Origin of the sequence: Acinetobacter sp. S4397-1 (assembly GCF_024129285.1) — a bacterium.
Lineage (GTDB): Bacteria > Pseudomonadota > Gammaproteobacteria > Pseudomonadales > Moraxellaceae > Acinetobacter > Acinetobacter lwoffii_C.
This window is the reverse complement of record NZ_JAMXXZ010000001.1, coordinates 115,344-173,014: the sequence shown is the minus strand read 5'-3', so window position 1 is coordinate 173,014 and position 57,671 is coordinate 115,344. Positions and strand designations below refer to the sequence as shown.

Genomic DNA, 57,671 nt, shown 5'->3' with positions numbered 1-57,671 from the left:
GGTAGTAAAGCCGCCCAATAGGCCAACCATTAAAAATAAACGGGCTTCCTGCTGCAAAGCCGGATATTTTTGACTGTATGCCAAAAAAATACCGGTACAAAGACAGCCCAGGATATTCACCCACCAGGTAGGCCAAGGAAACTGTATCTGCGGTTTAAAGAGCCAGAGTCCTATGCCATAGCGCAGACTCGCCCCGATTGCACCACCCATGGCGACCCAAAGCCAGTTCATAGCTGCTCCATCCCTTGCATTTTCATCTTTATTTTCCTCTGCTCTTATACCCGCTGCGGACAGACCAACTGCTTCATCTTGCACCGAAAGTATTATAAACACCATCGAGATTCAGGAAAAATGCTATATTGACACCGTTGGATTAGGCTTAAAAATCAGGTGGGGCAGATGGCGCAAGATTTACTGGCATTATTGACTGCGGGTGAAGCACAATTCGCGGATGTGATTGCATATATTGATGCACATTATACCTACACCCCGACCGCCTTTAAAAATGGTCAACAGCAGAATGCGGCCAATGAAAACCAAGGCAGTGCCAAAGTGCTTTCTTTTGCCCGGCTTCATGGTCTAAATCAAGCTCAGACTCTCAGCCTGTTCGCTGAACATTATACGTCTGTACTGCTTAGTCCTGAAGCAACTGAGCACCAGAATATACGCCAGTTTATGCAACACGGCTGGGATGGGGTTCAGTTTGAAGCGGAAGCCCTGGCTAAAAAATAAATCATGTTTTATTAAAAAACCACTCATGAAGAGTGGTTTTCAGATAATTTAAAGTGAAATAATGCTGCGCTTAGCTTCGATTCACTTTTTCAATCCACTGGATCGAACTTACGCGAAAAACCTCACAGGCGCCATCGCCAGTATCGGTCGGGGTTAAAGAGGAGGTCCAGACCAGCTCTTTATCGCGCACTTCAACCAATTCTCCTTGCAAGCGCACCAGATCACCGCGTTTCACCTGTTTAATGGCTTTGGCAATCGTTGGATTGGCTGGAATAATATGCATATTGGAAACCATTTGCATGGCTTTTTCCGTAGGCACAGGCACACGGTCCATTTTCCAGTTTAAATAACGGTCATATTGATTCACGCTAATATGCCGGGCAATTTCGGGTTCGGCAAATAATCCCCAGCTCACTGCATAATCAATGGGAGAGAATTTGGATTGTGGATCATCATTATATATTTTGGAACCCAAAATCCGGAAATCCCCTTGAAATGGCTGTAAAGCAGAAATGGACTGCCCTTGTACCATCGGCGGCAAGCCTTTGGCAATATTATGATCGATCGAACTATAGGCTGACATCGGCAAAATAAGACTGGCCAATAACAAACCGGGTTTCAAGTACTTGAGCATAATTCTACATCAATTCCATTCAGTATTTTTAAAGCAACTACTTTCGATATTACGGATTTTTTACTGGAAAAATAGTTGCACTTGGTAACAGGCTGATGCAATTTGGTCAACTCACAACCATGTTGAGAATCGATTATTTCAGTTAATCTACTGGTATTTTTAAAGCTTATTTAAATATCGATGTTCTATAAATTTTATCAACAACATGTTTTTCCGCATCTGCTCAATCAGGTCATGCAAACGCCTTCACTGATGGATCTGCGCCGCGAGTTATTGCTTGGTGTCAGCGGTGATGTGCTAGAAATCGGCTTTGGCAGTGGCCTGAATCTGGCTTTTTATCAGCAAGTGGAACAGCTCTATGCACTGGAGCCAAATCTGGCGATTTTTCAGCTAGCACAAGACCGGATTCAGCATGTGCCTTTTCCAGTAGAGCATATACAGGCCAGCGCCGAAGCGCTGCCTTTTGCCACACATGGTTTAAATAATATTGTATCAACCTGGACCTTATGCAGTGTTCCAGATTTAGCGCAAAGTTTGCGTGAAATCTATCGGGTTTTAAAACCGGGTGGACGTTTGCATCTGGTCGAGCATGTATTGAACCGAGAGCATCTGAATATTCAGCGTCTACAGCATCTGCTGACCCCGTTACAAAAGAAAGTAGCGGATGGCTGTCATCTGAATCGTGATATTGAGCTGGCGCTGTTAGAAACAGGTTTTGAGCTGGATGAGATTCAATATCGGGAGGCCGCAGGAATTCCTAAAATTGGTCAGCGGATGCTACTGGCACGTGTACATAAACCGTTTTAGTCCAAACGCTCAACCGCATTGAGGCGAAATAAACGGCATTGTGACGAATTTTGGCTACCCAGCCCCACATAAAATTCCTGCTGGTTTTTGGCGTATTTAAGTGTAATCCAGTCGCCCTGGATCCGGATCCGCTGACCGGCCTTAAAACGGCGGATTTTATCGGCAACAGCTTCACTGGAGGCAACCACACTCAGACTGCTCAGTGTGGGCGGTATAGGTGCAGAATCAGCCTGTACCGCATCCTTGAGATTAACTTCAAAGCAGCGTTTGCTTTGTTTAAGCTGCCAAGACTTTAATGCTGCCATAGACGTTTCAGGCTGCGCCAACAGCAGATCAATATTACTTATATAGGCCAGATCGTTAAAACTGCCCACTACAGGACTAGCAGGATGAATCGTCCGGCGCTCAGGCCCATAATATTTTTTGGAAATAACCCGATATCCAGCTTCATGGGCTTCAATTGGTTCAACCTGAAAGTTCTTAAGTATGCCGGCTTGTTCCAGATGTGGAATTGCGCGGAAATATTCGGACCAGATCCAGAGTCCCAAGGCAAATAGGGCTGCCGCAATAAGAAGTTTATTCATCAGTCACAAGACAGGTGGCCAAACGGTTAATCTTCAAAATTAATCCGGACAGTTTCGAAACGCACGCGTCCGTCCTGAATCGCCCGGGCGATCGCCTGCTGCCCCTTGGTCAACCGTGCTCCACCACTTTTAATGTCAATCAGCACCACTTCAATATCCTCAGCCAGTCCATCGCCATCACGAAAATCACTATAGCCATCAAAAACCACATAGTCCACCGGATCGCCCAGAAACTTGGCATCACTCGGCAGATACTGAAATTCTGGCATAATCGGTGCCATCTGCTCGGCCATTTTCCCTTTTAGCACTGCCCGGCTGGTATTGACACTACGTTTTTGTGCTGCAGCCAGCGCCTGTTGATGTTCCAGTTCCAGCTCGGCAATATACTGCTCATATTCGGCTTTAATTCGGCCATTTCGTGTCTGGCCTAAAATTAGGGTGGTCAATACCACTCCAATACAGGCACCAATCAGCATGGCCAGCGTTATGGACATTCCATCTTCCTAATTTACTTAATTTTTCCTATCTGCATTCGACTGAAGTTGAGTTTATCGATCATTTGCAAGCCTGAAAAGAATGATATGCTAGGCGAGAGCAGAATAAAATCATCTTGAGTCATGAAAACAATTTTAGTTGCGAATCAGAAAGGCGGCTGCGGCAAAACCATTACAGCCATAAGTTTGGCATCAGCACTCGCACAAAAAGGTTATAAGGTCGCCCTCGCAGATGCCGATAATCAGAAATCGGCCTTGCAATGGCTCAAGCAGCGTCCTGAACATGCAGCTCCGATTCGCTCCCTGGACTGGCGCAATGTCAAGTCGATTGGCGATGTCCCCAAACAGATAGAGTATCTGGTCATTGATGCCCCCGGTGCATTGAATGAAGACCATGCCCAACAGCTGGTCAGCGAAGCGCATGCCATCATCATACCGTTACAGCCTTCTTTTTTTGATATTGATTCCACCCGCCGTTTTCTAAAACATTTACAGGATATAAAACGGATTCGTAAAGGAAAAGTTGAAATTTTACTGCTGGCGAACCGTGTCAAGGCCCAGAGCGCCCATCAACAGCATATTCAGCAGTTTTTTGAAAAGATTGACCAACAGCCTGTTGCCTGGATTTCTGAACGTACCATGTATAGCCGTTTGGCAATGGAGGGCCTGTCTGTATTTGATAAAAACCAGAAAATGTATCGTGAAGTACAAAATCAGTGGCAAAACGTATTAAACATGATTATTGATGATCCGGCACAGTGGTTCTAAGATGCCACACTTTCTAATATGACTTTCATTAAATAATCGCCCTATCTTGAGCGGTGTACATTTGCCTGCGCTTTTTTTTCAGTTAATATGCTGGCTATGGTCTAAAAATGAGTCATAAAATTCAGTGCAACAGTACGCGCCTACACTACAAAAAGTCTTATTATTTGGATTATTTTTTATCCTGATTTTTTTGAGTTTTCATATACTCAAATATTTCATCATCCCTGTAGTTTGGGCAGCAATTATTGCCTATATGACCTGGCCGCTGTACCAGTCCGTATTACGCATGTGTGGCAACCGTCCCACGCTCAGCTCAGCCATCATGATTCTGGCCGTGATTCTGGTGTTTGGCCTGCCGTTTATCTTTGCGATTTTCATGTTACAGCATGAGGGCCGTAACCTGTATTTTGAACTGCAAAAGCAGGTTTTTTCAGGCCGTCTGGATGTTCCTGACTTTATCCGCCAGCTGCCTTTTGTCGGTAAAGAAATCAGCCGTACTTTAAATGAAATTAATACTGATCCCAACAGTATCGCCCTGTCTATTTCTAGCTGGATTCAGGGCCATTTGAATTACGGTAAAGTCGTACTGAATGAAATTAGCAAAAATGTGTTTAAGCTGTGTTTTGCCGTTTTGTCGATGTTCTTTTTTTATCGTGATGGTCACACCATTTTAAATCAGGTACGTAAAGCGTTTGAAATGGTGGTCGGTCCCCGTATTCATCATTATCTGGCAACGATTTCAGCGACTACACGCGCGGTAGTCTACGGCGTCGGCCTGACGGCTATTGCCCAGTCCATGCTGGCAGGGTTAAGCTATTTTGTCGCTGGGGTACCGAATCCGATGGTGCTGACCATTGTGACCTTTATCTTCGCTCTGATTCCTTTTGGTCCGCCAGTGGCCTATACCGCTGTCTCCCTGTGGCTGTTCTCACAAGGTCAGACCATTGAGGCGATTGGAGTCATGGTTTGGGGAGTCTGTATCGTCAGTACCGCAGATAACGTCATCCGTCCTCTGGTCATTTCTGGGGCGACCCAAATCCCCTTCTTATTGATTATGTTTGGCGTATTGGGTGGTATTGCCAGTTTTGGTCTGGTCGGGATATTTATCGGACCGGTTATTCTAGCTGTCCTGCTGGCCATCTGGCGGGAGTGGCTGCATGAAACCAATCATCAGGAAGCTCTGCTGATGCCTAAGGCCACCATGGCACATGATATTGACCCGGACGTAGATGAGACACCTAAAACTCCTTAAACATCAGCTATTAAACAAAATAAAACATTTAAGCACTGATTGTATATAGTCCTCTTGATATTGCTCTGATTCAATAGATGGACAAAAACGGAATAATGATCAGGATGCCAATTTATGTCTTCATTCTTTAAAGTAACAACGCTTTGCGCTCTAGGTGCGGTACTTTTTACAGGCTGTACCTCAAATGATATTTCAACCGAAAATGTCAGAACGGTCAGCATGCATGCAGTTTCTGCCCAAGGAACGGGGGAGTCTGTGGGTACGGTTTTGCTCAGTGACAGCCCGACAGGTCTGGTCATTCGTACTCACCTGAAACAGCTTCCGGCAGGAGAACGTGGCTTCCACGTTCATGAAAACGGTTCATGTGCGCCTGCTATGAAAGATGGCAAGATGGGCGCAGCGCTGGCGGCCGGCAGTCATTACAACCCGAACCAGGCACCCAACCACGGCACACCAAGCACCGGTCATTTAGGTGATTTGCCTGCCTTGAAAGTCAGCACCGATGGTACGGCACGAGTCACACTTCTGGCCCCACGTGTTAAATTAGCCGATATTAAAGGCCGTGCTTTAATGATACATGCAGGCGGCGACAACTATTCAGATCATCCATTGCCATTGGGCGGCGGCGGTGAGCGGATCGCTTGTGGGGTGATCTAAGCATTCATTGATATATAAAAAAACGGGCATTTTGCCCGTTTTTTTATATCAGTCTTGATTTAAAAATGAGTGTTTCAAAACCATTGAGCGCTTAATAACCCAGTAAATTACTAGGGTATAAGCCTCTAAAATAACTCATTTTATTTATAAAATTTCTTTTGATTCAATCCTCAGTTTGGGTACACTCAAGCTTGATTGAACTCAATGGTGAATGTAGGTGAATATTAAAACTTTACGTCTGGTAGGCTTGGTAGAAGGTATTTCATTTCTGCTGCTATTATTTGTGGCGATGCCGGTCAAGTACATGCTGGGAAACCCGATTCTGGTGAAATATGTCGGTATGGGTCATGGCGTATTGTTTGTGCTGTTTCTGGTGGTGTTATTTGCAGTCTGTGAAAAACAGAAATGGTCACTCAGCATGTTTATTATGGGTTTAATTGCATCAATCCTGCCTTTTGGGCCCTTTATTTTTGATATGAAATTGAAAAAACTAGAACAGCCCAGTGCTGAAGAGGCCTGATCACTATCGGTTCTCGCTGCTCTCAAAATATTTAGAACCGAGGAAGTTAATCATCCTCTCCCCCTTGGGGAGAGAGTTTGCCCAATAATATTGCTCATTTCTTCACGAAGGCAAGGACTGTTTAGAGGGGTTCTAAAATATAGAGAACCTCTCAAAAGTTAAAACTCTCCACTCGCCTTTCTTTCCAGCATCAGCTGCTTGAGTTGCAGGCGTGGCCAGGTGAACCAAAGCGCAATTAAAATAAATGAAACACCACAGTAAGCCCAAAGCTCATAGGCTTCATACGCTATGCGGACGGCTTCAATCACAATAAAGAAGCTCAGCATCAACAAGATAGATACTGTTGCTGCAACAGTACCTTTAGATACTTCGGAGGACATCAGGGCAAAGCGGTACAGTACCGAGAAACTAACACCCTCCCCAAGACTGATACAGGTGGTGCCAATAAGCAGACAATGCAGAAAATAATCCGGAATCAGCAAGCCAACTAAAAGTAAAACTGTTCCCAATAACATCAGGGGCACACCAAGCAACACCGTCTGGCCGAGCGGCATTTTATCAATCACTTTCAGCAGAATTATATTTCCTAGAATTAATCCTCCTAAAACCGGGAACTGTGCCAGACCATATTGAAGACTGCTCAAGCCCAATTGCTCGACCAGAATGACGGGAGATAAGGCAATCCATAACATCAGTGGCATGCTAACCAGCGGCAATGCCATGGTCATAATTACAAAGCGCTTATTTTTCAAGACCTGTTTAAAATCGTCCACAATATAGCTGATGGGCTGTTTGGGAATACTGATTTTAGGATTTGGCATTTTGGCCTTGAGTCCAAACCAGCTTAAAAGTGCTACAAAAGCAATCCCGATAAAGCCCCAATGCCATGAGACATGATCAATCATAAAAGCGCCAATCACAGGTCCCAGAAGCGGGGCCAGCAAGGAAACATTGGCCATGAGTGCCATGACTTTAATTGCATCGCGTTCTTCAAAGTTTTCCTGAATGGCGGCATAACCGACAGCAGAAATAAAGGACAGGCCAAAACCCTGTAAAAAACGCAGAAAAAGGAAGCTCTGAATATTGGGTGCCAGTAAAATCGCCAAACAGCAGATGACAAAAAAGACCACTCCACCCAGCAGCACTTTTTTACGTCCCCATCGGTCTGATAATGGCCCTAAAATAGCTGCGACACATGCGCCGCCCAATAAAAAAAAGGACATCGACGATGGTGCCCATGAACTGCTGACACCAAAGTCACGGGTGATGGCCAGCATAGCCGGCTGGATCAGGTCATTACAGATATAGACCGAGAATTCAAACAGGACCAGTGCCAATGGAAACATGAGTGTGGCGCGAGTCAGTTTTTGAGTGGGCGTGTTTTGCATAGGAGAGTTAATGCTCATCATCCTGAATCCACCCTTTTGAATTGAATTTAATCGGGCAAAATACAGATTGAATTTAATTAGATTATGCGCATTTTAGCAGAGTTCATGTGCAAATCCGTGCTGATCATGTTGGGGTTTTCAGGATTTTTTCATCTTCTGACATAGCAAGATAACGAATAAAATTTCTTGTCTTTATCTCATTATAAGACTCTCATATTTCATCATAAGGATGAAAGCCACCCCGACCAGTACGCATATACAGCAGCGTGGTCTCACCTGATTGTGCCGAGAGCTGTATGATTTCACCTTGTTTTAAAAAGACTTTATAAACTGGTATGGGCGTATGTGTCTGAGCCGGGCCTTGGGCTTATTGATACTGCCCTGCAATCACTCGGACAAAGTCTGCATCAATTGGCAGTCATACTTTGGAAATCGCTGCATAGCGTAGATTTTAATAATGTGGTGGATTCATTTTGTCCTTGGCAGACAAATTGATCCAGAGTGGTGCATGTCAAAACGTCCGCCGCAGCCTGAACAGGCTTTGCTAAATACTCCTTTATGTCTAATGCCTGATGCGGCCGTCATCCACTGCACATCGCCTGCGGAAATAGGGTAACAGTTTCAGAACCACGAGGTGGATGGGCGTTGACACCGTTCTGCAAATGACTGGCTTTAAGGTTGGCCGACCCTACGTGGTCGAGCAGTAAAAATGGCGATACGGTATTGCACAGTTCGTAGAGGGAAAACACAGAAAGGACGGGCGAGAAACTGCCGACTGAAAGGCGAGTATCATCATGATGGATGAATGCGAGGATTTTCAGTTTGTTTTGCGTAATTGTTTTAGATAGTGAGAGTAGCCTCATGACTGAAGTGCTTGGAAAGGCACAATGAGTTTGTGAGTTACAGATATCACCCAAAAGCAAAAAGCGCATCATCCAGATACGCTTTTCAGCACAAACTGCTTAAAGAGCAAATAAAATTATAGACAAACTGCCTTCTGGAAAGTCTTGGTATTGGCTCCCCGCATACAGCGATATAACTTTTCAGCCTTGTGCATTTTCCAGTTTTTCTCTTCTTTTTTGAAATGATAAATCGTTTGAATGGATTTGACCGAATCATCCATTAATCCGGTTTCTGTTACCTTCACCTGTCCCACAGTCGGTGCTTCGCTTTTATTAAAAAACTGCCGGATTTCTACGGTTGCCAGTTCATCGCGTAAATCAGGCCGCATCTTCAGTACCTGATCCAGAGGGGTATCTGAAGAGGACTGCACTTTTGCAATCACCTGCTGTGTGGTGGCGCACCCTGACATTATCATTGTCAGGCCTAAAACTGTAAATGTTAATAACTGTAACATACTGTTTAACCCCATGTTTATCCTTATTATTCACGAATCATCATGCAGCGCTTTTTAGCTTAAAACTATTTAAACTATGTAACTGCTCTGGTACAGGCATAAAAAAACGCACCTTGCGATGCGCTTTTTTCATTTTAAACCGCTTTAAAGGTCGAAAAGCTTGCCCGGGTTCATAATGCCTTTCGGATCAAATACTTTTTTCAGGGCTTTCATATATTCAATTTCTTCGGCTGAACGTGAGTACTCAAGATAAGGTTTCTTGGTCATACCCACACCGTGTTCTGCAGAAATTGAACCGTCATATTTTTTCACGGTATCAAAGACATACTTGTTCACCACCTGACATTTGGTAAAGAATTCATCTTTGCTTAAGTGTTCAGGTTTCAGGATGTTCAAGTGCAGGTTACCATCACCGATATGACCAAACCAGCAGACTTCGAAGTCAGGATAATTTTCTGCCACAATCGCATCAATTTCTTTAATAAATGCTGGAACATGCGTAATGAGAACAGAAATATCATTTTTGTAGGGTGTAAATGGGGCAATGGATTCAGAAATATCTTCACGCAGACGCCATAGGCTTTCTACCTGTTCCAGACTTTGGCTCAGCACACCGTCAAGTACCCAGCCCTGTTCCATGCAATGCTCAAAAATTTCCATCGCCTTATCCATGATCGGTTCAAACGGCGCTTCAAACTCCAGCAGAACATAAAATGGACATTCGGTTTCAAAAGGACGCAGCACATGACCATTGGCCAAGACTTTCTGCATGGCCAGCTCACCAAAGAACTCAAATGCTGTTAAATCAATTTTCGCCTGGAAGGCATGCAATAACGGCATGATTGCATCAAAATCAGGCACACCCAGTACCATCACTTGCAGGTCTTGCGGTTGACGTTCGAGCTTGATTTCCGCTTCAGTCACCAGACCCAACGTACCCTCACCACCAATGAATAAGTGTTGTAGTGCATAACCTGTTGCGTTTTTGATCATGCCTTTGTTCAGACGCAGTATATCCCCTTTACCGGTCACCACCGTCAGGCCAAGTATCCAGTTACGGGTCATGCCATATTTAATGACTTTAATCCCGCCAGCATTGGTGCCGATGTTGCCGCCAATTTGGGAGGAACCCGCAGATGCAAAATCTACCGGGTAATACATCCCCTGCTCTTCCGCATAATTTTGTAACTGCTCAGTCACCACACCAGACTGTACACGAACCATACGGTCTGCCGGGAAAAACTCCAGAATCTGGTTCATCTTGTCCATGCTCACCACGATTTCACCGTTAGCAGCGACTGCACCTGCGGACAGACCAGTACGGCCTCCTGATGGAGTGACAGCCACATTAAACTGATTGGCCAGCTTAACAATTGCCTGAACCTGTTCGGTGCTCGATGGGAACACGATGACCGACGGGTTTGGATCAAAGTGCTTGGTATGATCGCGACCCCAATTCTGGAGGCTATCCGTATCGGTTTTAATACGGTTTTCACCCACAATTGCAGTCAATTGGGTCAATAACTCAGGGGTTAAAGCGACTGGAGCATTCATCGTTTGCAGACCTAGCATGAATTAAACAAAAGAGACTTCGCCGGTTTATTTGCACATTTTTCAGACATAAAGACCTGTATGCAAATCAGGCAGAATATGCCGATTAAAGCATCAAAGAGAGGCGCGTTAACAGCACGGGGCAATATTATAAGCTATTTTTAGGGCTTTCCCTTAAAAAATGCTAATTTTGATGATATAGCTTTGAAAACGCTGGTTTAATTCAACCATTTTTATCATTTGTGCATCATCACTTGCGAAAATAGCTGCGATTGCCGTCATCAAGGAAATGTATAACCACCCCATTCCTGTGCTATTATACCGCGACTAAATTTGGCCTTTGTAGCGGAGCCGTAATGAGCCAACATCTATCTCTACCTAAAGATAAAATCCGTTTCTTGTTGTTAGAAGGCGTTCACCAAAACGCGATCGACACTTTAAATGCTGCTGGATATACCAACATTGACTATCGTAAAACTGCGCTTGAGGGTGAAGCGCTGAAAGAAGCGATTAAAGATGCACACTTTATTGGTATCCGTTCCCGTACTCAGCTGACTGAAGAAGTTTTTGAAGCTGCGAACAAGTTAATCGCAGTGGGCTGTTTCTGTATCGGTACCAACCAGGTGAATCTGGATGCAGCAATGCGTCGCGGTATTCCAGTGTTTAACGCACCATATTCAAATACTCGTTCAGTAGCTGAACTTGTACTTGCTGAAGCCATTCTCCTGCTTCGCCGTGTACCTGAAAAATCAACAGATACACATGCAGGCGGCTGGAACAAATCTGCTGTAGGTTCGTTCGAAACGCGTGGTAAGACTTTAGGTATCGTAGGTTACGGTTCAATCGGTTCACAACTTTCTGTTCTGGCTGAAAGCCTAGGTATGAAAGTAATTTACTTCGATACAGTGACAAAATTACCATTGGGTAATGCACGTCAGGTCGGCTCACTAAATGAATTGCTTGCCAATGCTGATGTCGTCTCTCTGCACGTGCCAGATGTTCCGTCTACACGTAACTTCATGACCAAAGAACAGTTCGCGCAAATGAAAGAAGGTTCAATCTTCATCAACGCGGCACGTGGTACCTGTGTCGTGATTGAAGACCTGGCCGATGCACTGAAATCAGGCCATCTTGCTGGTGCTGCGGTTGACGTATTCCCGAAAGAGCCTAAAGCCAACGGTGAAGAATTTGTTTCTCCGCTACGTAACATTCCAAACGTCATCCTGACCCCTCACGTGGGTGGTTCGACCATGGAAGCACAAGCAAACATCGGTCTGGAAGTGGCTGAGAAATTTGTCGCTTATTCAGATAAGGGTATGACACTTTCTGCGGTGAACTTCCCTGAAATTGCATTGCCACTGACTGAAGGTAAGCACCGTCTGCTGCATATCCACAAAAACATTCCGGGCGTTCTGTCTAAGATTAACAACCTGTTTGCTGAACATGGCATCAACATCTCTGGTCAGTCTTTAATGACCAAAGGTGATGTCGGTTATCTGGTCATGGACGTAGATGCGACTGCTTCTAAAGAAGCCCTGGATACACTGAATGAAGTTGAAGGTACAATCCGCGTTCGCGTATTGTTCTAATTCAGCTTGCCAGAAAACCACAGTCTTTAGGCTGTGGTTTTTTATTTTTGAAGGTTTTAAATTTCAAACCTGATCCGGCTAATGCTGCTCCTACCCTCTTTCCAGCCTCGAAACCAATTGAGTCATGCCCAGTTTTAAAATTGCGCCCTTCGTACAAGCACCGCTGATTTTACTGATCGCGATGATCAGCATGCAAAGCAGTGGCTCCTTTGCCAAATATCTGTTCGGTCAATTTCCAATCCTGACCGTTTCAGCCATGCGCCTGCTATTAGGCGCCTTGATTCTGGCACTGATTTTTAAAATCTGGCAGATCAGTTTCAAACAGGTAAAATGGGCGGCTATTCTCAGCTATGGCTTAGCCCTGGCGGGAATGAACATGCTGTTTTATCTGGCCATTGACCGCCTGCCACTCGGTATTGCGGTGTCTTTTGAATTTATTGGCCCCTTAAGTGTGGCGCTGTTTTATGCCCGGCAGAAAGCCGACTTTATCTGGGTCGGTCTGGCAGTGGTAGGGCTGATCTTACTCTTTCCTTTTCATCAAGCCGCCGAGCCACTCGATCCACTGGGAATTATTTTGGCTCTGGGCGCAGGTGCCTGCTGGGCTGTCTATATTGTTGCCGGACAAAAACCGTCGGGGGTGTCGGGCAATCATACCGTCTGCTTGGGCATGTTCGTCGCAATGCTGCTGGTGATGCCGATTGCCCTGTTTGCAGGTATGCCCACACAAGCATTTGAACCTGGAAATTTGATATATTTCATTATATTAGCTGTACTGGCCAGTGTCTTGCCTTTTAGCTTGGAAATGATTGCCCTGCGTAATATAACTGCCCTCAGCTTTGGGACTTTAATGAGTCTGGAACCTGCCATTGCTGCCCTGTCCGGTTTTGTATTTCTAGGTGAAAGCTTATTGTGGAACCAGTGGCTGGCCCTTGCCACCATTATCACGGCCTCAATTGGCTGCACCATTACCACACAAAGACGCAAACAGCGTGCTACTTAATTTGGACTTATTTTTTCAAGTTACTTATCAGTTATTTTTTAAACTTTTAAAAGTATTGCACATACTTAAATCAAACTAAAAATCACTTAAGTATAAAAATATAGTTTTATCAAAGATTGACTATAAATACCTTAGACTAAAACCAGCGATGTATTTTTAAATTCAAAACTTAGAACCTGCTATTTGACACTTTGAATTTAAAAATTTTTGACAATCATCTTTTGTGGAAAATTTGAATTCATGTGCTCTCTATCTACAGTATCTGCACATAAAATATTCTTCTGCTCTACGCATTACAAACAGCCCGCTTTGCTATAATTTCATTTTCCCCTATTGATTGATTATGCCTTTTTGGCATAAGTAGCACCTGCATGCCAAACACTCAACTCCTTGCGGTGGTGTACATGGTTTTATCCATGACTTCCTACCAGATCAGTGCTTCCTTCGCCAAGCAGCTATTTATGGTGCTTGATCCCATCACTGTGACCATTTTAAGGTTATGTTTCGCGGCAGTTATTGTCTGTGTCATGTTCCGCTCCTGGAACATTATTCGACGCTTACGCTTCTTGAAATGGCGGGATCTGCTCTACTATAGCGCAGCTTTGGGCGTGATGAATATTCTGTTTTATTTATCGCTAGGCCGCCTGCCACAAGGTATCGCGGTAGGGCTGGAATTTATCGGTCCGCTGGGCCTGGCACTGATTTCAATTCAGAATCGCAAAGATTATGCCTGGGTCTTGTTGGCAATTTTAGGGATCATCCTGATGGTGCCTTGGGGGCAGGCCCATAGCAGTAATTTCGACCTGATTGGCGCGGCCTGTGCGCTGGGTGCAGGTCTGTGCTGGGCCTTGTATATCTATTTTGGACAACGTGTCGTACAGCAGAATATCGGCATGCATGCGCTGACGATTGCTATTACACTTTCCGCGTTCTGTTTATTACCCATTGGTTTATATAACAATGCTCCAGCCCTGATAGAGACCCAGTACTGGGGAAAAGCCTTGGCGATTGCCCTACTGGCCACTGCTATTCCTTATGCCCTGGATTTAAAAGCCCTGCAATACCTGAACAAAACCACCTATGGTACGCTCTCCAGTCTGTCTCCGGCCTTGGCAGCACTGGCCGGGTTTCTACTGCTGGGTGAAAAAATCACCCTACTTCAAACCGTGGCACTGTTCTGTATTATGCTGGCTTCAGTCGGGGTAACCTTAAGTGAAACGCATAAAAAATATAAAACCCCAAAAATCGACAAGCTGAATTAATTGAGTAAAAAGATGGTCATCCAGCCATGGTGTGGTGTGATGTAATTTTAAATGCAAAGATTAGCTTTAGACCAGCGTATCTTTGTTCATGTCTTTATAATGCTGGTATTCCCGCTGATATTGTTCAGCCAAAGCCGTCTTTTGTTGCTCATCCAAAATTTTACCAGCCTGCTGAAAGAAACCGTGTTCTTCCTCTTTTAAATGGTGATGCACCTTTTCAGACAGTTTTTTTGCCAGCGCAATCCACCCAGGATTACTGAGTTCCATCGCCGTCAGTTCTTCGACCATTTCATCCATTTCATGGTGTTCTGCCAGAGCATGACGGGTGATACTCAGGCCGGAATCCGTCATCATCAATGGAATATAGAAATAGCGGTCTTCCGCCGTCTCATGGGCAAACAGTTCATTTTTGAGTTGCTTGAACAATTCACGGCGTTCAGGTGAATCCCCGGAAGTCTGTAATAATTTTTCTGCCAGCTCGCGCTGAATCTGGTGGCTTTCTCTTAAAGCTTCAAAAATCGTCTGCATCATGACTCCTGTTTCATTTTTTGTTCTTCATGCTGCTGATTCTAGAGAATTTTTAGGAGTTAATCTGGCATAGTTTGTACAGCTGTTGCTATAAAAAGGTTAATATCGAGAATGGTTTACATCTAGTTTCAAGCCCAGAACAGCTGATAGCTCAAACGACAAATCAGCAAACTGACCAGTATCAGAAACAAAATCCGGATAAAGCCACTGCCATATTTAAAAGCCAGTCTGACCCCCAGCAGCGAACCGGCAATATTCGTCACCGCCATCATCGCACCGAGCAGAAATAGCACATGGCCACTGGGAATAAAGAAACTTAAAGCCGCCAGGTTGGTGGTGAAGTTGGCGATTTTTGAAAGTGCTGATGCATGCAGAAAATCTACGCTCAGGTAACGGATAAAAAAGAAGATAAAGAAACTGCCCGTGCCGGGTCCAAAAATTCCGTCATAAAATCCGATCAGCAAGCTGCCCAATGCTGCCAGAATCAGCATCTTTTTATTCGGCTTTTGCTCGACATGTAACTGGCCGAACTGCTTTTTCATGAAGGTATACAGTGCAATCACGATCAGCATGAACAAAACAAAAGGCTTGAGAATATTGACTGGAATCAAGGTAACACTGGCTGCGCCCATAAAAGCACTGACCAAGCTGCACAGCGCAATCACGCCCAGCAAGTTCCAAGGCAGTTTGACCTGCCTGAGGTAAGACCAAGCAGCAGAACCGGTTCCAAAAATCGAAGCCAGCTTGTTGGTGCCAAATACTGTGGCAGGTTGCAAGTGCGGCAGACTGCTCATGAGGGCTGGAATCTGGATCAGCCCACCGCCTCCCACCGCTGCATCAATCGCTCCTGCCATAAAGGCAAAGACGACCAGACTGATGACAATCTCAAGCTCCATGTGAATAAAACCGAATTAGAGATTAAGTACGCGTTTTGGCACCAGACGTTTACGCTCGGTAATTTCTGCCAGCCCCAGACACTGATCGCCATGAAAGACCAATACCTGCGGTTCAGCAGGATGATCAATATTACTTTCCATCCCCCGGCTAAAATACTCCGCGCGGCCTTCCGGCACCTGAATGTGCGTAAAGTGCTGGACTGGAGCATAGGCAGCTAAAAGCAGGGCTTCGCGCTCTGCTTCAGTCAGACTTTCCAGATATTCGAGGGTATAGCCAGGAATAAGATCAAAATGTCCAGTTCGGGTACGGTGCAGATAAGTCAGATGACCATACGTTCCCAGCGCTTTGGCAATATCTTCACCGAGTACACGAATATAAGTGCCTTTGGAGCAGGTCACATCCAGCGTGATACTGTTTTCAGTAAAGGACAATAAGGTAATTGCATAAATAGTGATTGGGCGAGCTTCGCGTTCAATCTCAATGCCTTGGCGAGCCAGTTCATATAACGGTCGGCCTTCTTTTTTGAGAGCCGAATACATCGGTGGCACTTGCTGGATATCCCCAGTGAACTGAGCCAAGACCTCTTCAATACGTGCTTCAGTCAGCTCGGGCACCGCCTGCTCCAGTAGCACTTCACCTTCGACATCACCCGTGGTGGTGCTATGACCTAAAAAGATGGTGGTCTGATAGCGCTTGGTCGAATCCAGCAGATAATGCGAAAATTTGGTCGCCTCTCCCAGACAGATCGGCAATAAACCGGAGGCCAGTGGATCCAGTGCCCCGGTATGGCCTGCCTTTTGCGCACGGTACAGCCAGCGGACTTTTTGCAGTGCCGCATTAGAGCTGATGCCCAAAGGTTTATTTAACAGAAATACACCGCTGATATGACGACGCTGAATTTTAGGAGAAGCTACTTTCATGGCACAACATCAGACATTTTTTAAATTGGTGCAATGGTAAAACCCTGCTCGATGATTTACAACTTGTCTATGCCGTTGAAATACATTTATGGCATATTGAGTCTATTTAGACTGGATTCCTCAGGAAAGAAAAACAAAAAAGGTGCATAGGATATGCAGAAATACAAAATCTGGATTATTGTGGCGCTGGTGCTCCTCTGTATGATCACCCTGATTCTGTGGCTAGCTCCCAAAGATAAGGCTGAAGCACATATAGCTACGCCGTCATCTTCCACCACAGCCCCCCAGCAACAGACAGTATTGCTAAACCAGAACCCGGCCAATGCCATGTTTGCCAGTTCCAGTCAGCAGGATACGGAAATCAACTGTCAAATGCGTCTTGATGCCAGTCAGCGCTTAATAGTGAATGAACAGACCCGTAACTGTTTTGAATATTTTATTACCCAGTATGGCGAAAAAACACTGGAACAGATCGATACAGATTTTCATGGCTACATTTCGCAGAACTATCAACAACCTGCGCTCTCACAAATTCTGGACTTGTGGAAGCGTTATCTGCAATACCGTCAGACCCTAGGTTCATTAAATCCGCCCTCTGGCCTCAATCAGGAAGACCCGGCTTATTACCGCAGCATCTATACTGCTACCCAGAATTTACGTCAACAGTTTTTCTCGAAGGGTGAAATTGAAGGCCTGTTTGGTACAGAAGATAGCTACCATGAATATACCTTGGAACGGATAGCGGTTCTGGCAGATCAACAGCTGAGTGAAGCAGAAAAAGCCCAGCAACTGAAAAACTTATTCGAGCAACTGCCTCAGGACTGGCAGGAAAACCTGGAACAGCTGAACAAGCTAGAAGATTTACGTCAATTAACGGCTGATATTAAAGCTCGCGGCGGCTCTGATGAAGAAATCCGGCAGATGCGTCTGAACCTGGTGGGTCCGGCCGCCACCCAGCGTTTGGAAAAACTGGATATAGAACGGGCCAACTGGAAAAACAATGTCAACCACTACCTTCATGCACGAGACAATATCTTAAAAAGTGGCATAAGTGATAATGCCAAACAGCAAGCTATTCAGGAGCTGCGGGTACAGTCCTTTAAAAAACCAGAAGACCGTTTGCGACTGGCCACCTTTGAACAGCTGCATGATCAGGGGGGTAAATTACCTTATCCAGATTGACATGCTCTACTGATCAAATCACGTCAGAGAAGCTGGCTCCTTGCTGGATCTATTCATCGGATTGACAAAGATCTTACTTCAATAGAGGTAAACAAGTATGTCAGCCACTGTTCATATGGTGTCGCGTTTTCAAGAGTTTATAAAAGCTATCTCGAATAGTTGGTGCGCCACTATTTTTTCAGCTTGCTCTTGTCCTGAAATGATATGGTCTTTAGCCGACAGTCTGAGAAGAATAAGCAAAAGAAAAACAATATGCCTCCCATGAGCAGCGCTGCATGGACTGCAAAATTTTAGCGCTGGAACTGACAACCTATTTAATAAAGCTTATAAAAAAGGAATTTATGAAAATGTTGAGGCAATTTCAGCCCGCATTGGCTGTCACGCTCACCAGTAGCATAGTGCTTGGCTTATCTCTACATACCCAAGCAGTGTGCCAGTGCCACGCGGGTCATTGCAAAAGAAAAATATGGCGCGGATTGCCATAAAAATAACAAGCAGGAGTGATTTATGAAATATGGACTATTTATAGCAGGCTTGCTCTTCGGCTCAAGCTCTGTCATGGCACAAACTCCCACGCTGGCCAGTCAAGCCACTGCAAAAGTCAGCTCGAACTACGCCAAAACCCAATATCCGATAGTTTTTGCGCATGGTATGGCAGGATTTATTCGTATAGGCACGGATCAGTTTGGACTGGATTACTGGTATCAGATTCTGCCAGATTTGGCCCGTAATGGCGCCAATGTCTGGGCCACGCGTGTATCACCCTTTAACTCATCTGAGGTACGGGGTGAACAGCTTAAACAGCAGGTTGAAGAAATTTTAGCCATTACAGGCGCTGAAAAGGTCAATCTGATTGGTCACTCGCATGGCGGCCCGACGATTCGCTATGTGGCAGGTGTAGCCCCTAACTCCGTTGCCTCCTTAACTACAGTGGGCGCACCCCATAAAGGTTCTCCAGTGGCGGATTTAATTCTAAAAGCGCAAGGCACGGTTATTGAAGAAGCTTTGGTCGGTAGCATTAACCTGATGTCTAAAGCAATCACTTGGGCACAGGGCCTAAACCCAAACAGTTTCCCGCATGATTCCATGGCGGCAGGTAACAGTCTTACACTGGCCGGCGCAGCTGAATTTAACCAGAAATATCCCTTCGGGATGCCTACAACAAGCTGTGAAGAAGGCAGCTATAAACAGGGAGGCATTTACCACTATTCTTTCACTGGTGTTGGAACGGTCACCAATATTCTTGATCCGGACTCCGCTTTACAACTCACCAGCTTATTAATAGATGGAGGACGGGATAATGATGGCCTGGTGGCGCGTTGTAGCGCAAAATTCGGTAAAACCATTCGCGATAATTACCACTGGAATCATCTGGACGAGGTTAATATGGTATTGGGTCTTAAAAGTCTATTTGCCGCTGATCCGGTCAATGTCTATCGCCAGCATGCCAACCGTTTAAAGTTACAGGGACTTTAAGGTCAAAGATGATTCTGGAGCGACTGTAGAGAATACTTCAGTTGTTTAAAAAAGCATGATGAGCAAGTGGTGCTTTTCCATTCACCAGCCAATAGATTAAAAGTACAGGCATATAAACTACTAAACTACAGATATAAAAAATGCGCCGATAGGCGCATTTTTTAACTCGTGATAAAACTTAAAATTAAGCTTTAACTTTACGAGCTGGTAATTTTTCACGGATACGCGCAGCTTTACCAGACAATTCACGCAGGTAGTAAAGTTTAGCACGACGAACGGCACCACGACGTTTCACTTCAACTTTAGCTACGATTGGAGAATGTGTTTGGAAAACACGTTCAACACCAACACCGCTAGAGATTTTACGAACTGTAAACGCAGAGTTTAAACCACGGTTTTTGATTGCAATTACTACACCTTCAAAAGCCTGAAGACGTTCACGATCGCCCTCTTTTACTTTTACAGAAACAATAACTGTATCACCTGGTGCAAATTCAGGTAGATCTGTTCTTAATTGTGCATTTTCAACTGCTTGAACTAAAGGATGCTTACCGCTCATGGGGTATCTCCGATTAGCGCGGGTCAGAAGGGGTCTGATATCCGCAGGGTATAGAGGCTAAAGCGCATGTTACCCATTAAACTTTTTCTTTATGCTTGACCACTTCAATACATAAAGAGCCTAATAAAATACTTAATTAAATTTAAGTATTTTGCTCAGGTAAAGCCTTAAAGCACTGCTTTAAGTTTACTTACCCTTGCTCATCTTTGAGCCATTTTTTTTGCTGCTTGCTTAGCTCAACTTGCTCCACCAATTCTGGGCGGCGTTCAAGTGTACGCTGGTAACGCTGCAAAAACCGCCATTTTTCAATATTTGCATGATGCCCGGACTTTAATACTTCAGGCACATCCAAACCTTCAAAATGATCTGGCTTGGTATATTGCGGGCAGTCTAACAGACCGTCCACAAAGGAGTCTTGCACATGAGATTGCTCATCAGACATGGCATTCGGAAGTCTCCGAATAATGCTGTCTAATAAAACCATCGCAGGCAGCTCACCGCCCGACAAGACGTAATCCCCGATTGACCATTCCTGATCAACATATTTCTGGATCAAACGCTCATCGACCCCTTCATAACGTCCACAGAGTACAATCAGACCGTCATACCGAACGAAATCCTGTACTGCTGCTTCATTTAAGGTTTTACCTTGGGGTGACATATACACCACCGGTACATGAACCGCACCTGCATCATTTGCAAGCTCTATGGCACGGTGAATTGCTTTTGCCAGCGGCTCAGCCATCATCACCATACCCGGACCACCCCCAAATGGACGTTCATCCACCCGTTTGTAGTTGCCCGTTGCAAAATCACGTGGATTAATACAGTGAATCTGCATCAAATCCCGTTTTGCTGCGCGCCCGCTAATCCCGTAGGCTGTAATCGCTTCAAACATTTCAGGAAAAAGCGTAATGACTGCAAAAAACATCGCAGACTCCTCTATTTCCGAAATATTAGTAATCTACGCCCCAATTTACGTAGATACGACCAGCTTCGAGATCAACACGCTGGACCACATCTTTGTGCCATGGAATCATTCGCTCTTCACCATCAACGCTCTCGGCAGTCGCACGAACCACCATAACGTCATTGGCACCTGTCTCAAACAGCTCATGGATTTGACCGAGGTTGACTTCCTGCTCATCATCGTCCAGACCTAACACCGTTAGGCCTTTCAGATCAGACCAGTAATACTCGTCCACGCCTGCTTGTGGCAGCTGCGATTTTGCAATCCAGATATTTGCACCCACCAGGTTATCTGCTGCAGTGCGATCGCTCACACCTTTCAAGCTGACCACCAGGCCCTTACCATGCGGTTTCCAACGTTTTACATCGACAATTTGCCAACCTGCTTTAGTCTCAATGTACCAAGGCAGGTAGTCAAATATGTTGCTCATGGGTTCTGTATTGGAATAGACCCAGAGCCACCCATTTAATCCATATGCTGAACGTAACTGTCCAATCTGAATACGATCTTCGGGAACATTCTGTGTTGGTGTCATGGGCTACCTACTACTTAATTCGTTAAAATTATGCAGCAGCTGCAGCTTTCTTAGCTTGAGCAGCTAAAGAAGCAACACGCTCTGAAGGTTGAGCACCTTGAGCCACCCAGTGAGCGAAACGATCAGCATCTAAACGAAGTTTTTCTGCTTTACCTTGAGCTGTTGGGTTGAAGAAACCGATACGTTCGATGAAACGACCGTCACGCGCATTGCGGCTGTCAGTTACAACGATTTGATAGAATGGACGCTTTTTAGCACCACCACGAGTAAGACGAATAACAACCATGATAGAACCTTATAGTTTTTACGGATTATCCCTGTATCGACCATCGATACAATTCAAACCCCTTTCATAGAGGGCCGTATTTTACGCGATGTTTGCCCTGAATGAAAGATTAAAAAGTGGGTTGGCTACAATTTTAGGTTTAGCGCCCGTCCCAAGTAGATGTTTCACTCAAGGCACAAGCTACCGCACCCTTAGCCCAAAATTTCTGGTTTCTTTGATTTAAACAAAGAACACCATTATTAGCAACCACAGTACCTGTTTTAGGAGTAGCTACAAGTGTCCATGTACTCAACCCGACATTAGTTAAAGCGACGGTATATAGGACTTCACCTTGTGATGGAATATTTCCTGAGTGCTGTATATCTGCTAACGTAATAGCCGTTAGTGTCCCTCCAACATCTTTCATATAAGAAAAATTAGCAATTTTATAGCGCTGTATTTTTTGAGCAATATCCAGTAACTCAGCTTGAGCTTCAGTTCTTTTCGTTTTTCGAACATATTCCTGATATGAAGGATAAGTAATCGCAGCAAGGATACCTATAATTGCCACCACAATCATGAGTTCGATAAGCGTAAAGCCTTTATTTTCATTTACCATTCTTCATGCCCCGTTCCACACGTCATGGTCGTGGTATTAATATTAGCCCAAGTCTTATTTTTACAGCGCAAGCCTGTGCTTGACATTAAGAAGCTAAAGTTTCGCGTATCTTTACTTTCAGCTGTCACAACCCATGTTTGTCCGGTGGCGCCAAGAACTAAAATAAAATTGTACTTAACAGCTGTTCCAGTTGCACCTTTAGGCAGCACCCTCAAATCCGTTGGCACATTAGCTCCCTCATAGCTAAAGTTGCGAGACTTATGCTTATCTAACATCATTGCTATTTGTTGGAGTTGATCTTGTGCTTGCACAGCCTGACCACGTCGTACAGTAGCTTGATAGGATGGAATCGCAACTGCAGCAAATATAGCTACAATTACGACTACAACCATGAGTTCAACCAAAGTAAAACCCTTTAATGGTGAAATATTTAAATTCATAAGTCACCTATCAGTTTTTACGTGCTAGTTTTTCATACCAACGTTGGGGTATCAGACACATTTCTGTTGCTTCACCACCACCGAAACCACCCGTCACAGTTAGAGCAATACGGCCACTTGTTTGAATACAATAATTTTTCGCACTAGACTCACCTTCCGCTTCTGGTGGACATACCTCATCACCACAAGTTACCGGTGGACAGCTGTCACCTTCACAATCAGGCTTTCCTCCACCTCCATCATCTTTACCGCCAACGGTTACAGTATGAATACCAACACCAATTACAGCACGTGAATCAGCTGGCTTCGAAGCACACTGGCCATATGGCAAACAGAAAGCTGTAATCATACTTTCACCTTTAACCCCAGCACCACAGTCACCAGAAATACCGGGTTTACTAGCATCAAAAGTAGAAACATATAATTTATAGTTCATCACCAATGGTGTACCAAATACTTTCTCACTTTGTTTTTTATAGCTACTACAATTTGTCAGTGCTCCATCTACTCCAGCTGTACAGTTTTGGAAGCGATAGAACCAGCCTTTACCTGAATAAGGTGCAACAGGATTAGTGGTTGAGAAGCGATTACTATCGGTAATTTCTCCTAATTGCGTTTTTATGACGCTTTCAGTTTTAAGAGGCGCTGTTGCCGCTCTATTGAACAAATCACGGCGTGCAACATCTTTATCATAAACATTATAAATAGAATCGTAATCATAGCCTGCTGTAGTGGTTGTATAATCTCGTAAAGGTTCGCTTCTATTACCACTGCCTATTGAAATCAGTGCAAATGTTTCACCGCCTGCATTATATAGAGAGAAACTCGGCATATCATAGAAACGTGGACTTTTCTCTGCCGCATTTAAATTTAATAGACGGACTGGAGTTTTGGGTACAGCTCCTATCTTACCTTGTTTATTATCTAAATCGATTCTAAATACCTGACCGCCTAAATCCCCAAAGTAAAGATGATCTACAAGGTCATCTCCATCACGGTCAACCGTACGGATTTGGCTTGCAACGCTATATTTTAAGTCATTATGTTGAGTTGCGATTACACCTGATTCTGTTGTTACTGCTGAAGTACTTGATGCATTGGCACTGGCCCACCATAATAAATCACCATTGTCAGCATCAAACATATAGACACCGGCGCCTTTCTTATTGGGTTGATTATAAATATGACTCTCATAACCTTCATATAAGCCTTTTACGCCATTTGTACGCGCATCACCATCATCACCACCAGCATCATACCCCCCACCTACAAACATAACGCGTTTACGTACACCACCCCAATTAACCCATGCTATGGAGGGTTTTGACCAGCTCTGACCCATATATTGCAATTCTGAGAAAGATTTGCTTGATGATCCGCTATAGACTTTCTGGGTTGCAGGATCGATATGGAATTTAAGTGTTGGGCTGTTTATATCGCTCAAATCTAAAGCATAATAACTACGTCCCCCCATACGCAAACCACCGTATGCAATTTGCCAGCCCTTTTGACTAGTGGTTCGGCCATTACCCACTGTTAAATTACCAGAAGCATCTACCACATAACGCGTATCAAGCGCCCACGCACCATCAATTCCGTAAAACAGTTTTTGCATTCCACCAGTAGTAACATTCGATGGCCTGAAAGCATCTTTTTGATTTTCTACCATTTCATTAGGCACAAAGGCAAATTTTTCTACACCGGTATTGGCATCAACAACATGAAGCAAACCTTGCGTTGTTCCGAAAAGTATGTAGTCTTCCCGGTTAGTCGATTCCATAACCTTATCAGTTGTGTTGTAACTGAGCTTACCTTTATTCGTAACAAGTACTGGGTAAGAGTGCATGACTGCACCCATCTGACGTAGAGCTGGTTGGGTAATTAAATTTGCAACTGTCGTTGGCGGGCTATTAACATCGATGTTATAGCCTAATAATGATACTAAATAACCACGATTCGGATCATTTTTATATATCGAATCTGAAAGGTCTGCAAGTTGAACTTGACGAAGGTTACCACTCCCCCCAAATACAGTTGAAGCTCCTGTTACAGTCGCTCTACGGTTGGTTAGCAATTTCCGTTGAGCTGTTTGATTATCGGCTTTAGCCCCTAATAATAATTGAGACCAAGCACCACCTCTCGCTGCAAATTTACGGCTACCCACTGTATTTTCATCACTATTGACTACTGAAGTATCAATTGCTTTCGCCCAATAATCATAAACTGTTGATGTAATATTTCCATTTGCATCATAGGTAGGTTCGACTAGACTACCATTACTATTAAAGACCCGAGAACCACCTTGACCTTTTAATATGCCACTTCCATCAACTTTAAATTTTTTCAAATTTCCGAGCCAAAGCTGGTAACTGGTATTCGGTGTCGGTTGAAAGGTCTGATAATAAGCATCATCTTGGAGTTCGGCTGGATTTAAAGCATCACGTGGAATAGTGGGTGAGCCAGTCGTAACTGAAGGAATATCTTTGGACAAATTACTAATAAAATCATTTACACTGTCTACAATATCTTGAGAACTATTTCCTGGATACCATCCACCTTCACCAATAATTCCCCAATATGCTGCTTCCTGTACATTTGTTAAGTTTGTTTTTTTATTTCCATTTTTATCTAAAAATGGAGCTAAATTTTCCGCTTGTGATTTTGTAGGATCGTATTTTGGAATACTATTAAAACTATTACCAAACCCGACTACAGCTGTTTTAAATTTCAATCCTTTAGCATTTTTAGTTGGATCTAATAACGCAGAATTTAATTTTCCAATACAATCCCATCCAGGAGAGGTTCCTGTGCAATTTGGGAATGATGATTTACCAATAGCTGCTCTTGATAAGTCTGTATTTGTTCCTTTGTTGGGCTCACCGTCTGTTAAAACGTAAACTCCTTGACCACTACATTTCTTAATCTCATCTGTTTGAGTAAGCGAAGTAGGAGAGCTATAATTATTTCCACTTTTAGTCAATTCGTCAGATTCACCCCACCCACCATCAGTATAGTTTTTAGTCGAGGTCCCCATTAAGTAGGAAATAGTAGTCGCATATGATCGACCTGTTGGAGTGTTAGAGTTTGCGGATAATCCATTAATTCTTTCCCACAATATTTCGCGCTGGGTTTTATTTACATCTTTACATTGAGTATTCCACCATGAACCCGTGCACTCTTGTACAACTATTGTTGTATTTAAACGTCTTGCAGGAACTAATACTGCACCAGACTCAGTATTTGTTGGTGAACCCAAGGTTGATAAACCTATAATTTTATCATCGGCTAACTTTGTGATTCCTTTAGATGCATTACCATTTAGAAGATCATTCATTGCTGTTTTTAGACGAGTAATTCGATACTGTCCTGTACCATCATATGAACCACTGCCAGTCATACTTCCAGATACATCAAGCATAAACATAAGGGTGACATCACCAGACTTTGCATCCTGATAAATGTCAATATCACTTGCTTGAGTTACGCTAGTAGTAACCAATACTGTTGATAGTGCAGTCATACTTGCAACAAGGACTTTATAGCCATATGAACTTAGAAAATTATTTTTTAATGGTTTCATTTCATTACCCCAAATTTAGACAAAGTCCTGAACAATGACATATTCAGTCACATGAGAAGTAAACGGAACATTGAGATCACTCAGGCATTCTGTAACCGTTCTTCTACTCGGTGCATTTACATTTACCGTAGTCCCTGCAGGAATTGTTACTTCACTCATATGATTTTGAAAACATGCATTAATTGCTGAACTCGTTGCAGACGTAAGATTAGGCATAACTGAAACTGCAAAAACCTTTACTGCCTTACTACGCTCGAATTTAACTGCTTCTTCATCCGTACCAAATTGCGCCCCAAAAAATGGATCATTTTCAGAAATACTAGAAAACTTGACCGCGACTTGCGTCATTACCACTTTTCGTCCACTTGTAAAAAAGTTAGTAGAACTTCCTGTATTTGAATTACAGTAACCCTCTGTACCAAATTCATTATTTGTTGGTGCAGTTGCCCCAGCTTTCCAATAAATGATACTTGCACGATTGATGTCAAAGAAACTTGGTTCAGCACCTCTATAGCAAAATACAAGTTCCTTATCTCTATCATCGGCACCACCAATATAGCCAAACATTCCACTACCACTGAGTGCCTGAATAATATTGTCTTCTCTTTCAACATTGAAAAATGCCGAGTCCGAGTTTTGTAGTAACAATTGCTGTGCTTGGCTATTCGTTGCAATCCCCAGAGAAACCATTCCTTGTCGCACGGCGAGCGTTCCCAGGACAATAACAGCTAACAATATAAGTAGAACCACTATAAGCGTTGCACCACGTTGTTTCTTAATCATTGCCCTCTTTCCCCAAATGTATTTCTCAAAGCGACTGTTTGTGTTACGACTTGACGAGCATATTTAGGAGAGTTTGCTGCAGGAGTTTTAATTTTTACAGCTTGATCTAATACTTGAAAAACCTGGCCGTCTGAGAAGGTGCTGTCATTTCCCACCGACTGATTGGAACGCCCAAGAATCCCTAATTGAATTAATAGAATTCGCGGTCTTGGAGCTGGCAATGCAAGATAAGTACTAGCATCAACATAACGATAATTAGCCCCATTTTGAATCCCATACAACACCCTGAAATGATCGGCGCGTTTTAAAATAATCTGTCCAGCATCTCCAAATCCCGTAATAGAGGTTGGACTACCATCTAAAGGATAGTACCCTGCATCACAGGCAAGCGCTAAAGGCTGATTTGGCTCATTATCGCTTTTATTACTATCCGCTCTTAAGAAGTAACGCTGTACTATTACCTGTCTCCCCTGTGCCAGGGTAAATTCTAAATTATTCCCTTCGCAATCAAATCCTCCATACCACACATCATCTGTAGTTGCTAGGGTGCCTTTATCATCTTTGATATATTGAGGTAAATATTGAATTGTTAATTGGTCACTAGAAAAAGTATTTATATTTGAGATACCAGACCACTGTGAGGCACTTCCTACTGTCTGACCATGACTTCTGGATAATAAATTCTGTGCAACAGTGCCCCCAATAAGTGTAATAGGCAGATTAGCTCTATCCGTTCCTGTTACAGTCACTGCATTTGCACTCGACCTAAATACGATACCGCCATAGGTACTAAGATCATTGATACTCGATTGAACGGTATTCAAATTACCCAATCGAATATCATGAATAATTGTATTCAAACCAAAATTTGCATCATCCTGTAAACTTGCCTGGCCTTGTTGTAAGGCTTGGCTTCTCGAAGCAGTTAAAAACAGCATTAGGGCGGCTGCACTAATTACCAGACCAAGTGCTAGTGCTATCAGCAATTCAATTAAAGTAAAACCTACCTGTTTATTCATATCAGTAGACCTCCATAATTAAACAGGTTGAATCAGGATCATATGCAGTACTGGAAGTACAGTTTCCCTCCCCAACTGCTCCATGTGTTGGTGCAGTGTCTCCCCATGCCACATAAATGCAATGGCGCCCATCATTATTTCCTTGGCATGGCAAATAATTGATCATCATGCCAATTGAACGTGCTTTTTTAGAAATTTCGGACACATCAAAATCAGCAAAGTCAGTACTTGTACAATTCGTTGCAGTAAAGCAGTTTTTCGCTCGATCTATCTGTTTCCCAGCGGTATTTAGATGATAGGTATAAACATTTTCTGCCCCGCGATTTACACGCATTCTTTCAGCCAAGTCACGACCTAAATTAATCGCTTGAATACGCGAACCACTTTCTATAGTTGCTTCAACCGCTCTATACTGAAGTGCAATAAATCCCATTACGCCGATTGCCAGAATAAGCAATGCAATGAGTACTTCCATCAGTCCAACACCCTGTTGATGGTTTATTCTATTCATCAGCATGTTCCCTTCACCACTTGTTGAACCGTTCCCATTTTAGACACTGAAATAGTTTGAGATATTCCGCCCGAATTACTACATAAGATAAATGTCGTATCTGTAGTTGCACCAACTACACCGCCATTAAATCCATATGTAATTTCTGTTGCACTACTTGGAAGTAATGTGGTGGAGCCATAAGGCATCCAATTTAAAACCGTATCTGTATTCGCAACCAAAGTCGTTGTCTCCGCAGATTGCAGTGCGACTTCTACATTGCGTCGTTCCAATACTGCTTTGGAACGTGCTTGCTGTAGAACACCTATCAGCTCATTGGTACTTTTTTTAAGATTTTGTTGGGTCATCATATTGCCAAATGAAGGAGCAGCTATTCCTGCAATAATCGCCAAGACCGCAATCGTCACCATCAACTCAATCAGCGTAAATCCCTTATTTTTCTGCATGCGCCCCCCAGCAACAAAACTTTACCCTATTAAAAATCTTATTCTAATTGTTTACAAAAAACACACATTACAAGATAAAAGGCATAAAAAAACGGATGACTGTCATTTGGCAATCATCCGTTAATTTTTGAGTAAAATTAAACTGTTAACTACAACACCTTTTAAGCCTGAGTTACAGGAATGCGTAACTCTTTGGGTAAGCTAAAAGTAATATTTTCTTCACGACCATCCAGCTCTTGAGGTGCCTGTGCCCCCCAGTCCTGTAAACGCTGAATGACTTGTTTAATTAGAATTTCTGGCGCAGACGCTCCAGCGGTAACTCCAATTTTAGTATTCTCAGTAAACCAGTCTTGTTGCAACTCATCCGCATTATCCACCAAATAAGCTGCTTTCCCCATACGTTCGGCCAGTTCACGTAAGCGGTTTGAGTTAGACGAGTTTGGCGAACCGACCACCAGAACCACATCACAAGCAGATGCCAGATCGCGCACAGCATCCTGACGGTTTTGCGTGGCATAGCAAATATCATCTTTACGCGGACCTTGGATATTCGGAAATTTCTGGCGAAGCGCATCAATGACTTTAGCAGTATCATCAATGGACAAAGTCGTTTGGGTTACAAATGCCACTTTATCGGGATTATGCACTGTTAAAGCGGCGACATCCTCTTCATCTTCAACCAGATAAATTTCACCACCCTTTTTCTTGTCGTATTGACCCATAGTGCCTTCGACTTCCGGGTGGCCTTCATGACCAATTAAAATGGCTTCAATCCCTTCACGGGCATATTTGGTCACTTCAATATGTACTTTGGTCACTAGCGGACACGTCGCATCAAAAACCTTCAGGCCACGACGCTCCGCTTCTTGCTGTACCGCCTTAGATACTCCATGTGCACTAAAAATCACAATATTGTCATCTGGCACTTCATCGAGTTCATCGACAAAAATCGCACCACGCTGACGCAGGTCATCCACCACAAATTTATTATGGACCACTTCATGACGCACATAAATGGGTGGATTAAAGCATTCTAGGGCCCGGTTGACAATCGCAATGGCACGATCAACACCAGCACAGAAACCACGCGGGTTGGCTAAGACAATTTCCATAGAATCCTCAATACTCACACCATTTTTAGCGGTTCAATTGAAATAAATGTAAACATTCGACTCACAACTATTTAGTTTAAAGCCGCTCTACTCTAAAATAGAGAAGATATTTTATCATATCAGGAAAAATATCATGTCGGGTCTCTTGTTTGTCGTTTCCGCGGCGTCTGGAACGGGCAAAACATCCCTTGTTAAAGCCTTACTTGAGCGTGTCAACAATCTTCATGTTTCTGTCTCTCATACGACACGCGGTCAACGACCTGGCGAACTCGATGGCGTACATTATCATTTCTCGACCAAAGAAGATTTTTTAAATCTGGTCAATCAAGGCGGTTTTATTGAATACGCAGAAGTATTCGGTAATTACTATGGTACGGCTCAGGCCACAGTCCAGGAACAGCTGGCCAAGGGCCATGATGTTTTACTGGAAATTGACTGGCAAGGCGCACAGCAGGTACGTCGCTTATTTCCTGAATCCAAACAGATTTTCATCCTGCCACCAAGCCAGTTTGACTTGCGTCAACGCCTCTCCAACCGCGGCACCGACTCTGTTGAAGTAATTGAACACCGTCTCAGCTGTGCAGTTGAAGACATGCAGCAATATACCAATTTTGACTATGTGATTATCAATGACGACTTTAACAAGGCGCTGCACGACCTTGAATCCGTGATTATTGCCAATCGTCTGGTGGTATCTCAGCAGGCGTACCGTCATGAAAAACTGATCCAGGCTTTAATTACACCGAGCGCCGAGTGATTAAAACTTGAGTCTCTAGGCAAAGCCTTTTATACTGTGCAGTCTGTTAAAATTTACTATTCAAACGAGAATTCTTATGGCACGCGTAACCGTTGAAGATTGTTTAGACCATGTAGACAACCGCTTTGAGCTTGTACTAGTGGCAAGCAAACGCGCGCGTCAATTGGCACGTCAAGGCATTGAACCGACTGTGGAATGGGACAATGACAAACCGACTGTAGTGGCTTTGCGCGAAATCGCTGCAGGGCATGTGTCCAAAGATATTTTAAAACAGCGTGATCAGGATTACCAAACTTCGAGCCTGGATCTGGCACTTTCTGCAAACAACCTTAATCTGGATGGCTTTTCTTTCCAATAAGCCCTCCTCCAGAAAAAAGCCTAGTTTAAAACTAGGCTTTTTTTGTTTTCTGGCTTTTATATTTATGCTAGAACGGTTATAACTTAACAGTTAGCTCCCGAGTTTGTCCCGGTTTTCTGCTTTTAAGCATGAAAAAAATTGACAAGCTTTATGATTTCGATTTCATTAGAGCTTTCAGTTTTTTGTTTGTAAGAAAATCCAGTTTAAAAGGTGTTTTATGCCAGGGCCACAGGTCAGTCAAGCCAAGCAACAATTACATATCATTATCGACGCGTATTTAAATGAAAGCGAAGTCGAGCGTGTGCTTGCGGCTTGTGATTATGCAGATCTGGCCCATGAAGGCATTACCCGTAAAAGCGGCGAACCCTATATTCTGCACCCGATTGCGGTAAGCTGTATTTTGGCTCATATGCGGCTGGATACTGAAACCCTGATGGCCGCCCTGCTGCATGATGTTATTGAAGATACTGACTTTAACAAAGATGACATTAGCGAGAAATTTGGCCGTACCGTTGCAGAGTTGGTAGATGGCGTCACCAAACTGAGTCATTCCAGCGATAAAGAATATAATAAAGCTGCTTCTTTTAGAAAAATTCTGCAAGCCACCTTACAAGATCCACGTGTCATTATTATTAAACTTGCTGACCGTTATCACAACATGACCACTTTAGAGTCATTGCGGCCAGATAAACGCATGCGGATTGCACAGGAAACCTTTGATATTTTTGTGCCGATGGCGCGTATTGTCGGCATGAACGAAATGGCCGACAATCTGGAACACCTGTGCTATCAGAATCTCGATTTGGATATGTTTAATAATGTTCAGGATGCATTATTACAGACCAAACCGAAACGCTGTGAATATCAGAGCATCTGGGAAGTCAATCTGGCCGAACTGCTGCAACAGCATCACATTCATGGTCGTATTAAAAAGAAAAACAACAATATCGAGCTACTGCGTCACTTCGTCAAAAACGATATTGACTTACAAGAACTGACTCATAGCCACGCCTTTGAAATTATTTTACAAAGTATTGCCGACTGTGACCGCCTGGCAGACATTCTACGAGAAAACTTCCAGGTCCTGCATTATGAAGATCATATCCGCCGTCCACTACCTGGCGGCAACCAGTCACTGCTGATGCGTCTGAAAGGTGAAAAGACCACCTTGTCGCTCACTATTCAAACCGAGTTGATGCGCAAGGCTGCACGCTTTGGCGTAGTTCTGGGTGAAAATGCACCACAAGCCTGTCGCTCTGCCATTCAGGCCTCCATGCAAAACCTGAATGGTCTAATTGATGGTGAATGTGCCAAAACCACCTTTAGTGAATTACTGGATTATCTGCATCAGGAAAAAATCTGGGTCTATACTCCGCATGGGCATCTGCATGAATTACCCCAAGGCGCGACCGCGGTTGATTTTGCCTATGCTGCCAGTCTTTTCTTGGGCAACCATGCCATTGGTGCCAAAATTAATGGAGATACTAAACCGCTTTCCACACCACTCTCTAGCGGTCAGGTGGTCGAAATTATTACCGATGTGCTGGCAACCCCAAACCCCGACTGGCTCAGCTTTATTAACACCCAAAAAGCCCGTCGTGCCATTCAGAATATTCTGCGTGATCAGGATATAGACGAACAGCGTCTGGTCGGTCAGCAGGCTTTAAGTCGTGCATTAAAATTATTCCAGCGCTCTGTCGGTGATTTGACCGAGGCAGACTGGCACAATCTGCTGCAATGGCGCCATGTGGTCAGTAAAGAGCAGTTTTTTGAACAGATTGCGGTCGGGGACTTATTACCGCAACTGGTCGCCAATCACCTGTTCTCTCAAGACCAGCAACAGGAAGCCAACAGCTCGACTCGTCTGATTAAGGGAACTGAAGGTGTGGATGTCAAATATGCCCATTGCTGCAATCCGGTTCTGGGCGATCCGATTCAGGGACACCTTACCCGGCGTGGCCTGATTGTGCATCGTTTACGCTGCCATAACCTGCTGCATGAGCAAAACCAGCATCCTGAAAATATTATGCTCTTGCAATGGACCTCGGATGATCTGGAGGATGTCAACTTTACCGCCTATTTAAAGATTGATCTGGCGATGAATGACGAGCAGATTTCTGACCTGATTTACCAGTGCCGTAAAGCCAAATCTGGGGTCGAAATGGTACGGACTTACGAAGATAAAACCTATGTCAATGTCGTAGTGCATAACCGCAAGCACATTGCCCAGATTATTCGTGAACTGCGCATGCATTTTGGTTTCCCTCGCGTCAGCCGTCTGGAACATCCCCTCAAGATTGCCGAAACGTCTAAAGCAAGTTAATCACTTAAAACGATAATGCTTTTGCCAGTTGAATTGATCTACTATGATGTATCTTGATGATAAAAGGAGAAATTGATGTCCCGCCAAGTGATCCATACTGAAAATGCCCCTGCTGCGATTGGCACCTACTCACAAGCCATTCTTGCTGGAGATACGCTTTATCTATCCGGCCAAATCGGTCTGGACCCATACAGTATGGAACTGGTTGAAGGTATTGAAGCACAAATTCGCCGCGTATTTGATAACTTAAAAGCAGTGTGTGAAGCTGCGGGTGGCTCGCTGGCGGATATTGTTAAACTGAATATCTTTTTAACTGATCTGTCTCATTTCCAGCTGGTTAACCAGATCATGGGCGAATATTTTGCCCAGCCCTACCCTGCACGCGCCGCTTTAGGTGTAGCCAGCTTACCCAAAGATGCTTTGGTTGAGATGGATGGAATAGTAGTTATTAATCAATAATTTATTAAAAAAACTAACTTTTTAAGGCCATTATTCTTCATAAGGTCTTATGCTTGAGCGGAAATCTAATTGCATTCAGATTTCCGCTTACTTATATTATCTTTATTTAAATCACCAATCATAATAAATACTTTTTCAAATGATTTTTATTGACAAACGATAACAATTATCAATAATATTACTTATCTTATTTATTCACTGTGGTTGTATCCTATGTATGTTTGTCTATGCCGTGGCATTACAGATCAAGACATTAAAGATGCTATTGCAAATGGTGCAGAAAGTTATCGTGACGTGCGCGATATGCTTGATTTAGGTACTTGTTGTGGACGCTGCGCTCCAGAAGCACGCATGATCATCAGTGATGAAGTTTCCCAGCTTGCAGCCCGTTTGGCGGTGGCTGCCTAAACCCGATAAAGATAAGAATAAGAAGTAAAATAAATGATTTAACATCATTTCCTCCCCCGCCTCTGACTCTGGCGGGTTTTTATTGTGAGTCATTCGCTGCAGCTGTACTTGATTGCGATTTTCATTTGCTGTTCTATAAATTACTCACCATTTTGCTGAAACATGTTTTAATATCCTATAAAACAACTTTTTACTTAGAAAACCAATCAGGTTTTAAATGGAGTTATACGATGAAAGGCAATCGTGATGTGATTAATCAGCTCAATCAGGTGTTGTATCACCACCTCACTGCCATTAACCAGTATTTTCTGCATTCACGCATGTTTAATGATTGGGGTATTGAGCAACTCGGTTCGGCAGAATATAAAGAATCGATTCGTCAAATGAAACATGCTGACAAGATTATTGAGCGTATTTTATTTTTAGAAGGCTTACCAAATTTACAGCATCTGGGCAAGTTGTATATTGGCCAGCATACCCAAGAAGTCTTGCAGTGTGATGTACGCAAGGTCAAAGAAAATATTGAAACCATTCAGCAGACCGTCGCGCTGGCTGAAACGCAAATGGACTATGTAACCCGTGACTTACTGAAGGATATTCTAGACAAAGAAGAGGAATATCTGGACTGGACCACCACTCAGTTAGACCTGATTGAACATATTGGTACTGAAAACTATATTCAGAGCCAGCTCTAAGCTTAAAGTAAGCTAATAAAAAAGCCAGCAGATGCCACTGCTGTCCCACAATTTTAATTAGGCTCTCGTTTGAATTGCATGAAGTATCAGAAACAATTCGAGAGCTTTTTTAAATATATGATATTTATTCATATTTATATTTAAATATTACACAGCCTCATCTTTCCTTTAAAATTTCAAATGGATTTGTACAGACAACACCCTACTTTAGAAAGACCCAAAGTAGGCAAAAGTCTTTTATTACCCATACACGACGTCCTGTCGTGATGGGTAATGTGTGGCATCCCTGCCACACCCTCGTCACTTAAAGCCTCATCACTTTAACTATGGAACAGCATTAAACAACTGCTGGCTTTTTATTGACTTTATTTCGGCATCTCCTGAATCAGTTCCTCATAACTGACTTCGGTTTTTTGAATGACGTTTAAACGATTCAGCTGCTGCCGTGCCTCTTTTTCTTTCCCATTAAACGCCAAAAGTTTGGCATATTTCAGCAGATTGTATTTAGTCGGATAACTTAGTACCATCTGCTCGCCTTGCATAATCTGCTCAGCAGACGCTTTGCTATAAGGATTGAGTCGAATCCAGTCAATACGGTGATTAAACTCACTCAGCAGATAAACAGGTTGCTGATTGGTGATGTTCTCAGGCTGTTTTTCATAGCGGATACTTTGGCTCAATTTTGGAACCACGGTATCATAATCACGATAAATCACGGTCAGTAAAATTAATCCGAAAACAAAAATGAATTTCAGGCCGATTGATGGCATAACTATTATTTTAATTTGTGGATGTTGGGCCAGAACCGTACCCAGAATAAAACCGACAGGCAACAGGAAATAGGCATAGTGCTGTGGAAACTCAAACATGGCATGGGTGACAAAAGCCCCGATCATCAAGATCCCGATGACAGACTCTGGTGTGCTGACCCAACGTTGTAGCTGATAACCCAAATAACCGAAATAGGCTAAAAATGGCAGACCAATGACCAGTCCATTCCAGAGCAAAAAGTCCAAAATAAAATTATGTGCACTGCGAATCCAGACTGGACCTTGTACGGTATCGCTAATCGAGACAAAAGCCACACTGCTCTGATACCAGCCATAGCCAAACCATGGCTGTGCTTGAATCGCAGACAACATTTGATGCCAGATCGCGAGGCGTGACATATCTCCGGTGGCACGTGCTACTACATCGCGACTTTGCACAACATTCGCATCTATCGCCTGAGCAGCAAGTTGACTGAGCCATGGGAAAGCCACAATACAGACAACAAAGAAGATGAACCAAGCAATACTGTAATACCATTTCAGGCGGATAATATCTTTATACTGGTAGAACGCCAGATACAGCATAATCGCAATCGCAGCCACCCATGCAGTACGTGACTGGCTTAAAGCCACACCCATGACAATAATTACCGCACATGCAAAGAGCCATTTGGTCTGGATTTTTTTCTTTTCATACAGATAAAGGCAGCTCATTAATGCCATGACTAGAAACGTCGCCATATTGTTTGGCTGGGCAAAATTAGCATAGGGCCGCTGTGTGCCACTAATATTGACCATACCCGGTAAAGTTGCATCCAGATTGGTCCATTGGCAAATGGCAATAATACCTGTGACAGTACCCGAAGCCAGAAACACATAGCTCAGATTGGTGAAGGTGTCTTCTCGGCTATAGTTCCCGGTTGAAAGGTGATAACCCAACACACTTGTGAGCCAAAAGCTAAAGACAAAGATAAAGCCCATCATGGCGATGCTAAAGAAAAATACCTGTCCTGTGAGTAGCTGAATAAAAGATACGCCAGCAAGAAGCAGTAGAGGCAGGCTAACGACCGGAATTTTTAATTTTTCTTTTAGACAAACTGCTGCAATAGCGAATAATGCCAAGAAGGTATACAGTTCGCCCGTATAAGTCACCCAAGGACGGTAATGAATGGGCATGAGCCAAGCGAGGGAGATAAAAACAGCTGCGAGCAGCACCAGCAGGAATTTCATGTGAACTTTTAAGAAAAAGAAATTTTGCTCATGATAAACAAAAAGCAGATTAAAGGATAATCTGCTTTTTGTTTGATCTTTCAAATATAAGTTAATTCCAGGGGCGGAGGTCGACGATAGCGATTGGCTTCCCCTTATTATCAAATAATGCAGTCAAATCACTATCTAACCCCTTAACAGGCAGATACCCAACAATATTTTTATCTCGATAAGGTAAAAGCTTCTGGTCCATACTAGCTTGCGTATTAAATGCACTTAGTTTTTTAAGGGGTTTTAATTTTGCCAAAATTTCTTGATTTCTTAACTCTATTGGTTGATAAGTTTCTGGACGACTTGCCAAGCTATTTCCGAACATTTCATCTTGTTTTTGTTGCTTCGAAATCTCAGGATTAGATGAATAAACAGCACTTATCCATTGTGGTTTTGAAAAAATATGTGAATAATAAGCTTTATCAACTTCTATACCTGATGGATATTTTAAATCAATTTTTCGCACTAACTCAATATCATCTACCACAAACACCTGAAAAACTGGGCGGCCTTGCGCCACTATATACAAGCCATAAAAATATGCAGAAAATTGAATTGTAATAATAATTAATAAATCAATTTTTAATTCTTTTTTCTTTGGATTAAATACTGAAAAGGTGAGTAAGGGGCCTAGGATTAAATCTATCACCAAGATAATCCAAAATACATTCGTTACCCCCATCGCCTGATCTAAGGGTGCAGGATACCAAAAATAAAACACTAAAAACAAAGCAAACGACAATAAGACCAATGAGAATAGACTATGTACAGCCATCGCTGAAAAACGCTGTTTCCAATTCATCCCAATACCCCCTACATGATAATTTGATAGAAAAAAAAGACCTCGAAAGGTCTTTTTTAATAAATACTTAACTATTAAGGCTTACATGCATTTGGTAAGTATTTCGCATCAATTGTAGTACCTGCACCTTGAGTACCATCAGTTAACAATGAATTACCACAAGCCCAAGAAGAACCACCATTAACAGTAGTATAAGTTAATTCATTCGCATTTGCCGCAGAGGCTTTACCCTCTTTCATTTCAATTACAAGAGTACCCTCTGGATAAGCACCAATAGTAGCTGCATCTGTAGATGTTACTTCAGAATACTTACCTTGAAGAGTTGCAGGTAATTCACCAGCTACTGGAGTTGTGCCAGGTGCATTATCAACTAGAGTTGGCCATTCATTTTTATCTGCACCGTATTCAGCTAAAGGTGCCTTTAAACCACCCCCTAGAGTTACAGCTTCAGACACTTGTGCACGAGTAATGTAGTCTTGGTAAGCAGGAATCGCAATTGCAGCCAAAATACCGATAATTGCTACAACAATCATTAATTCAATAAGGGTAAAACCCTTTTGTACTGTATTCATAACATTCTCCACAAATGTTTTGTTAATTTTTTATGAGCTTTATAAGCTGTTTTGTATATAGCATTAAACATGCCAACTTCTATTATAAATATATTTAAATAAAAAACAGCCATTTAACGATAAAAAATTTTCAATTGATTTTCTTAATGTATTTTTATGTAAAAAAGTGACACTTATTGTCACATATTTACAACATCAACCTAGAATAATTGGCTTATTCCCCAGCTCATTTTCTACATCTGCTATTTTTCGGTCATAATACTGGTCTAACACCTGTCCAATCTGTTGAACTCCCTCAATTACCCCGTGTTTATATTGCTGCTGGGCGAGATTCTGAATAATCGACTGGCAAATCTCATTCCAGATTTCCTGGGTCGTGGCTTGCCGAATTCCCCGATCAATTACAATTTCCACCTTACGCTCACATAAGTTAAGGTACAGCAACACACCACTATTATATTCAGTGTCCCAGACACCCAGCTCAGCAAAGAGTTGTCTGGCGCGACAAAGCGTATCTTGATAATAAGCAGATCGGGAAGGCAAACAGCCTTCAATCACCACCTGAATCTCTCCGACATGGCCATGTTCGGCTTCTTCAACTGCCAGCGCAATCGCATGCTGATCCTGCTTGGAAAAAAAACGCTTGGTGGCCGGCATATAGAAAAAATGCTTGAGCCAGCGCTTAAAACTCGGCTGAACAGACTGTTCCAGCTTAGGCTGCGTGACAATCTCTGTTGTATCTGTAGTCGTTACCATGAGCCTGATGCTCCTCCCCCGCCAAAACCACCACCGCCTCCGCCGAAGCCGCCGCCACCAAAACCACCGCGTCCACTGCCACTGCGGCCACCACCGCCTCCGGCCATAAAGGCATGCAAAATCAGCTGCGCAAGCGAGGTGACCAATAAAAAAAACACCCCGGCACCAATCATTAAACTGGCCACTAAGCCCATACCATTGACCAGACCGGCAGCTGTGCCTGCAACTGCGGCAGTCGCAGCACTAAGTTTTCTGCCAAAAATCATGGAACCGATAACACCCGCGATCACAATAAATACTACACTGCCCAAGGTCGCCTGACTGGCCTTTTGTGCTTGTAAGGCCTGTTCCTGACGCGCTTTGAGTTCAGCTGCTGCCTGCGCAGCAACTTCAGGATCCAGATTTAAAATACGCTCAATCTCAGCGATGCCGGCATCAATCCCTTGCGCATACTGGCCCTGTTTAAAATATGGGGTGATTGTTTGGTTGATAATCCGGTTGGCGATAATATCCGGTAATACGCCCTCAAGCCCGTAGCCAGTCAAAATCTGAATCCGGCGGTCATTCAGCGCAACTGTCATCAATAAACCATTATCGTGTTCTTTAGAACCCAATTGCCAGCGCTCTGCCACCCGCATGGAATAGCCGAAGATGTCTTCCTGTCCGGTGGTGGGCACAATCACCACACCAATTTGCGCTTTTCCTGCCTGATAGAGACTCAAGATTCGCTGGCTAATACGCTGCTTTTCTGCCGCGGTTAACACATTGGCTTGATCAATGACCGGTTCATTCATACTCGGCAGATCACGCTGGATCTGCCCTTCTGCCATATCATTGGCAATCTGTGGCTGCTGCATAGTGGTCGTGGCTGGATTCTGCGCTGCAGGTTTTTCAGCTGGACGCTGCAAAATTTCACGTGCCACCATCAGGTCTTCGCTGGCTGTTGCGGTGGCCGTTTCGCTCCAGGCGCTATTCATCAGACTCAACATCAGACTGAGAAAGAGCACTGTACCCATCTGTGCAGCACGCATATACATCATCGCAGTCACCTTAGATTGCTCAATTACTCAGGACGAGTCTTAGTCAAATGATACGGTTGGCGCTTGCTGTGCACTTTGCTCGGCACTGAAGTTCGGTTTGGTATCCATGCCAATCACTTTGGCGGTCATCACCTGCGGGAACTGGCGTGAATAGGCATTAAAGTCTTGAACCGTGGTGATATAACGGTTACGCGCCACGGCAATACGGTTTTCTGTGCCTTCCAGTTGCACCTGCAAATCACGGAACTGTTCATTGGCTTTCAGGTCAGGATAGTTTTCAGACACGGCAATTAACCGCGATAATGCGCTGGTCATCTGAGCTTGCGCTTCCTGATATTTCTGGAATAAAGCCGGGTCTTCCAGTACCTCCTTGTCCACCTTCAGCCCTGCGACATTGGCACGCGCCTGAGTGACTTCAGTCAGCACCTGTTCTTCATGCTTGGCATAGCCTTTAACCACGTTAACCAGATTCGGTACCAGATCGGCACGGCGCTGGTACTGGTTTTGTACTTCTGACCAGGCCGCAGTGACTGCTTCATCTTTCACTTGTAAAGTATTATAACCACAGCCGCTGAGGGTTAAGGTGCCCGCCAGCATCAAGACGATAAACGATTGTTTTATGAGACGCATGATGTTTTATCCTCAATTCTTTATTTATCTTTAGATAATTAATTTGATTTTAAACATCTTTTTCTAAAGTTTTGTTACTTTTTATAATTTTTATAGGAGCTGAGGTCTTTTTACTGACTGGAGACTGCCATCACCCGCACCACTTGATTTGTAGGAAAATTCTCCTTTTAAACAGTTTTACTGGAAGTTTTCTGCCAGATACTCTTTCCAGTAATCCAGTTGCTGACTGTAATCGATACCAGAAGGATGAAAATCCTTTCGATAATAGGCCAGGTATTCAGGTGCAAGCTGAATCACCATTTTCAACAGTAAATACAGGCCAAATAGATTCCCGCCCACTTTATACACACTATTTTTCTTGTCCTGCAAAAATAAACGGCTGGCTGAATAAAAAGTCAGACTGGCAAAGCCGGTGGTGACACTGCGCATCATCTGACGGCGTACCCGATCATCTGCATAAACATGCTGATAAACATCAAAAGCAACTGCGCGATGTTCAATTTCTTCAATTGCATGCCAGACCCAGAGTTTTAACGCATCTTCATCTAAGGTACTTAGAACCTCAGGATGGCGTAAAATATAGCCGCCCAACAAGGCAGTAAAATGTTCAAATGCACAGGTAATCGCCAGCTGATATTTGGGAGGCAGACTTTTTACATAATGGTTCTTGCGGGCCAGCCAGGCCTGAAAGCGATCCAGATTATAGTCATCACGGCGCCAAGCTGCATTAAATTCGCTATGTGCTTTGGAATGCATCGCTTCTTGCCCAATAAATGCTGCAATTTGAGCCTGTAGTTTTTCATCCTTCACCTGATCACGCACATTGCGCACGCTATGCACAAAGAATTGCTCGCCTAACGGGAAGGTCGAAGATAAAGCAGTCAACAGGTGTGACATGACTGGAGAATTGGCAAAGTAATATCTGGAGATAGCGCCCGGATTAAATTGCAGTCTGCGTACTGTAATACCAATCGCCTGAGGACGATGCTGATAGGCTTTAGGGGTTGCCACTTGAGTCATGTTATTGTTCCTGTCCTGGTCAAGTATTGAACAGTATGTGAACAGCCGCCCTATTTCCCTATGGCGAAAATGCTAAGTTGACTAGCAAAAAGGCCCAAAAGAGCAGTTTTAAAATATTTTTATTTTGTTTTAAACCGTGTTTGCCCCTGTACATTTTCCAAAAAAAAAATATTTACAGGTGTAACTGTTTCAATTACCAAGAAAACCTGCCCAGGCAGGTTTTCTTTCATAAGCTTCATCACTTTAAACTGGATTAAACTCCCAGATAATCCAGAATTCCTTCCGCAGCCTGACGCCCCTCCCAGATCGCAGTCACCACCAGATCAGAACCACGAACCATATCGCCACCGGCAAAGATTTTTGGATGTGAGGTCTGGAATTTGTATGGCTGATGTTCAGCAGCAAGTACACGGCCTGAACCATCCAGCCGGATGTCTACCCCACCAAACCAGTCTGCCGGGCTGGCACGGAAACCAAAGGCCAGCAAGACAGCATCCGCAGGCAAGATTGCTTCTGAACCCGGGACCGGTTCCGGACTGCGACGGCCACGGCTGTCTGGCTCGCCCAGTTGCGTGGTGACAAACTTCACACCAGTGACTTTGCCATTTTCACCGACAATCTCGATAGGTTGACGGTTAAATATGAATTCCACCCCTTCTTCACGTGCATTTTTCACTTCACGACGTGAACCCGGCATATTGTCTTCATCACGGCGGTAGGCACAAACCACCGATTCAGCCCCCTGACGCACAGAAGTACGGTTACAGTCCATCGCCGTGTCACCACCACCCAGCACAATCACCTTTTGACCTTCTACACTGATGTATTCCGCAGCATCTTTTTCCCAGCCCTGGCAACGATTCACGTTGGCAATCAGAAAATCCAGCGCATCATACACGCCATTCAGCTCTTCACCAGCAAAGCCACCCTTCATGTAGGTATAAGTGCCCATCCCCATAAACACCGCTTCATAGTCGGCAAGCAGCTGGTCAATGGTAATATCGTTCCCAATGTCGGTATTCAAACGAAATTCCACGCCCATGCCGGTAAAAATTTCACGGCGACGTTTCATGACATCTTTTTCCATCTTGAATTCTGGGATACCGAAGGTTAACAGACCGCCAATTTCAGGACGCTTGTCGAATACCACCGGTTTTACCCCATTGCGTACCAGAATATCGGCACAGCCCAGACCGGCAGGACCGGCACCGATAATGGCCACTTTTTTATCGGTCCATTTTACTTGTGACATATCGGGACGCCAGCCCAAGGCAAAGGCGGTATCGTTAATGTATTTTTCGGCATTGCCAATCGTCACCGCACCAAAGCCATCATTTAAAGTGCATGCCCCTTCACATAAACGGTCTTGCGGGCAGACACGGCCACACACTTCTGGCAAGGTGTTGGTCTGATGACATAATTCTGCTGCCTGGAAAATACGCCCTTCTGCAATCAGCTTTAACCAGTTGGGAATATAGTTATGTACCGGACATTTCCATTCACAATATGGATTACCACAGCCCAAGCAACGGTGGGTCTGGTTGGCTGCAATTTCCGCAGTAAACGGTTTATAAATTTCCACAAACTCTGCTTTGCGGACAGTGAGATCTTTTTTCTCTGGATCTTGGCGTGCGACATCCAGGAATTGAAAGTCATTGTTTAGGCGCTCTGCCATGTCTCTCTCCGTGGCGAGGTGCGGCCGGTTTATGTCTTTCCGTCCTACCTGCCTATCAATCTGTTCGTCGTGGAATTATTGTGGATCAGCTTTGGTGGTTTTCAACAGGGTTTGTAAATTAGCCGCTTTGGGTTTTACCAACCAGAATTTACGGCTGTAATAATCAAACTCATGGCGAATTTTGTAGCCCCAGGCACTGCCTGTCTCTTCAATATATTCATCTAAAATACGCAGCAAGAATTCCTGATGTTCTTCCATCGCTTCTGTAGAAATACGGTTTAATTCGATTAACTCGTGGTTGTAATGGTCAACAAAGTCGTTATCCAGATCCAGTACATAAGCAAAACCACCGGTCATGCCCGCCCCAAAGTTATGCCCCACTTTCCCCAGCACCGTCACAATCCCACCCGTCATATATTCACAGCAGTGATCCCCGGCACCTTCAATAACCGCAAAGGCCCCTGAGTTACGCACGGCAAAGCGTTCACCCGCTGTACCCGCAGCAAAGAGTTTTCCACCTGTTGCGCCATATAAGCAGGTATTGCCAATAATCGCGGTATTTTGTGTTTGAAAGGGTGAACCTTTCGGTGGGAAGATGGCAATACGCCCCCCTGCCATGCCTTTGCCGACATAGTCGTTGGCATCCCCCTCCAGGCGAATATGCAAGCCCCCTGCATTCCACACTCCGAGCGATTGACCAGCGGTACCGGTTAAATTCACTTTAACCGGATGGGATTCCATACTTAAATTACCATAACGACGCGCAATTTCACCGGAGACACGTGCACCAATCGAGCGGTCACAGTTCACCACCCTAAAGTGATATTCACCGCCTGTGGCTGCCTCAATGGCTGGCAACATCTCGGCAATCATTTTCTCGGCCAGAATGCCTTTATCAAACGGCGCATTGCCCTGAACCTGACAATATTGTGCCTTATCTTCAGCCGCAGGATGCGACTCCAGTAATGCACTGAGATCAAGGTGCGCATGTTTATCGGTTTCACCCGGCAACACTTCCAGCAGGTCGGTGCGGCCAATCAGGTCTTTTAAGCGGGCCACACCCAGTGCTGCCAACCAGTCCCGGGTTTCTTCTGCAATAAACCTGAAAAAGTTGATCAGCATTTCAGGTTCACCCATATAGTGTTGCTGACGCAAATGATCCTGCTGTGTCGCCACACCGGTTGCACAGTTATTCAGATGGCAAATACGCAGGTACTTACACCCCAAGGCGATCATCGGGGTGGAACCAAAACCAAAGCTTTCTGCACCCAGAATCGCAGCTTTCACCACATCCAGACCGGTTTTTAAGCCGCCATCGGTTTGTACGCGCACTTTGCCACGCAAATCATTAACACGTAGCGCTTGATGTGCCTCAGCCAGGCCCAATTCCCAGGGTGAACCGGCATGATGAATGGAAGATAATGGCGAGGCTGCTGTACCGCCGTCATAACCGGAAATGGTAATGAAATCGGCATAGGCTTTGGCGACACCGGCTGCAATCGTGCCAACTCCCGGTTCAGAGACCAGCTTCACCGATACCATGGCTTGAGGATTGACCTGTTTCAGGTCAAAGATCAGTTGTGACAAGTCTTCAATAGAATAAATGTCATGATGCGGCGGCGGCGAAATCAGTGTCACCCCCGGTACGGAATAACGTAAACGGGCGATTAAACCGTTTACTTTCCCTCCCGGCAACTGACCGCCTTCACCCGGCTTTGCCCCTTGCGCGACCTTAATCTGCAATACTTCTGCTGAAGTTAAGTAAGCAGGGGTCACCCCAAAACGGCCTGAGGCAATCTGCTTGATTTTCGAGTTACGGAGGGTGCCGTAACGCGCCGGATCTTCACCCCCTTCGCCTGAATTGGAACGCCCGCCAATGGTGTTCATGGCAATCGCAATCGCTTCATGTGCTTCAGGAGACAAGGCTCCCAAAGACATACCGGCAGAGTCAAAACGTGGCAGGATCTCTTCGATGGATTCCACTTCATCCAACGCAATGGAATGCTCGGTTTTGAGTTTAAATAAATCACGAATGGTTGCCACTGGGCGGTTATTCACCAATTCAGCATAGGCTTTAAAATCCGCATAATTGCCCGAACGTACAGCTTTATGCAGCGAGTTAATCACATCCGGATTAAAGGCATGATATTCCTTGTTAAAAACAAATTTCAGCAAACCACCCTGATCGATTGGCTTACGTGATTTCCAGGCCATGTCCGCCAGTTTTTTCTGATCATTTTCGAGGTCTATAAATGTGGCACCTTGAATCCGGCTAGGCACACCGGTAAAGCAGGTGTGTACCACTTCATCTGACAGGCCTACTGCTTCAAATAGCTGACCGCCGCGATAAGAGGCAACTGTTGAAATTCCCATTTTAGACAGGACTTTTAACAAGCCTTTTTCAATCCCTTTACGGAAATTGGCCTGTGCATGCAGAGGGTCGCCTAATAGCTCGCCTTTGGCAATCAGGTCATTGATCACATCATAGGCAAGGTAGGGATAAATGGCAGTCGCGCCAAAGCCTAACAGCACGGCAAATTGATGCGGATCACGTGCCAAGCCAGTTTCGACAATAATGTTGGCATCGGTACGTAAACCGGCATTGATTAAATGATGATGGACAGCGCCTGTGGCCATCAAAGCATTCGCAGGCAGAAAACCGGGACGGATTTTTTTATCCGAAAGCAGCAACAAGGTTTTACCATTACGAACTGCTCGCGCAGACTCTTCACAGATACGGGTGATGGCGGCGGCCAGACCCTCACCTTCAGCATAGTTCAGGTCGATATCTGCAATTTCATAGCCTGTACGACCCAGCGTACGAATCTGATGCATTTTCGAATTTGAAAGCACCGGACTGGAGATAATCAAGCGATCTGCATGTTCAGGGCCTTGCTCAAACACATTTTGCTCACGCCCCAAACAGGTTTCCAAGGACATGACTATAGATTCACGTAATGGGTCGATGGGTGGATTGGTCACCTGCGCAAACTGCTGGCGGAAGTAATCCGATACATGACGTACTTGACGAGACAACACTGCCATTGGCGTATCATCCCCCATTGAACCGACAGCTTCCTGACCGCTTTCTGCAATAGGACGAAGCAGTTGATCGCGCTCTTCAAAAGTCACCATGAACATTTTCTGTGCAGCTTTAAGCTCTTCGCCTTTTAGGCCCTGATCACATAGATATTCTTCCAGTTCGGGACTACCCTGCACACGCACTGAGTTTTCACGCAGCCACTCACGGTAAGGACGCATTTTTTTCAGGTGATTGCTGACATCTCTGGTATCGAGCATTTTTCCGGTAAAAGTATCAATCACCAGAATTTGCCCCGGACCAACCCGACCTTTAGAAATCACATCTTCAGGCTCATAGCCCCAAACCCCGATTTCAGAGGCTAGGGTAATATAGCCATTTTTGGTGATCACCCAACGTGCAGGGCGCAAACCATTACGATCCAGCATACAGATCGCGTGACGGCCATCCTGAATGACCAGACCAGCCGGACCATCCCAGGCTTCCATGTGTTTTGAGTTGAATTCATAAAATGCACGCAGATCGGCATCTAAAGTTTCCACGTTCTGCCAGGCAGGTGGCACCAGCATGCGCAGGGCGCGGAACAGATCCATGCCACCACCGACCAGAATCTCCAGCATGTTGTCGAGGCTTGAAGAGTCTGAACCAGTGCGGTTTACAATCGGTGTCAGATCAGTTAGACCCGGTAAGAGCGGATTTTCGAATTTCGGGGTCCGCGCCATTGCCCAGTTACGGTTGGCAGTAATGGTATTAATTTCACCATTATGGGCAAGATAACGGAAGGGCTGTGCCAGAGGCCAGCGCGGTAAAGTATTGGTCGAGAAACGCTGGTGGAACACCACAATATGAGAGGCCAAACGCTCATCAGCAAGGTCAAGATAGAACTCTGCAATATAAGCAGGCATCATCAAGCCTTTATAGCTAATGACGCTGGAACACAAGGTGGTCACATAAAATGCGGTATCATGACTCAACTGCTGCTCTGCACGACGACGCGCCAAGAACAGTTTGCGGTTGAACTCAACCTCCGTCACCCCCATCGGGCAATTGACCATAACCTGCTCAAATGCAGGCAAAGACTGCAGGGCAATTTCACCCAGCGCCTGATTATTGGTTGGAACCACACGCCAGGCCAGCACGCGGCAGCCTTCTGCCTCAATTTCTTTGCTGAGAATCTTTTTAGCATGTGCTGCAATTGCAGGATCCAGGCTTAAGAACACCGTACCGACAGCAAATATTTCACTGAGCGTGATATCACTAAGTTTTTTTGCTTCTTCACGAAAGAACTGTTTAGGCATCGCCAACAGCAAACCACAGCCATCTCCAGTCTTGCCATCTGCGGCAATCCCCCCACGGTGGGTCATGCAGCTCAGACTATGCATCGCGGTCTTGACCAGATCATGGCTGGCCTCACCCTGCATATGGGCGATTAAACCGAAACCACAGTTATCTTTAAACTCATCCGGCTGATATAAACCTTGAGCGGGAGCTACAGTATTAGGCGATGGCATGTGCATAGCGTACCCTTCTTTCTCACGAAGCCAATAGGCGATTAAACAATCTAAACTCTTCTATGTGATGGCGTCCGGTCTGATCTGGAAAATAGCCTCTTTACAGCAATATTCAGGCTCTCTTATCTTTCCTCTACTCTCCTTTTTAAACCGAATATAAGAAAAATAAAATTCATTTTGCTGATACATGATATAAAAAAGAGCCAGAAATATGACTATAGCACCCAGTTATTCAATGATCGTCATGCCAAAACAGGGAGATTCATTTCACTCACCCAGCAAGAAAGCAAATTGCATACCAATTTTTAAGATATAAATTAAAAATTCATTAAAAACAAATAATTACTATATTTTTGCTATCCATAAAACAATAATGAGCCGATTCACATGTTTAAATAGATATTCTCTGTGGGAGGAGGAGCATGCACCGCAAGAGAATGAGGGTGGTATAAGCACCTCTCCCTCAACCTCTCCTGCAAGCAGGAAATGTCCCTGGTCTTGATCAAAAAGTGATTGATAAAAGTGCTCTAGAATGACTTATGAGAAAGAAGACAAAGCTATATATTTTTCGCACCAAAAATGTTCATTTTTGATTCTTGTCATCGCTTGGTGCGCTATTTTAGACCGGATTAGTTAAAGGGATCACGAATCTCGTTTTCCTGCGGTTGAGGACGTGGATTGGTTTCTGGGCGTGGCGCATTCTCGACGGCACTTTCTGATTTTTTCACATCGACCACCTTGCCAGATTCGTCACGGCGAACAACGGTTGTACTGGTTGTTGCAGTACCAGAGCCAGCTGAAGTTGTCGGTGATGCATCATTTTTGGGTCGGATGGATTCCTCTACTCTCGGTAAAGGCACATTTTTCAGGCGAATCTCGTACAGCTTTTGATTACTGTTCAGCTCTTCCGATCCCAGTCCATCCACCAGGCCGGCATAACGCTGCATCTGTACAACTTCAGGTTGCACCGATTTTGGTAGACTGAGGTTTAGGCTTGATAAGGCCTGGTTCGCTTCATTGGCTGTTTTATATAAACCATACAGCAATACGAACTGTTCAGGCTGATTCTCACCCGAAACACGCACATAAGTGAAAGGCTTACGGTCGCTCTGTTTTTTAAGAAAGCTTTTGAGAATGGCTTCCTGCCCTACCCGAAACAGTTCAATAGCATACTGTTTTTTGTTTTCACTGATATATTTACTGCCACGAAACTCAGGTTCATGGCTTGCTGTCACCACAATACGTGTATTTAGGTCTAAAGGTTTGACTTCATCCTGCAATGCACCAAGATGAGTCATAGAAGCCACCTTTTCGGGCTGAATCTGAACTTCTTCTTCAGATTTTGGCTGCTTTTGGATCTCTACCAGCTCCTCAGAATCAGTCATAGACCAAAAGATCAGCGCAGCAAGCAGGCAGCATATGCCACAGACCAGCCAGAAATAATGCTGAATCTTTTGCCAAGGGGTACCTAATGCTGCCATATCAATTTAAACCTGTGCCTGATTGGCTAAAATTGCCTGTTTCATTAACTCGACATCGAAGTCGCGGGTAATCACGGCATGTCCGAGCTGTTTCAATAATACCAGACGTAACTGGCCATTTAAGACTTTCTTATCATGGGCCATATAGGCCAGAAACTCATCCAGAGGAATTTTAGGACAAACGATTGGTAGTTTGGCACGAGAAATGATTTTTTTTGTACGCTGCAGATCTGCTGCTGAAATCCATCCCATGCGCTGTGACAGATCAGCCGCCATAACCATACCAGTTGCCACAGCCTCGCCATGCAGCCATTCACCATAGCCCAGATAAGATTCAATGGCATGACCAAAAGTATGGCCAAGATTCAGGAGCGCACGCTCACCCTGCTCTTTCTCATCATTGGCCACAATACGTGCTTTATGTGCACATGACCGATAGACGGCTTCGGCCAGCAATACGGCATCACCAGCCACCAAGGCTTCCATATGCTGCTCAAGCCATACTAAAAATGACTCATCACCCAAGAGCGCATATTTAATCACTTCAGCCAGTCCGGCAGACAGTTCACGCGCCGGCAAGGTCTTCAGTTGAGACATATCCGCGAGTACCACCTGAGGCTGCTGGAAAGCGCCAATCATATTTTTACCCAGCGGATGGTTGATCCCGGTTTTCCCCCCCACACTAGAGTCTACCTGAGACAGCAAGGTGGTCGGTACCTGAACAAAATAGACCCCGCGCTGGAAACAGGCCGAAGCAAAACCGGCCATATCACCGATCACCCCCCCTCCCAATGCCAAGACGGTACAATCGCGGTTAAATCCAGCTTCCAGCAAGGCATCAAAAATCAGGTTCAGGTGTTCAATGTTTTTGTATTTTTCACCATCAGGCAAAATACAGGTAGCCACCGTTTTACCTAACTGTTCGAGGGCTGCCTGATAATGCTGAAGATAAAGTGGTGCAATCGTTGCATTGCTCACAATCATCACCTGTTTGCCATGAAGATAAGGCGCAAGTAATTGCTGAGGATCGAGCTGACTGCCAATATAGATTGGATAACGACGATCACCGAGTTCTACGTATAAGGTTTGCATGATGGAACCACTTTATTCAACTAAACTTATTTTTTGGAAAGAATGAGATGTAAAATCCGCTGCGCCAAGTCGCGTGCAGCGCCTTGATTGGTCTCAATAATATAATCTGCCACTTCACGATATAACGGATCACGGACCGCCAGTAAGTCACGTAGCTTCTGTTCCGGATTTTCGACCTGAAGGAGTGGGCGGTTTTTATCGCGATAGGTACGTTGTAGCTGAATTTCAACTGGAGTATAAAGATAAACAACGATTCCGCGCTGTTTCAGATAATTTCGATTTGGGGCTTGGGTAATTGCGCCACCACCGGTTGCAAGTACCAGTTGTGGCCTTGAGGTTAACTCATCAATGACCACAGTTTCACGACTTCGAAACCCTTGTTCACCCTCTTTTTCAAAGATCCAAGGAATCGTAGCACCTGTTTTCCGCTCAATTTCATGATCACTATCCAGAAATTCACGTCCTAACAATTCCGCCAGATGTCGTCCTACTGTTGTTTTACCGGCCCCCATCGGCCCTACCAAATAGATATTTGGCAGGGTTTCAAACTCTTTGCTTGGCAAGGAGTCACCTATTCATTTTGTTAAATTCAAAATATATTAATGATTTCTTGAAACACTGTCATTAACAATTCGAGGTGTAACAAAAATCAGCAGCTCGCGCTTGTTGTCCGATTTCAAATCTTTACGGAATAAACGCCCTAAATACGGAATATCTCCCAGGAATGGAACCTTGGTTTGTGCATTACGGGTTTCCTGCTCAAAAATACCGCCCAGTACTACTGTTTCTCCATCACCGACCAATACATTGGTATTGATCTGATTTTTGTTGATCGTTAACTGGCCTGTTGGCGTCGGGTTTCCTGGAGAGTCACTGGTGATATTCAGTTCCATTTGAACCTTACCATCTGGGGTAATACTTGGGGTTACATCCAGACTTAAGGTTGCATCAATAAACTCGGTAGTTGAAACCGCATTCGCACCGCCCCCTTCTGCAGACTGATAAGGAATCTGCGAACCGGACGTAACTATCGCTTTTTGCTTGTCTGCAGTCATGACTTTAGGCGTCGAGATAACTTCGCCATAACCGTCAGCCTGCAAGGCAGAAAGCTCAAGGTCAAGCATAAAGTCAGATAAACTGATTAGGCCAAAAGCAATCCGGCTGGCACCAGGGCTGGTGACTCCCAGGTCTACATTCAGGTTATCTGGTCGTTGAATATCATAAGTCCAGCGACCAGTTTCACTATCGAGTTCAGGTTCTCTAAGATCCCATATTGTAGTATCGCTCCCGCCCACCAGCAGGTGATTATTATTAGTAATCCCCTGTGACAGAATACCCCACTTCACGCCCATTTCTTTGGTAAAGTCAGTCGTGGCCCGTACGATGCGCGCCTCCACCATCACCTGCTTGACTTGTACATCCAGCAGATCAACCAGGTTACGAATTTTGTCAATAAAAGCCTGAGTATCATTGACAATTAAAGTATTGGTACGGGCATCAATAGAAACAGAACCACGTGAACTTAATAAACTTTCCTTATCATCATTATTGTTGCTCCCAGTTGAGCTGCCTGAATTGGATGACCCTTTATTTTGTGTAATCAGTTTTTCAATTTCTGCTGCTTTAGCATAACTGAGCTGCATATATTCCGTTTGAATCGGTGCCAGTTTTACGCTTTGCGCTAAGGCTTTGGCCTCTTCTTCCTCAGCTTTGATCAATTCAGTAACCGGTGCAATCCAGATGACATTGCCATTACGGCGCTTGTCCAGATTTTTGGTTTTCAGTACAATGTCCAGCGCCTGATCCCAAGGCACATCTTTCAAGCGCAAGGTAATATTTCCCTGCACACTATCAGCTGCGACCATATTGATATCGGTAAAATCAGCCAGCAGCTGGAGCACACGACGTACCTCAATATCCTGGAAATCGAGCGAGATTTTCTTGCCTGTATAAGTCATTTCTTTGGGACGTAGCGGACTTTTGGCTTCAGGGCGCTTCAGGCTGATCGTCAGCCGGTTATCTGTCTGATAGGCCATATATTCATAACTTTCACCTGGCTGGATGGTAATAACACCACTGCCATTCTGGTTAACAGCATCTACTGTCGACACAGGCGTAGCGAAATCATTCACATTCAAGCGACGCGTTAAATGCGCAGGAATCTTGCTTCCAAGAGTGCGGACAATGACTTTAGTGCCCTGCTGCTGTACATCTACCGGGGTATTACTGCCGGCCAGATCAATCACCACCTGGCCTTCACCTTGGGAACCACGCTGGAAACTGATATTGCTAATGCCTTGAGCCACTTTCTGTTGTTCTATAACCGGCTGTACAGTTGCTAGCGAGCTGGCCGAATTAATTTTAAGAATAAAGGTGTTACCTTCAGTGCGCGTGGTGAACGCCCCTGCTTTGGCCAGGTTCACTGTCAAGCGCGCACGCTCAGCATCCGAGCTGACATCCACGGAATTAGCTTCAGCTGTAGCGACCGGAATATGGGCCTGTTTAAGGTTTTGCTGGGCCTGATCAAAATCCAGAATGAGCCGGGAAGGAGATTCCAACTGATACGCTTGTGGTTGCGGTGGCAAACCATTGAACATGACCCGAATTTCTGTACCTTGTCCAGGAATCTGCATTGCGACCACATTGGTCAAGGCCACCTGTGCGCTTGCTGCCTGCATGACCGCAATCGCTACAGCCCCCATTGAAAACTGACGAAACACATGAGTCATTGTATTAGCATCCCCAAAAATAAATTCTTTCATACTCTTATTCATTTTTATTCCTTAAAACTTATGGCGCTGGTCCGATCAGAACCAGACTTCGTGGTCGTTCCACATACCCCTCACGGCCATCTGGAATAATCTCAATCAAGTCAATCTGGGTGGGTGTAATATTAACCACCCGGCCATGATTCAGCCCCATATAACTGCCCCGCTGTATCCGCTCAATTTCACCATCCGGAGTTTGCATCAGAGCCAGAATCTGTCCTGCCTGATTTCTCATCGTCCCTTTCATGCTCAAGGTTTCCAGCGGATAACTTTCCAATGGCTGTAATTGACGTGATAAATTTGGATAAACCCGCTTACCGGCCATAATTTTTAGTTCAGCTGCCAGTGAGCTTGGTAAAAAAGGGCTTTTCAGTGAATGGGCTGCATAATTAAACGTTTCTACAGGCATAAAGTCTGGCGCAGGCTCAATCGGTAAAGGCGGCTGATTACGAATATTGGCCATTTCCTGATTGACCAGATCAATTCTGGATTCACAGCCTGCCAGTAAAAAACCAAGGGTCAAGGCCGATGTCATTTTAATGATATTCATTATTGAGCCCCCGTGGTACTGGCGTTATTCGTTGGGGATGAGGCATCATCACTACTCCCAACATAACGATAAGTCTTGGCTTTAACGATATAGTCAATCACAGGAATTTCAGATTTCTTTTCCTGGCTTTCAGTACCGCTGATAGTGAAATCATGCAGCGTTACAATCCGGGATAGACCGGCAATGCTGCTGACAAAAGAACCAAATGCGTGATAGTCCCCAGTGGCCTCAATAGCGATGGGCTGTTCAATAAAGAACTCTTGCTTAACTTCAGGCTCCAGACGAATATTTTTGAATTTTAAACCAGAGTTCACTCCACTCAGGTTAATATCTTCGACCAGCCCCGGAATTTCAGTTTCTTTAGGCAACTGTTCTAACTGCTGGTTAAAACGTGCTTCCATTTCCTGTAACTGAATCTGATACTGCTGCAAATTACGCAATTTAGACTCTTTTTCACGGAACTCATTGAGCAGGTTCTGTTCCTGTGCATTGGCCTGCGAAATCGATTCAATGGTGCTGCGAATCACAATAAAATACACCAGCATAAAAATCAGGACGATAATAAAAATCCAGCAGCTAATCTTGACCGATAAAGGCCAGCTACCGTAATTATTCGGGTCCAGGGTATTAAACTGCTGAAAGAACTTTTCAACCGTCATTTTTTTTCTAGGAACAGCCACTGTCTCTTGGCTGAACTCATCAAATTCTTGATTACTCATGATGATGCTCCCGCTGCAGGACTAACTGGCTGTTGTTCTTCGGTCAGAACAGGCTGATTAATCTGATCCAGATCAACCGTTACCGTAAAACTTCCATAGGATTCTTCCACACGTGGAATAACCGAACTAGGCGCTTTTTCTTTTGAGGCTTCTGCCACCAGAAACGCATTCATAAACGCATTCCGGTACCAGGAGGAAGCTTCCAGATTACGTAATAATTCTGCAACCGTATTTGGGCTTTCAGCTTTACCTTCAATGGTAAATTTATCGCCACTACGCTGAAATTTGGTAATGTACATATTGCTTGGAGTGACCCGTACAATCTCATCAATCAGATGCACCGCAATTGGGCGCTGGGTCTGTAAGCCCTGAATCAGCTTCATGCGTTCCACAATGGCATTACGCTGTTCTTGCAAGCCCTCCAGAGCCTTCAGCTGCACATCCAGATTTTGGTTCGTACTGACAATTAGCTGATTGGCCTGCTCCTGATCCTGCAGCTTATGGTCATAGTAAAACCAGGTCGATCCTGCTGCTGCTAACCCCAGAAAAAGTGCCCCCACACAAATTGCCACAAATTCATTATTTCTTTTAACTCTTAGCTCATCACGCCAAGGAAGTAGGTTAATTCTTGCCATTAATCAAAACTCCTCAATGCCAAACCGCATGCAATCATGAGTGAGGACGCATCATTTTCAATTTTTTTAATATCGATTTGAGGAGCAAAGCCCATTTGTAAAAATGGATTTGCGATGGTGACCCGGTAGCCCAGTTTCTGCTGTAACAATTTCGCCAGCCCCGGAATATTGGCATTCCCCCCTGCCAATAAAATATGATCAATTTCATTAAATTGTGAAGATGAAAAGAAGAACTGCAAGGAACGCGCAGCCTGTTGCACCACGGCATCCAGAAACGGCTCCAATACTTCGACATCATAATCATCCGGCAAGGCACGGTTTTTTTTGGCACGCCCGGCTTCCTCAAAAGACAATCCGTAACGATTCTGGATTTCCTGAGTCAGCTGTTTGCCACCGAACACCTGTTCACGGGTATAAATGATTTTATTGTTTTGCATAACAGATAGGGTGGTCATGCTATGTCCGATATCCAGAATACCGACCGTATTGACCCCCATCGGCAAGGTGTCTGAAAATACCTTAAAGGCATTCTCCAGCGCAAAGCTTTCGACATCGGCAATCTTGGGAGTTACTCCAGCGATTTGCAGCACTTCAGAACGTGTTTCAACATTCTCGATTCGGGTCGCAACCAAGAGCACATTGACCCGGTTTGGGTTCGCGAGGCGATCCGGCAGGACTTCAAAATCCAGACTGGCTTCATCCAAAGGGAAGGGAATATATTGTTCAGCGTCTTCACGAATCTGAATTTCCCGTTCCTCATCAGACATATCAGCGTCCATTTCAATAGTTTTGGTAATCACCATTGAAGTTGGAATGGCAAAAGCGGCTTGATTAGATTGGAGATTGGCTAGATTAATCGCACGTGCCAGAGCATCTCCCACCGCTTCTGGATTTAAAATATTTTTTTCAACCACACTGCTTTCTGGTAAAGGAACCAGTGCATAGCTTTCTACCCAATAACGGCCACTTTTTACAGATAACTCTAACAACTTTACAGAAGTCGAACTAATATCAACCCCCATTAACCCCTTATTTGGCTTACGATATAATCTGCGCACCATCATTTTCCTATTATTTTTTTATCCCCAATAAAAATACAGCTTACCAACTGAGTACGCCTATAATTTTATATAGATACAATAACTCATCTAACAATATGCATATCTAAAGGATATACTGATCGCTCATTAGTTTGCCATTAGCTCTTATTAAAACTTACTTGTTATGAAAAAGCTATCTTGTTCAGGCCTTGTTCATCCATTTTTTTTGATCATTATTATTATAGCGATCTCAGTTCCGATGGGTTTCTATGGCATGTATCTCTATATTGCCCCATCTTTGCCTGAAATGTCCACACTGCAAAAGGCCCCCCTATTAAAGCCCCTGCAAGTTTTTAGTGCGGATAATGAGCTAATTGCCGAGTATGGCGGCAAACTTTCGGTTCCCGTGAAATATGAACAAATTCCACCTGAGTTTATTCATGCCTTTCTGGCGGCCGAAGATTCCAGCTTTTTTGAGCATAGCGGCATCAGTTTTAAAGGCCTGGGACGGGCACTCAGTGAAAGTGTAACGGGTTCCGATGTACAGACGGGCGGTTCCACCATCACCATGCAGGTTGCAAAGAATTATTATTTAAGTCCCGAACGTACTTTAAAGCGTAAGCTGACTGAAATTTTTCTGGCACGAAAAATTGAACAGAACCTGAAAAAAGAAGAAATTTTGACGTTATATGTCAATAAAATTTTCCTGGGTAAAAATGCTTATGGTATCGCGGCAGCTGCCAAAATTTACTATAACAAAAGTCTGGAAGAGCTTTCGACTGCTCAAATGGCAATGATTGCAGGTTTACCCAAAGCCCCTTCCCGTTATAACCCGGTCGCCAATCCCAAACGTGCTTTAGAGCGTCGCAACTG

57 protein-coding genes (2 of these 57 cut by a window edge) are annotated in these 57,671 nt (G+C 44.3%); 18 read left to right on the top strand and 39 right to left on the bottom strand.

What is annotated here, in order from left to right; translation table 11 throughout:
- Positions 1-231 carry the 5' portion of a fluoride efflux transporter CrcB gene (crcB, locus tag NI467_RS00830; protein WP_253150389.1) on the bottom strand. Its footprint begins 150 nt before the window's first position, so 231 of the gene's 381 nt are visible here — the first part of the coding sequence; it begins with the start codon at positions 229-231; its stop codon lies off the left edge, out of view.
- Between the two features lie 168 nt (positions 232-399).
- Between crcB and NI467_RS00825 the strand changes: the two genes are divergently transcribed.
- Complete coding sequence (locus tag NI467_RS00825) at positions 400-732, top strand: HopJ type III effector protein (RefSeq protein ID WP_253150387.1); 333 nt, start codon at positions 400-402, stop codon at positions 730-732.
- A gap of 70 nt (positions 733-802) precedes the next feature.
- Here NI467_RS00825 and NI467_RS00820 read toward each other — a convergent pair whose 3' ends face one another.
- Positions 803-1,366 carry a hypothetical protein gene (locus NI467_RS00820; RefSeq protein WP_151205336.1) on the bottom strand — a complete coding sequence of 188 codons (564 nt, stop codon included), beginning with the start codon at positions 1,364-1,366 and terminating at the stop codon, positions 803-805.
- Between the two features lie 180 nt (positions 1,367-1,546).
- Here NI467_RS00820 and NI467_RS00815 point away from each other — a divergent pair, with 180 nt between their 5' ends.
- Positions 1,547-2,173, top strand: coding sequence for a class I SAM-dependent methyltransferase (locus NI467_RS00815; RefSeq protein ID WP_253150385.1), 627 nt, complete (start codon positions 1,547-1,549; stop codon positions 2,171-2,173).
- Here NI467_RS00815 and NI467_RS00810 read toward each other — a convergent pair.
- Both NI467_RS00810 and NI467_RS00805 read right to left on the bottom strand, forming a co-directional pair.
- Entirely contained in the window at positions 2,170-2,757 is a 588-nt protein-coding gene (locus tag NI467_RS00810; RefSeq protein ID WP_253150383.1) for a hypothetical protein, read from the bottom strand. The genes NI467_RS00815 and NI467_RS00810 overlap by 4 nt on opposite strands.
- Before the next feature lie 26 nt (positions 2,758-2,783).
- Complete coding sequence (locus tag NI467_RS00805) at positions 2,784-3,251, bottom strand: Holliday junction resolvase-like protein (RefSeq protein ID WP_174660304.1); 468 nt, start codon at positions 3,249-3,251, stop codon at positions 2,784-2,786.
- A gap of 123 nt (positions 3,252-3,374) precedes the next feature.
- Between NI467_RS00805 and NI467_RS00800 the strand changes: the two genes are divergently transcribed.
- The 4 genes from NI467_RS00800 to NI467_RS00785 all read left to right on the top strand — a co-directional run bounded on the left by NI467_RS00800 (position 3,375) and on the right by NI467_RS00785 (position 6,448).
- A complete protein-coding gene (locus NI467_RS00800) occupies positions 3,375-4,019 on the top strand; it encodes a ParA family protein (RefSeq protein WP_253150381.1) in 645 nt (214 codons plus the stop codon).
- 124 nt (positions 4,020-4,143) lie between these two features.
- The gene (locus tag NI467_RS00795) at positions 4,144-5,271 is read left to right on the top strand and encodes an AI-2E family transporter (protein ID WP_151205331.1); all 1,128 of its coding nucleotides are present in this window, start codon (positions 4,144-4,146) and stop codon (positions 5,269-5,271) included.
- A gap of 114 nt (positions 5,272-5,385) precedes the next feature.
- Complete coding sequence (gene sodC, locus NI467_RS00790) at positions 5,386-5,928, top strand: superoxide dismutase [Cu-Zn] SodC (RefSeq protein ID WP_253150379.1); 543 nt, start codon at positions 5,386-5,388, stop codon at positions 5,926-5,928.
- Between the two features lie 217 nt (positions 5,929-6,145).
- Positions 6,146-6,448: a DUF3817 domain-containing protein gene (locus NI467_RS00785; RefSeq protein ID WP_151205269.1), complete on the top strand. Its 303-nt coding sequence runs from the start codon at positions 6,146-6,148 to the stop codon at positions 6,446-6,448.
- Between the two features lie 158 nt (positions 6,449-6,606).
- On the opposite strand, the gene NI467_RS00780 is transcribed toward NI467_RS00785, so the two are convergent.
- From NI467_RS00780 to NI467_RS00765, 3 genes are all read right to left on the bottom strand, one after another.
- Positions 6,607-7,836: an MFS transporter gene (locus NI467_RS00780; RefSeq protein ID WP_253150502.1), complete on the bottom strand. Its 1,230-nt coding sequence runs from the start codon at positions 7,834-7,836 to the stop codon at positions 6,607-6,609.
- 979 nt (positions 7,837-8,815) lie between these two features.
- The gene (locus NI467_RS00770; protein WP_253150376.1) at positions 8,816-9,193 is read right to left on the bottom strand and encodes a hypothetical protein; all 378 of its coding nucleotides are present in this window, start codon (positions 9,191-9,193) and stop codon (positions 8,816-8,818) included.
- A 144-nt stretch (positions 9,194-9,337) separates the two neighbouring features.
- Positions 9,338-10,747, bottom strand: a complete 1,410-nt coding sequence (locus NI467_RS00765) for an FAD-binding oxidoreductase (protein WP_253150374.1) — start codon at positions 10,745-10,747, stop codon at positions 9,338-9,340.
- Positions 10,748-11,100: 353 nt separating this feature from the next.
- Between NI467_RS00765 and serA the strand changes: the two genes are divergently transcribed.
- The 3 genes from serA (at position 11,101) to NI467_RS00750 (ending at position 14,595) form a co-directional block, all read left to right on the top strand.
- Positions 11,101-12,333, top strand: a complete 1,233-nt coding sequence (gene serA, locus NI467_RS00760; protein ID WP_151205272.1) for a phosphoglycerate dehydrogenase — start codon at positions 11,101-11,103, stop codon at positions 12,331-12,333.
- A 124-nt stretch (positions 12,334-12,457) separates the two neighbouring features.
- Entirely contained in the window at positions 12,458-13,333 is an 876-nt protein-coding gene (locus tag NI467_RS00755) for a DMT family transporter (protein ID WP_174660309.1), read from the top strand.
- A gap of 371 nt (positions 13,334-13,704) precedes the next feature.
- On the top strand, positions 13,705-14,595 hold the full coding sequence (locus tag NI467_RS00750; RefSeq protein ID WP_253150372.1) for a DMT family transporter: 891 nt from the start codon (positions 13,705-13,707) through the stop codon (positions 14,593-14,595).
- Positions 14,596-14,661: 66 nt separating this feature from the next.
- On the opposite strand, the gene NI467_RS00745 is transcribed toward NI467_RS00750, so the two are convergent.
- From NI467_RS00745 to truB, 3 genes are all read right to left on the bottom strand, one after another.
- A complete protein-coding gene (locus tag NI467_RS00745; protein ID WP_253150501.1) occupies positions 14,662-15,123 on the bottom strand; it encodes a hemerythrin domain-containing protein in 462 nt (153 codons plus the stop codon).
- 128 nt (positions 15,124-15,251) lie between these two features.
- Positions 15,252-16,019 carry a TSUP family transporter gene (locus NI467_RS00740; protein WP_253150371.1) on the bottom strand — a complete coding sequence of 256 codons (768 nt, stop codon included), beginning with the start codon at positions 16,017-16,019 and terminating at the stop codon, positions 15,252-15,254.
- Positions 16,020-16,034: 15 nt separating this feature from the next.
- A complete protein-coding gene (gene truB / locus NI467_RS00735; RefSeq protein ID WP_253150369.1) occupies positions 16,035-16,940 on the bottom strand; it encodes a tRNA pseudouridine(55) synthase TruB in 906 nt (301 codons plus the stop codon).
- A gap of 153 nt (positions 16,941-17,093) precedes the next feature.
- On the opposite strand from truB, the gene NI467_RS00730 reads away from it, so the two are divergent.
- Both NI467_RS00730 and NI467_RS00725 read left to right on the top strand, forming a co-directional pair.
- Positions 17,094-18,122: a lipase secretion chaperone gene (locus NI467_RS00730; RefSeq protein ID WP_253150367.1), complete on the top strand. Its 1,029-nt coding sequence runs from the start codon at positions 17,094-17,096 to the stop codon at positions 18,120-18,122.
- Positions 18,123-18,629: 507 nt separating this feature from the next.
- Positions 18,630-19,598 (top strand): triacylglycerol lipase, encoded by a 969-nt coding sequence (locus NI467_RS00725; protein ID WP_253150365.1) that lies wholly within the window; start codon positions 18,630-18,632, stop codon positions 19,596-19,598.
- 184 nt (positions 19,599-19,782) lie between these two features.
- On the opposite strand, the gene rplS is transcribed toward NI467_RS00725, so the two are convergent.
- From rplS to ispH, 12 genes are all read right to left on the bottom strand, one after another.
- Positions 19,783-20,157, bottom strand: coding sequence for a 50S ribosomal protein L19 (gene rplS / locus NI467_RS00720; RefSeq protein WP_151204600.1), 375 nt, complete (start codon positions 20,155-20,157; stop codon positions 19,783-19,785).
- 190 nt (positions 20,158-20,347) lie between these two features.
- Complete coding sequence (gene trmD, locus NI467_RS00715; protein ID WP_253150363.1) at positions 20,348-21,088, bottom strand: tRNA (guanosine(37)-N1)-methyltransferase TrmD; 741 nt, start codon at positions 21,086-21,088, stop codon at positions 20,348-20,350.
- A 25-nt stretch (positions 21,089-21,113) separates the two neighbouring features.
- Positions 21,114-21,662, bottom strand: coding sequence for a ribosome maturation factor RimM (gene rimM, locus NI467_RS00710; RefSeq protein WP_151204604.1), 549 nt, complete (start codon positions 21,660-21,662; stop codon positions 21,114-21,116).
- Between the two features lie 28 nt (positions 21,663-21,690).
- Positions 21,691-21,948: a 30S ribosomal protein S16 gene (gene rpsP, locus NI467_RS00705; RefSeq protein ID WP_004974526.1), complete on the bottom strand. Its 258-nt coding sequence runs from the start codon at positions 21,946-21,948 to the stop codon at positions 21,691-21,693.
- 139 nt (positions 21,949-22,087) lie between these two features.
- Positions 22,088-22,546, bottom strand: coding sequence for a type IV pilin protein (locus tag NI467_RS00700; protein WP_151204606.1), 459 nt, complete (start codon positions 22,544-22,546; stop codon positions 22,088-22,090).
- A complete protein-coding gene (locus tag NI467_RS00695; protein WP_253150361.1) occupies positions 22,540-22,986 on the bottom strand; it encodes a type IV pilin protein in 447 nt (148 codons plus the stop codon). The genes NI467_RS00700 and NI467_RS00695 overlap by 7 nt, the downstream gene beginning before the upstream one ends.
- Positions 22,987-22,996: 10 nt before the next feature.
- Positions 22,997-26,566 carry a PilC/PilY family type IV pilus protein gene (locus NI467_RS00690; RefSeq protein WP_253150359.1) on the bottom strand — a complete coding sequence of 1,190 codons (3,570 nt, stop codon included), beginning with the start codon at positions 26,564-26,566 and terminating at the stop codon, positions 22,997-22,999.
- Positions 26,567-26,581: 15 nt separating this feature from the next.
- Positions 26,582-27,349 (bottom strand): pilus assembly protein PilX, encoded by a 768-nt coding sequence (locus NI467_RS00685; RefSeq protein WP_253150357.1) that lies wholly within the window; start codon positions 27,347-27,349, stop codon positions 26,582-26,584.
- Entirely contained in the window at positions 27,346-28,368 is a 1,023-nt protein-coding gene (locus tag NI467_RS00680; protein WP_253150355.1) for a PilW family protein, read from the bottom strand. The genes NI467_RS00685 and NI467_RS00680 overlap by 4 nt, the downstream gene beginning before the upstream one ends.
- 1 nt (position 28,369) lies before the next feature.
- Positions 28,370-28,879: a type IV pilus modification protein PilV gene (gene pilV, locus NI467_RS00675; RefSeq protein ID WP_151204613.1), complete on the bottom strand. Its 510-nt coding sequence runs from the start codon at positions 28,877-28,879 to the stop codon at positions 28,370-28,372.
- Entirely contained in the window at positions 28,879-29,325 is a 447-nt protein-coding gene (locus NI467_RS00670; RefSeq protein WP_253150353.1) for a GspH/FimT family pseudopilin, read from the bottom strand. Before NI467_RS00670 ends, pilV begins: the two co-directional genes overlap by 1 nt.
- Positions 29,326-29,486: 161 nt before the next feature.
- Positions 29,487-30,437 carry a 4-hydroxy-3-methylbut-2-enyl diphosphate reductase gene (gene ispH, locus NI467_RS00665; RefSeq protein ID WP_253150351.1) on the bottom strand — a complete coding sequence of 317 codons (951 nt, stop codon included), beginning with the start codon at positions 30,435-30,437 and terminating at the stop codon, positions 29,487-29,489.
- 133 nt (positions 30,438-30,570) lie between these two features.
- On the opposite strand from ispH, the gene gmk reads away from it, so the two are divergent.
- The 6 genes from gmk to bfr all read left to right on the top strand — a co-directional run bounded on the left by gmk (position 30,571) and on the right by bfr (position 35,437).
- The gene (gene gmk / locus NI467_RS00660; RefSeq protein WP_151204618.1) at positions 30,571-31,194 is read left to right on the top strand and encodes a guanylate kinase; all 624 of its coding nucleotides are present in this window, start codon (positions 30,571-30,573) and stop codon (positions 31,192-31,194) included.
- A gap of 76 nt (positions 31,195-31,270) precedes the next feature.
- Positions 31,271-31,552 (top strand): DNA-directed RNA polymerase subunit omega, encoded by a 282-nt coding sequence (rpoZ, locus tag NI467_RS00655; protein WP_004650579.1) that lies wholly within the window; start codon positions 31,271-31,273, stop codon positions 31,550-31,552.
- Positions 31,553-31,769: 217 nt separating this feature from the next.
- Entirely contained in the window at positions 31,770-33,875 is a 2,106-nt protein-coding gene (locus tag NI467_RS00650) for a bifunctional (p)ppGpp synthetase/guanosine-3',5'-bis(diphosphate) 3'-pyrophosphohydrolase (RefSeq protein WP_253150349.1), read from the top strand.
- 75 nt (positions 33,876-33,950) lie between these two features.
- The gene (locus NI467_RS00645; RefSeq protein WP_151204622.1) at positions 33,951-34,334 is read left to right on the top strand and encodes a RidA family protein; all 384 of its coding nucleotides are present in this window, start codon (positions 33,951-33,953) and stop codon (positions 34,332-34,334) included.
- A gap of 213 nt (positions 34,335-34,547) precedes the next feature.
- Positions 34,548-34,742, top strand: a complete 195-nt coding sequence (locus NI467_RS00640; protein WP_174660323.1) for a bacterioferritin-associated ferredoxin — start codon at positions 34,548-34,550, stop codon at positions 34,740-34,742.
- A 230-nt stretch (positions 34,743-34,972) separates the two neighbouring features.
- Positions 34,973-35,437 carry a bacterioferritin gene (bfr, locus tag NI467_RS00635; RefSeq protein WP_253150347.1) on the top strand — a complete coding sequence of 155 codons (465 nt, stop codon included), beginning with the start codon at positions 34,973-34,975 and terminating at the stop codon, positions 35,435-35,437.
- Between the two features lie 365 nt (positions 35,438-35,802).
- Here bfr and NI467_RS00630 read toward each other — a convergent pair whose 3' ends face one another.
- The 17 genes from NI467_RS00630 to NI467_RS00550 form a co-directional block, all read right to left on the bottom strand.
- Positions 35,803-37,437: a PglL family O-oligosaccharyltransferase gene (locus NI467_RS00630; RefSeq protein WP_253150345.1), complete on the bottom strand. Its 1,635-nt coding sequence runs from the start codon at positions 37,435-37,437 to the stop codon at positions 35,803-35,805.
- 91 nt (positions 37,438-37,528) lie between these two features.
- Entirely contained in the window at positions 37,529-38,269 is a 741-nt protein-coding gene (tfpZ, locus tag NI467_RS00625; RefSeq protein ID WP_253150343.1) for a TfpX/TfpZ family type IV pilin accessory protein, read from the bottom strand.
- A 74-nt stretch (positions 38,270-38,343) separates the two neighbouring features.
- Positions 38,344-38,841, bottom strand: a complete 498-nt coding sequence (locus NI467_RS00620) for a pilin (protein WP_253150341.1) — start codon at positions 38,839-38,841, stop codon at positions 38,344-38,346.
- A gap of 195 nt (positions 38,842-39,036) precedes the next feature.
- On the bottom strand, positions 39,037-39,597 hold the full coding sequence (locus tag NI467_RS00615) for a TPM domain-containing protein (RefSeq protein WP_253150339.1): 561 nt from the start codon (positions 39,595-39,597) through the stop codon (positions 39,037-39,039).
- Positions 39,591-40,613 (bottom strand): TPM domain-containing protein, encoded by a 1,023-nt coding sequence (locus NI467_RS00610; RefSeq protein ID WP_374982188.1) that lies wholly within the window; start codon positions 40,611-40,613, stop codon positions 39,591-39,593. Before NI467_RS00610 ends, NI467_RS00615 begins: the two co-directional genes overlap by 7 nt.
- Positions 40,614-40,676: 63 nt before the next feature.
- Entirely contained in the window at positions 40,677-41,267 is a 591-nt protein-coding gene (locus tag NI467_RS00605; RefSeq protein ID WP_174660338.1) for a LemA family protein, read from the bottom strand.
- 177 nt (positions 41,268-41,444) lie between these two features.
- A complete protein-coding gene (locus NI467_RS00600; protein WP_253150335.1) occupies positions 41,445-42,287 on the bottom strand; it encodes a metal-dependent hydrolase in 843 nt (280 codons plus the stop codon).
- 253 nt (positions 42,288-42,540) lie between these two features.
- Positions 42,541-43,962 (bottom strand): FAD-dependent oxidoreductase, encoded by a 1,422-nt coding sequence (locus NI467_RS00595; RefSeq protein ID WP_253150333.1) that lies wholly within the window; start codon positions 43,960-43,962, stop codon positions 42,541-42,543.
- 75 nt (positions 43,963-44,037) lie between these two features.
- The gene (gene gltB / locus NI467_RS00590) at positions 44,038-48,513 is read right to left on the bottom strand and encodes a glutamate synthase large subunit (RefSeq protein WP_253150331.1); all 4,476 of its coding nucleotides are present in this window, start codon (positions 48,511-48,513) and stop codon (positions 44,038-44,040) included.
- Between the two features lie 629 nt (positions 48,514-49,142).
- Positions 49,143-49,994, bottom strand: a complete 852-nt coding sequence (locus NI467_RS00585; protein WP_151205186.1) for a hypothetical protein — start codon at positions 49,992-49,994, stop codon at positions 49,143-49,145.
- Between the two features lie 6 nt (positions 49,995-50,000).
- Positions 50,001-51,086 carry a 3-dehydroquinate synthase gene (aroB, locus tag NI467_RS00580; protein ID WP_151205185.1) on the bottom strand — a complete coding sequence of 362 codons (1,086 nt, stop codon included), beginning with the start codon at positions 51,084-51,086 and terminating at the stop codon, positions 50,001-50,003.
- A gap of 26 nt (positions 51,087-51,112) precedes the next feature.
- On the bottom strand, positions 51,113-51,649 hold the full coding sequence (gene aroK, locus NI467_RS00575; RefSeq protein WP_151205184.1) for a shikimate kinase AroK: 537 nt from the start codon (positions 51,647-51,649) through the stop codon (positions 51,113-51,115).
- 36 nt (positions 51,650-51,685) lie between these two features.
- Entirely contained in the window at positions 51,686-53,860 is a 2,175-nt protein-coding gene (gene pilQ, locus NI467_RS00570) for a type IV pilus secretin PilQ family protein (protein ID WP_253150329.1), read from the bottom strand.
- Between the two features lie 16 nt (positions 53,861-53,876).
- Positions 53,877-54,404: a pilus assembly protein PilP gene (locus tag NI467_RS00565; RefSeq protein WP_151205182.1), complete on the bottom strand. Its 528-nt coding sequence runs from the start codon at positions 54,402-54,404 to the stop codon at positions 53,877-53,879.
- A complete protein-coding gene (locus NI467_RS00560) occupies positions 54,404-55,123 on the bottom strand; it encodes a type 4a pilus biogenesis protein PilO (protein ID WP_253150327.1) in 720 nt (239 codons plus the stop codon). The genes NI467_RS00565 and NI467_RS00560 overlap by 1 nt, the downstream gene beginning before the upstream one ends.
- A complete protein-coding gene (locus NI467_RS00555) occupies positions 55,120-55,758 on the bottom strand; it encodes a PilN domain-containing protein (RefSeq protein WP_151205180.1) in 639 nt (212 codons plus the stop codon). The genes NI467_RS00560 and NI467_RS00555 overlap by 4 nt, the downstream gene beginning before the upstream one ends.
- Positions 55,758-56,816, bottom strand: a complete 1,059-nt coding sequence (locus NI467_RS00550) for a pilus assembly protein PilM (RefSeq protein WP_151205179.1) — start codon at positions 56,814-56,816, stop codon at positions 55,758-55,760. Before NI467_RS00550 ends, NI467_RS00555 begins: the two co-directional genes overlap by 1 nt.
- Positions 56,817-56,982: 166 nt before the next feature.
- On the opposite strand from NI467_RS00550, the gene ponA reads away from it, so the two are divergent.
- Positions 56,983-57,671: the 5' portion of a penicillin-binding protein PBP1a gene (gene ponA, locus NI467_RS00545; protein WP_253150325.1), read on the top strand. The gene runs 1,855 nt beyond the window's last position; the window shows 689 of its 2,544 coding nt (coding positions 1-689); the start codon lies at positions 56,983-56,985; the stop codon falls past the right edge of the window.

Excerpts from the sequence above, each read along its gene's own strand:
- NI467_RS00825 (WP_253150387.1), top strand. The coding sequence starts at position 400 with ATGGCGCAAGATTTACTGGCATTATTGACTGCGGGTGAAGCACAATTC.
- NI467_RS00820 (WP_151205336.1), bottom strand. The coding sequence starts at position 1,366 with ATGCTCAAGTACTTGAAACCCGGTTTGTTATTGGCCAGTCTTATTTTG.
- NI467_RS00815 (WP_253150385.1), top strand. The coding sequence starts at position 1,547 with ATGTTCTATAAATTTTATCAACAACATGTTTTTCCGCATCTGCTCAAT.
- NI467_RS00810 (WP_253150383.1), bottom strand. The coding sequence starts at position 2,757 with ATGAATAAACTTCTTATTGCGGCAGCCCTATTTGCCTTGGGACTCTGG.
- NI467_RS00805 (WP_174660304.1), bottom strand. The coding sequence starts at position 3,251 with ATGTCCATAACGCTGGCCATGCTGATTGGTGCCTGTATTGGAGTGGTA.
- NI467_RS00800 (WP_253150381.1), top strand. The coding sequence starts at position 3,375 with ATGAAAACAATTTTAGTTGCGAATCAGAAAGGCGGCTGCGGCAAAACC.
- sodC (WP_253150379.1), top strand. The coding sequence starts at position 5,386 with ATGTCTTCATTCTTTAAAGTAACAACGCTTTGCGCTCTAGGTGCGGTA.
- NI467_RS00780 (WP_253150502.1), bottom strand. The coding sequence starts at position 7,836 with ATGCAAAACACGCCCACTCAAAAACTGACTCGCGCCACACTCATGTTT.
- NI467_RS00770 (WP_253150376.1), bottom strand. The coding sequence starts at position 9,193 with ATGTTACAGTTATTAACATTTACAGTTTTAGGCCTGACAATGATAATG.
- NI467_RS00765 (WP_253150374.1), bottom strand. The coding sequence starts at position 10,747 with ATGAATGCTCCAGTCGCTTTAACCCCTGAGTTATTGACCCAATTGACT.
- serA (WP_151205272.1), top strand. The coding sequence starts at position 11,101 with ATGAGCCAACATCTATCTCTACCTAAAGATAAAATCCGTTTCTTGTTG.
- NI467_RS00755 (WP_174660309.1), top strand. The coding sequence starts at position 12,458 with ATGCCCAGTTTTAAAATTGCGCCCTTCGTACAAGCACCGCTGATTTTA.
- NI467_RS00750 (WP_253150372.1), top strand. The coding sequence starts at position 13,705 with ATGCCAAACACTCAACTCCTTGCGGTGGTGTACATGGTTTTATCCATG.
- NI467_RS00745 (WP_253150501.1), bottom strand. The coding sequence starts at position 15,123 with ATGCAGACGATTTTTGAAGCTTTAAGAGAAAGCCACCAGATTCAGCGC.
- NI467_RS00740 (WP_253150371.1), bottom strand. The coding sequence starts at position 16,019 with ATGGAGCTTGAGATTGTCATCAGTCTGGTCGTCTTTGCCTTTATGGCA.
- truB (WP_253150369.1), bottom strand. The coding sequence starts at position 16,940 with ATGAAAGTAGCTTCTCCTAAAATTCAGCGTCGTCATATCAGCGGTGTA.
- NI467_RS00730 (WP_253150367.1), top strand. The coding sequence starts at position 17,094 with ATGCAGAAATACAAAATCTGGATTATTGTGGCGCTGGTGCTCCTCTGT.
- NI467_RS00725 (WP_253150365.1), top strand. The coding sequence starts at position 18,630 with ATGAAATATGGACTATTTATAGCAGGCTTGCTCTTCGGCTCAAGCTCT.
- rplS (WP_151204600.1), bottom strand. The coding sequence starts at position 20,157 with ATGAGCGGTAAGCATCCTTTAGTTCAAGCAGTTGAAAATGCACAATTA.
- trmD (WP_253150363.1), bottom strand. The coding sequence starts at position 21,088 with ATGTTTTTTGCAGTCATTACGCTTTTTCCTGAAATGTTTGAAGCGATT.
- rimM (WP_151204604.1), bottom strand. The coding sequence starts at position 21,662 with ATGACACCAACACAGAATGTTCCCGAAGATCGTATTCAGATTGGACAG.
- rpsP (WP_004974526.1), bottom strand. The coding sequence starts at position 21,948 with ATGGTTGTTATTCGTCTTACTCGTGGTGGTGCTAAAAAGCGTCCATTC.
- NI467_RS00700 (WP_151204606.1), bottom strand. The coding sequence starts at position 22,546 with ATGGTAAATGAAAATAAAGGCTTTACGCTTATCGAACTCATGATTGTG.
- NI467_RS00695 (WP_253150361.1), bottom strand. The coding sequence starts at position 22,986 with ATGAATTTAAATATTTCACCATTAAAGGGTTTTACTTTGGTTGAACTC.
- NI467_RS00690 (WP_253150359.1), bottom strand. The coding sequence starts at position 26,566 with ATGAAACCATTAAAAAATAATTTTCTAAGTTCATATGGCTATAAAGTC.
- NI467_RS00685 (WP_253150357.1), bottom strand. The coding sequence starts at position 27,349 with ATGATTAAGAAACAACGTGGTGCAACGCTTATAGTGGTTCTACTTATA.
- NI467_RS00680 (WP_253150355.1), bottom strand. The coding sequence starts at position 28,368 with ATGAATAAACAGGTAGGTTTTACTTTAATTGAATTGCTGATAGCACTA.
- pilV (WP_151204613.1), bottom strand. The coding sequence starts at position 28,879 with ATGAATAGAATAAACCATCAACAGGGTGTTGGACTGATGGAAGTACTC.
- NI467_RS00670 (WP_253150353.1), bottom strand. The coding sequence starts at position 29,325 with ATGCAGAAAAATAAGGGATTTACGCTGATTGAGTTGATGGTGACGATT.
- ispH (WP_253150351.1), bottom strand. The coding sequence starts at position 30,437 with ATGGAAATTGTCTTAGCCAACCCGCGTGGTTTCTGTGCTGGTGTTGAT.
- gmk (WP_151204618.1), top strand. The coding sequence starts at position 30,571 with ATGTCGGGTCTCTTGTTTGTCGTTTCCGCGGCGTCTGGAACGGGCAAA.
- rpoZ (WP_004650579.1), top strand. The coding sequence starts at position 31,271 with ATGGCACGCGTAACCGTTGAAGATTGTTTAGACCATGTAGACAACCGC.
- NI467_RS00650 (WP_253150349.1), top strand. The coding sequence starts at position 31,770 with ATGCCAGGGCCACAGGTCAGTCAAGCCAAGCAACAATTACATATCATT.
- NI467_RS00645 (WP_151204622.1), top strand. The coding sequence starts at position 33,951 with ATGTCCCGCCAAGTGATCCATACTGAAAATGCCCCTGCTGCGATTGGC.
- NI467_RS00640 (WP_174660323.1), top strand. The coding sequence starts at position 34,548 with ATGTATGTTTGTCTATGCCGTGGCATTACAGATCAAGACATTAAAGAT.
- bfr (WP_253150347.1), top strand. The coding sequence starts at position 34,973 with ATGAAAGGCAATCGTGATGTGATTAATCAGCTCAATCAGGTGTTGTAT.
- NI467_RS00630 (WP_253150345.1), bottom strand. The coding sequence starts at position 37,437 with ATGAAATTCCTGCTGGTGCTGCTCGCAGCTGTTTTTATCTCCCTCGCT.
- tfpZ (WP_253150343.1), bottom strand. The coding sequence starts at position 38,269 with ATGAATTGGAAACAGCGTTTTTCAGCGATGGCTGTACATAGTCTATTC.
- NI467_RS00620 (WP_253150341.1), bottom strand. The coding sequence starts at position 38,841 with ATGAATACAGTACAAAAGGGTTTTACCCTTATTGAATTAATGATTGTT.
- NI467_RS00615 (WP_253150339.1), bottom strand. The coding sequence starts at position 39,597 with ATGGTAACGACTACAGATACAACAGAGATTGTCACGCAGCCTAAGCTG.
- NI467_RS00610 (WP_374982188.1), bottom strand. The coding sequence starts at position 40,613 with ATGGGTACAGTGCTCTTTCTCAGTCTGATGTTGAGTCTGATGAATAGC.
- NI467_RS00605 (WP_174660338.1), bottom strand. The coding sequence starts at position 41,267 with ATGCGTCTCATAAAACAATCGTTTATCGTCTTGATGCTGGCGGGCACC.
- NI467_RS00600 (WP_253150335.1), bottom strand. The coding sequence starts at position 42,287 with ATGACTCAAGTGGCAACCCCTAAAGCCTATCAGCATCGTCCTCAGGCG.
- NI467_RS00595 (WP_253150333.1), bottom strand. The coding sequence starts at position 43,962 with ATGGCAGAGCGCCTAAACAATGACTTTCAATTCCTGGATGTCGCACGC.
- gltB (WP_253150331.1), bottom strand. The coding sequence starts at position 48,513 with ATGCCATCGCCTAATACTGTAGCTCCCGCTCAAGGTTTATATCAGCCG.
- NI467_RS00585 (WP_151205186.1), bottom strand. The coding sequence starts at position 49,994 with ATGGCAGCATTAGGTACCCCTTGGCAAAAGATTCAGCATTATTTCTGG.
- aroB (WP_151205185.1), bottom strand. The coding sequence starts at position 51,086 with ATGCAAACCTTATACGTAGAACTCGGTGATCGTCGTTATCCAATCTAT.
- pilQ (WP_253150329.1), bottom strand. The coding sequence starts at position 53,860 with ATGAATAAGAGTATGAAAGAATTTATTTTTGGGGATGCTAATACAATG.
- NI467_RS00565 (WP_151205182.1), bottom strand. The coding sequence starts at position 54,404 with ATGAATATCATTAAAATGACATCGGCCTTGACCCTTGGTTTTTTACTG.
- NI467_RS00560 (WP_253150327.1), bottom strand. The coding sequence starts at position 55,123 with ATGAGTAATCAAGAATTTGATGAGTTCAGCCAAGAGACAGTGGCTGTT.
- NI467_RS00555 (WP_151205180.1), bottom strand. The coding sequence starts at position 55,758 with ATGGCAAGAATTAACCTACTTCCTTGGCGTGATGAGCTAAGAGTTAAA.